At 40.9% G+C, this 41,923-nt stretch carries 44 protein-coding genes; 35 read left to right on the plus strand and 9 right to left on the minus strand.

All coding sequences use genetic code 11. The annotated features are described in order from the left end of the window. Positions 1 to 124 precede the first annotated feature (124 nt). Positions 125 to 988, minus strand: coding sequence for a polyamine aminopropyltransferase (speE, locus tag H4J63_RS11420; RefSeq protein ID WP_182196635.1), 864 nt, complete (start codon positions 986 to 988; stop codon positions 125 to 127). Positions 989 to 1,187: 199 nt separating this feature from the next. On the opposite strand from speE, the gene speA reads away from it, so the two are divergent. Genes speA through H4J63_RS11440 form a run of 4 tightly spaced genes read left to right on the plus strand, consistent with a single transcriptional unit; the run spans position 1,188 to position 6,205 of the window. Further along, positions 1,188 to 3,068: a biosynthetic arginine decarboxylase gene (speA, locus tag H4J63_RS11425; RefSeq protein WP_024591379.1), complete on the plus strand. Its 1,881-nt coding sequence runs from the start codon at positions 1,188 to 1,190 to the stop codon at positions 3,066 to 3,068. Between the two features lie 60 nt (positions 3,069 to 3,128). Further along, a complete protein-coding gene (locus H4J63_RS11430) occupies positions 3,129 to 4,013 on the plus strand; it encodes an acyltransferase (protein ID WP_024599473.1) in 885 nt (294 codons plus the stop codon). An 18-nt stretch (positions 4,014 to 4,031) separates the two neighbouring features. Next, a complete protein-coding gene (locus H4J63_RS11435; protein WP_182196637.1) occupies positions 4,032 to 4,952 on the plus strand; it encodes an acetyltransferase in 921 nt (306 codons plus the stop codon). Continuing rightward, the gene (locus H4J63_RS11440) at positions 4,949 to 6,205 is read left to right on the plus strand and encodes a mechanosensitive ion channel family protein (protein WP_024599475.1); all 1,257 of its coding nucleotides are present in this window, start codon (positions 4,949 to 4,951) and stop codon (positions 6,203 to 6,205) included. Before H4J63_RS11435 ends, H4J63_RS11440 begins: the two co-directional genes overlap by 4 nt. On the opposite strand, the gene chrA is transcribed toward H4J63_RS11440, so the two are convergent. Further along, the gene (gene chrA / locus H4J63_RS11445; RefSeq protein ID WP_182196666.1) at positions 6,165 to 7,319 is read right to left on the minus strand and encodes a chromate efflux transporter; all 1,155 of its coding nucleotides are present in this window, start codon (positions 7,317 to 7,319) and stop codon (positions 6,165 to 6,167) included. The two genes, H4J63_RS11440 and chrA, sit on opposite strands and share 41 nt — an antisense overlap. Positions 7,320 to 7,509: 190 nt before the next feature. Here chrA and H4J63_RS11450 point away from each other — a divergent pair, with 190 nt between their 5' ends. Further along, a complete protein-coding gene (locus H4J63_RS11450) occupies positions 7,510 to 8,142 on the plus strand; it encodes an OmpA family protein (protein WP_024599477.1) in 633 nt (210 codons plus the stop codon). Here H4J63_RS11450 and H4J63_RS11455 read toward each other — a convergent pair. Then, positions 8,139 to 9,917 (minus strand): ABC transporter transmembrane domain-containing protein, encoded by a 1,779-nt coding sequence (locus tag H4J63_RS11455; protein ID WP_182196640.1) that lies wholly within the window; start codon positions 9,915 to 9,917, stop codon positions 8,139 to 8,141. The genes H4J63_RS11450 and H4J63_RS11455 overlap by 4 nt on opposite strands. A 91-nt stretch (positions 9,918 to 10,008) precedes the next feature. Here H4J63_RS11455 and H4J63_RS11460 point away from each other — a divergent pair, with 91 nt between their 5' ends. The 7 genes from H4J63_RS11460 to H4J63_RS11490 all read left to right on the plus strand — a co-directional run bounded on the left by H4J63_RS11460 (position 10,009) and on the right by H4J63_RS11490 (position 19,751). After that, positions 10,009 to 10,407, plus strand: a complete 399-nt coding sequence (locus H4J63_RS11460) for a DUF3224 domain-containing protein (protein ID WP_024599479.1) — start codon at positions 10,009 to 10,011, stop codon at positions 10,405 to 10,407. Positions 10,408 to 10,424: 17 nt separating this feature from the next. Further along, entirely contained in the window at positions 10,425 to 10,607 is a 183-nt protein-coding gene (locus H4J63_RS11465) for a hypothetical protein (protein WP_170072835.1), read from the plus strand. Further along, positions 10,608 to 11,225 carry a LysE family translocator gene (locus H4J63_RS11470; protein WP_182196645.1) on the plus strand — a complete coding sequence of 206 codons (618 nt, stop codon included), beginning with the start codon at positions 10,608 to 10,610 and terminating at the stop codon, positions 11,223 to 11,225. A 166-nt stretch (positions 11,226 to 11,391) separates the two neighbouring features. After that, positions 11,392 to 14,265 (plus strand): TonB-dependent receptor, encoded by a 2,874-nt coding sequence (locus H4J63_RS11475; protein WP_182196648.1) that lies wholly within the window; start codon positions 11,392 to 11,394, stop codon positions 14,263 to 14,265. A 22-nt stretch (positions 14,266 to 14,287) separates the two neighbouring features. Then, a complete protein-coding gene (locus H4J63_RS11480; RefSeq protein ID WP_182196651.1) occupies positions 14,288 to 18,592 on the plus strand; it encodes an alpha-1,6-glucosidase domain-containing protein in 4,305 nt (1,434 codons plus the stop codon). Positions 18,593 to 18,766: 174 nt separating this feature from the next. Then, positions 18,767 to 19,312, plus strand: coding sequence for a PH domain-containing protein (locus H4J63_RS11485; RefSeq protein ID WP_182196653.1), 546 nt, complete (start codon positions 18,767 to 18,769; stop codon positions 19,310 to 19,312). 37 nt (positions 19,313 to 19,349) lie between these two features. Continuing rightward, entirely contained in the window at positions 19,350 to 19,751 is a 402-nt protein-coding gene (locus H4J63_RS11490; protein ID WP_024604483.1) for a DUF1801 domain-containing protein, read from the plus strand. 15 nt (positions 19,752 to 19,766) lie between these two features. Here the strand turns inward: H4J63_RS11490 and H4J63_RS11495 are convergent, their stop codons facing one another. Continuing rightward, positions 19,767 to 20,111, minus strand: a complete 345-nt coding sequence (locus H4J63_RS11495; protein WP_024591370.1) for a rhodanese-like domain-containing protein — start codon at positions 20,109 to 20,111, stop codon at positions 19,767 to 19,769. 285 nt (positions 20,112 to 20,396) lie between these two features. Between H4J63_RS11495 and H4J63_RS11500 the strand changes: the two genes are divergently transcribed. Beyond that, complete coding sequence (locus H4J63_RS11500) at positions 20,397 to 20,705, plus strand: helix-turn-helix transcriptional regulator (protein WP_010554926.1); 309 nt, start codon at positions 20,397 to 20,399, stop codon at positions 20,703 to 20,705. On the opposite strand, the gene H4J63_RS11505 is transcribed toward H4J63_RS11500, so the two are convergent. Further along, complete coding sequence (locus tag H4J63_RS11505) at positions 20,698 to 21,375, minus strand: nitroreductase family protein (RefSeq protein ID WP_024604482.1); 678 nt, start codon at positions 21,373 to 21,375, stop codon at positions 20,698 to 20,700. The genes H4J63_RS11500 and H4J63_RS11505 overlap by 8 nt on opposite strands. Positions 21,376 to 21,562: 187 nt before the next feature. Between H4J63_RS11505 and H4J63_RS11510 the strand changes: the two genes are divergently transcribed. The 4 genes from H4J63_RS11510 (at position 21,563) to H4J63_RS11525 (ending at position 26,859) form a co-directional block, all read left to right on the plus strand. After that, positions 21,563 to 22,444 carry an ABC transporter ATP-binding protein gene (locus H4J63_RS11510; protein WP_002959519.1) on the plus strand — a complete coding sequence of 294 codons (882 nt, stop codon included), beginning with the start codon at positions 21,563 to 21,565 and terminating at the stop codon, positions 22,442 to 22,444. Between the two features lie 9 nt (positions 22,445 to 22,453). Then, positions 22,454 to 26,032 (plus strand): M1 family aminopeptidase, encoded by a 3,579-nt coding sequence (locus H4J63_RS11515; protein WP_182196656.1) that lies wholly within the window; start codon positions 22,454 to 22,456, stop codon positions 26,030 to 26,032. A 183-nt stretch (positions 26,033 to 26,215) separates the two neighbouring features. Then, positions 26,216 to 26,527, plus strand: a complete 312-nt coding sequence (locus H4J63_RS11520; protein WP_182196659.1) for a Bor family protein — start codon at positions 26,216 to 26,218, stop codon at positions 26,525 to 26,527. Then, positions 26,524 to 26,859, plus strand: a complete 336-nt coding sequence (locus H4J63_RS11525; RefSeq protein ID WP_182196661.1) for a Bor/Iss family lipoprotein — start codon at positions 26,524 to 26,526, stop codon at positions 26,857 to 26,859. The genes H4J63_RS11520 and H4J63_RS11525 overlap by 4 nt, the downstream gene beginning before the upstream one ends. 54 nt (positions 26,860 to 26,913) lie before the next feature. Here the strand turns inward: H4J63_RS11525 and H4J63_RS11530 are convergent, their stop codons facing one another. From H4J63_RS11530 to H4J63_RS11545, 4 genes are all read right to left on the minus strand, one after another. Beyond that, complete coding sequence (locus H4J63_RS11530) at positions 26,914 to 27,600, minus strand: TorF family putative porin (RefSeq protein ID WP_024591363.1); 687 nt, start codon at positions 27,598 to 27,600, stop codon at positions 26,914 to 26,916. Positions 27,601 to 27,877: 277 nt separating this feature from the next. Further along, positions 27,878 to 29,041, minus strand: coding sequence for a hypothetical protein (locus H4J63_RS11535; protein ID WP_024591362.1), 1,164 nt, complete (start codon positions 29,039 to 29,041; stop codon positions 27,878 to 27,880). A 155-nt stretch (positions 29,042 to 29,196) separates the two neighbouring features. Further along, complete coding sequence (locus H4J63_RS11540; RefSeq protein ID WP_002959505.1) at positions 29,197 to 29,397, minus strand: helix-turn-helix transcriptional regulator; 201 nt, start codon at positions 29,395 to 29,397, stop codon at positions 29,197 to 29,199. A gap of 8 nt (positions 29,398 to 29,405) precedes the next feature. Further along, positions 29,406 to 29,825, minus strand: coding sequence for a hypothetical protein (locus H4J63_RS11545; RefSeq protein ID WP_024606325.1), 420 nt, complete (start codon positions 29,823 to 29,825; stop codon positions 29,406 to 29,408). Between the two features lie 232 nt (positions 29,826 to 30,057). Between H4J63_RS11545 and H4J63_RS11550 the strand changes: the two genes are divergently transcribed. The 18 genes from H4J63_RS11550 (at position 30,058) to rplQ (ending at position 40,777) form a co-directional block, all read left to right on the plus strand. Next, a complete protein-coding gene (locus H4J63_RS11550) occupies positions 30,058 to 32,028 on the plus strand; it encodes an AsmA family protein (protein WP_182196664.1) in 1,971 nt (656 codons plus the stop codon). 272 nt (positions 32,029 to 32,300) lie between these two features. Beyond that, a complete protein-coding gene (gene rplN, locus H4J63_RS11555) occupies positions 32,301 to 32,669 on the plus strand; it encodes a 50S ribosomal protein L14 (protein WP_002959498.1) in 369 nt (122 codons plus the stop codon). A 10-nt stretch (positions 32,670 to 32,679) separates the two neighbouring features. Continuing rightward, on the plus strand, positions 32,680 to 32,994 hold the full coding sequence (rplX, locus tag H4J63_RS11560) for a 50S ribosomal protein L24 (RefSeq protein WP_002959496.1): 315 nt from the start codon (positions 32,680 to 32,682) through the stop codon (positions 32,992 to 32,994). 16 nt (positions 32,995 to 33,010) lie between these two features. Next, positions 33,011 to 33,550: a 50S ribosomal protein L5 gene (rplE, locus tag H4J63_RS11565; protein WP_010554915.1), complete on the plus strand. Its 540-nt coding sequence runs from the start codon at positions 33,011 to 33,013 to the stop codon at positions 33,548 to 33,550. Between the two features lie 10 nt (positions 33,551 to 33,560). Continuing rightward, on the plus strand, positions 33,561 to 33,866 hold the full coding sequence (gene rpsN / locus H4J63_RS11570; protein WP_006794245.1) for a 30S ribosomal protein S14: 306 nt from the start codon (positions 33,561 to 33,563) through the stop codon (positions 33,864 to 33,866). Positions 33,867 to 33,887: 21 nt separating this feature from the next. Continuing rightward, positions 33,888 to 34,280 (plus strand): 30S ribosomal protein S8, encoded by a 393-nt coding sequence (gene rpsH / locus H4J63_RS11575; protein WP_002959491.1) that lies wholly within the window; start codon positions 33,888 to 33,890, stop codon positions 34,278 to 34,280. A gap of 13 nt (positions 34,281 to 34,293) precedes the next feature. Continuing rightward, on the plus strand, positions 34,294 to 34,827 hold the full coding sequence (gene rplF / locus H4J63_RS11580) for a 50S ribosomal protein L6 (RefSeq protein WP_024606323.1): 534 nt from the start codon (positions 34,294 to 34,296) through the stop codon (positions 34,825 to 34,827). Positions 34,828 to 34,836: 9 nt separating this feature from the next. Further along, positions 34,837 to 35,187, plus strand: a complete 351-nt coding sequence (rplR, locus tag H4J63_RS11585; protein ID WP_002959486.1) for a 50S ribosomal protein L18 — start codon at positions 34,837 to 34,839, stop codon at positions 35,185 to 35,187. 9 nt (positions 35,188 to 35,196) lie between these two features. Next, positions 35,197 to 35,703: a 30S ribosomal protein S5 gene (gene rpsE, locus H4J63_RS11590; RefSeq protein ID WP_002959485.1), complete on the plus strand. Its 507-nt coding sequence runs from the start codon at positions 35,197 to 35,199 to the stop codon at positions 35,701 to 35,703. 2 nt (positions 35,704 to 35,705) lie between these two features. Next, positions 35,706 to 35,888 (plus strand): 50S ribosomal protein L30, encoded by a 183-nt coding sequence (rpmD, locus tag H4J63_RS11595; RefSeq protein ID WP_002959482.1) that lies wholly within the window; start codon positions 35,706 to 35,708, stop codon positions 35,886 to 35,888. Between the two features lie 4 nt (positions 35,889 to 35,892). Beyond that, entirely contained in the window at positions 35,893 to 36,327 is a 435-nt protein-coding gene (rplO, locus tag H4J63_RS11600; protein WP_002959480.1) for a 50S ribosomal protein L15, read from the plus strand. Positions 36,328 to 36,337: 10 nt separating this feature from the next. Further along, positions 36,338 to 37,666, plus strand: a complete 1,329-nt coding sequence (gene secY, locus H4J63_RS11605; protein ID WP_002959478.1) for a preprotein translocase subunit SecY — start codon at positions 36,338 to 36,340, stop codon at positions 37,664 to 37,666. A 22-nt stretch (positions 37,667 to 37,688) separates the two neighbouring features. After that, a complete protein-coding gene (rpmJ, locus tag H4J63_RS11610; protein ID WP_002959476.1) occupies positions 37,689 to 37,802 on the plus strand; it encodes a 50S ribosomal protein L36 in 114 nt (37 codons plus the stop codon). A 125-nt stretch (positions 37,803 to 37,927) separates the two neighbouring features. Next, positions 37,928 to 38,284 (plus strand): 30S ribosomal protein S13, encoded by a 357-nt coding sequence (rpsM, locus tag H4J63_RS11615; protein WP_002959473.1) that lies wholly within the window; start codon positions 37,928 to 37,930, stop codon positions 38,282 to 38,284. Between the two features lie 12 nt (positions 38,285 to 38,296). Continuing rightward, positions 38,297 to 38,683 (plus strand): 30S ribosomal protein S11, encoded by a 387-nt coding sequence (rpsK, locus tag H4J63_RS11620; RefSeq protein ID WP_002959471.1) that lies wholly within the window; start codon positions 38,297 to 38,299, stop codon positions 38,681 to 38,683. Positions 38,684 to 38,704: 21 nt separating this feature from the next. Beyond that, complete coding sequence (gene rpsD / locus H4J63_RS11625) at positions 38,705 to 39,325, plus strand: 30S ribosomal protein S4 (RefSeq protein WP_002959461.1); 621 nt, start codon at positions 38,705 to 38,707, stop codon at positions 39,323 to 39,325. 24 nt (positions 39,326 to 39,349) lie between these two features. Continuing rightward, positions 39,350 to 40,336 carry a DNA-directed RNA polymerase subunit alpha gene (locus tag H4J63_RS11630; RefSeq protein ID WP_002959452.1) on the plus strand — a complete coding sequence of 329 codons (987 nt, stop codon included), beginning with the start codon at positions 39,350 to 39,352 and terminating at the stop codon, positions 40,334 to 40,336. Between the two features lie 39 nt (positions 40,337 to 40,375). Continuing rightward, positions 40,376 to 40,777: a 50S ribosomal protein L17 gene (gene rplQ, locus H4J63_RS11635; protein WP_002959450.1), complete on the plus strand. Its 402-nt coding sequence runs from the start codon at positions 40,376 to 40,378 to the stop codon at positions 40,775 to 40,777. Positions 40,778 to 41,923: the final 1,146 nt, after the last annotated feature.

Here is a 41,923-nt window from a genome sequence, read left to right on the forward strand (position 1 = left end):
ATTAAATTGCACTATAACGTCGTTAAAAATTTTTTATTTAGAACAACTAGATACAAAAATTTTTGCCTAGTTCTAGCGTAATTTTCTTAACGTTAAATAGACCCCATATATAAGCAGATTGGTATTATTTTTTATCGAATGCGCGTTTCATGTAGTTAGGTGTAGCGAGTGCGCCATGATGAATACCGCTATTGTAGTATTCACTGTGCACTGCAATTTGTGCCGCGCCATCTTCTCTAAAGCCGTCAAATGCTTGTGATTTACGTGCAAGTGTTACCGACCATAAACCGCTTGGGTAAATTGGTTGCGGGAATGGCAGTGTTTGTAAATCGTTAAAGCCTACGCTTAGCATTGCTTCGCGCATTTCAACTAATAATGGCATATGCATAAGAGGTGATTCGCTTTGTTGTACTAAAATACCACCTGGGCGCAGTGCATCTAAACAGCTTGTGTAAAACGCATGATTAAATAAACCTTCACCTGGACCCACCGGATCGGTGCCATCAACAATAACCACGTCGATAGATTCGCCAGCGGCTTCGCGCATGTATTTAATACCGTCGTCAAACATAACCGTTGCACGGGCGTCGTTGTTAGATTCACAAAGCTCTGGGAAGTATTTTAACGACATTTGCGTTACTACTTCGTCTATATCTATTTGCGTTACAGTTTCTACGCCTGGGTGTTTTAATACTTCGCGTAAAGTACCGCAGTCGCCGCCGCCAATAATAACGACGTTTTTAGGGTTTGGGTGCGCTAAAAGTGCAGGGTGGCTGATCATCTCATGATAAAAGAAGTTTTCGCGGGTTGTTACCATAGTACACCCGTCGATGATCATTAAATTACCAAAGTCTGTGGTTTCAAACATTTCTACCTTTTGAAAAGGAGACTGTTTTTCATCTAACTTTTTATTAATACGTAATGAAAATGCGCTGCCATCGCGGTCGCTAATTTCAGTAAACCACTTACTTTGATCTAAATTTGCCATAGTTACTATTACACTTTTTTAGGTTGAGTATGAAAAAGGGGCAATTCTGCCAGTGCTTGGCGTTTTGCTCAATGACATTTTAACTGATTTGACGAATAAAGTTAGTTAGGAGTGAGTGAAAGTTCAATTTTTGTTAGCCTAGTGGATAGTGACGTATTAAAATGCGCCTTTATACCTAATTGACTAAAGAAGAGTTGCCATGACCTGGGGTTTAGAAACAGCACGCGCCACTTATAACGTTGCTCATTGGAGTGATGGTTATTTTGATATTAACGCACAAGGCGAACTGGTGGCTTACCCAGATGGCGACCAAACAAAACCGGCCATTTCTTTAACGCAATTAACAGAGCAGTTTAAACAACAAGGTTTAACATTGCCGGTTTTAGTACGCTTTACTGATATTTTAAAAAATCGTGTAGATACGCTCACTAACGCGTTTACGCAAGCGCGAGCAAATCGTGAATATAACGGTAAATACACCTGTGTTTACCCAATTAAAGTAAATCAGCAACGCTCTGTAGTAAGTAAGCTATTAGCGCATCCAAGCGGGCTTGTTGGCTTAGAAGCCGGCTCAAAGCCAGAACTTATGGCTATTTTGGGTGTAGCAAAAGAGCCAATTACTATTGTGTGTAACGGCTATAAAGACAGTGAGTTTTTACGCCTAGCGTGTATTGGTCAAGCAATGGGCCACAGCGTAAAAATTGTGGTAGAGAAGCTTTCAGAACTGACCACACTACTTGAAGAAATAGACAACCTAGGCATTGAACCGGCCATTGGCATTCGCATTCGCCTAAACTCAGTAGGCAAAGGCAAGTGGCAAAACACGGGCGGCGAAAAAGGCAAGTTTGGTTTAACAGCAGGCCAAGTACTAAGTGCTGTTGAAGTGCTGAAAAAGCATAATAAGCTGCACTTAATGCAAATGGTGCATTTTCATATTGGTTCTCAAATTGCCAACATTCGTGATATTCACCGTGCTTTGCGTGAATGTGCACGCCACTTTGCTGAGCTTACACAATTAAACGTACCGTTAAACACCGTTGATGTAGGCGGCGGCTTAGGCGTTGATTACGAGGGCTCTGGCTCACGCAGTGCGTGTTCAATGAATTACACCGTAGAAGAGTACGCGCGTAATGTAGTGAATGCATTTGCAGAGGTGTGCGATCAGCATAACCTTACGCATCCGGCCATTATCACCGAATCGGGGCGCGCTTTAACCGCTCACCATGCGGTATTAATTACCGATGTAATTGACGTAGAAAAAGCGCCCAATCATTTAAATCCAGAGCCACCGCTTGAAAATAGCGCGTTAGTGCTTGATGAAATGTGGCAGTGTTTACAGCGTTTAAACCCGCGTATGGCACTTGAGATTTATCACGACGCTATGCACTTATTTAGCGAAGCGCACGATCAGTACGTGCATGGCTTAGTAAGCATGCTAGAGTGGGCGAAAATAGAGCAGCTTTACTTTACTATTTTACATCGTGTACGTGCATCGCTTAGTAATAATGCGCGCGCGCACCGTGAAGTCCTCGACGATTTAAACGAAAAGCTTGCCGATAAACTCTTTGTTAACTTTTCATTATTTCAGTCATTGCCTGATGTATGGGGTATTCAGCAGTTGTTTCCGGTTATGCCAATCGAAAACTTAACTCAACCATTGACTCAGCGCGCGATTATTCAAGATATTACCTGTGACTCTGACGGGCAAATCCGCGAATACGTTGAAGGCGCAGGTATCGAAACCAGCCTACCAATACCAGAATATAAACACGGTGAGCAATACCACATTGCTATGTTTATGGTGGGTGCATATCAAGAAATTTTAGGCGATTTACATAACCTATTTGGTGACACTGATTCTGTGCATGTAGAGCTTAACGATGAAGGTTATGTGTTAACCAATGCCATAAAAGGTGATAGCGTTAAGGATGTATTAAAGTTTGTTGACTATGATAGCGCCATTTTAGCTGACAACTTTGCGTACCAAGTTAATAAACTTGATGTATCGACGCAGTGTAAAGAAGGTTATTTAGCTGAGCTTAATGCAGGCCTTGAAGGCTATACCTATTTTGAAGATTAATTTGTAAGCAACTGAAAGCGCAGTATTAGTGGCTGCGCAATGTTTAAAGGAATGGAAGTAATGTCAGTTATTCGCAGTGTATTTAGTATTATTTTTTACACAATAAACACACTTTTTTGGTTTGTGCCTATTTTTGTTTGTGGGCTTATAAAGCTTATCCCTATTAAGCCTTTACAAAAGCTTATGAGCTGGGCAGCTAAGCAATTTGCAACTATTTGGGTTACCTTTAATAGCTTAAATCAAAAGTTATTTACGCCAACTAAACTTAATGTAACTGGCCTTGAAGACCTTAAACTAAAGGATTGGTACCTAGTAATAGCAAATCACCAAAGCTGGGTCGATATTTTAGTATTGCAACGTGTGTTTAATCGAAAAATTCCATTTTTAAACTTCTTTTTGAAAAAAGAGCTTATTTACGTGCCTATTTTAGGTTTGTGTTGGTGGGCGCTTGATTTTCCGTTTATGACTCGCACGAGCAAAAGCCAATTAAAAAAGAATCCAAAGTTGCGTGGCAAAGATTTAGAAACCACGCGTAAAGCGTGTGAAAAATTTAAAGAAATGCCAGTAACCGTAGTTAACTTTGTAGAAGGCACTCGTTTTACTACGCAAAAGCATGAGCGTCAAAATAGCCCGTTCCCACATTTATTAAAACCAAAAGCGGGCGGGATTGCTTTTGTAATGCAAGCAATGGGCGAGCAAATTACTAAAGTGGTTAACGTAACAATTCACTACCCTGATGGCATTCCTACTTTTATGGATTTTGCTGGTGGTAAGGTAAAAAATATCAACGTACACGTGGAAGTAAGGCCGGTAAGCGAAGAACTTATTGGTGACTACACAGGTGATTCTGAATTTAGAGTTCGCTTTCAAAGCGAGTTAAACCGCTTATGGGAAAACAAAGAGCAAACACTGCAATCGCTCGAAAAAACCATAAGTAAAAGGTAAAAATATGAGCTTACAGTTATGCTAAAAAAGTGGTTACCCAATTGGCTTAACGGCTTAATTGTAGGCTGCGTATTGTTTTCTAACATGATACTTTTTGGCTCGCTAGTATTTGTACTGGGCCTTATTAAGTTATTACTGCCTTTGCCTGTGGTTAACTCTATATTACACAGCGCTTACCGAGGGTGGTGTAACGGCAACCGTTTAGGGCTTTGGTTAGGTTGCCCTAATATTGTGGTTGATATAAGTGGCGACTTAAACTCAAAAAGTTGGTATTTACTTATTTGTAACCACGCGAGTTGGTTAGATATAACCGTACTTAGCTCATTACATGCATTGCCTTCCCCTAAGTTCTTTTTAAAAGACGGGTTAAAATACATGCCTTTTATTGGGACTGGTGCGTGGGCTATGGGTATGCCGTTTATGAAACGGGTAAGCAAAGCGCAACTAGCTAAAAACCCAAAGTTGAAAGGATTAGATGTAGAGCGCACCAAGCGTAGCTGTCGTAATTTTCGTCATCATCCTACTACCATCATTAATTTTGTTGAAGGTACACGCTATACGCCAGCCAAACATAATCTGCAACAAAGTCCTTTTAAGTATTTATTAAAGCCTAAAGCTGGCGGCATCGCTTTTGCGCTTGAAGTATTAGCTGATCAATTTGATGCCATGCTTAATACAAGTTTAGTGTATAGCGGTAAAACAGATCATGTTTGTCGTAACTTGTTAAAAGGTGAGCTAGATTCTATTTATGTTTCAATAAACGTAACGCCCATTAATGAAAGCATGCAGGGCAGCTATCAAAGCGATGACGTATTTAAAGTTAATTTTCAACATTATGTGAATGAGCTATGGGTTGCTAAAGATCAGCAGCTTGCCGACATTTATGCTCAACAAGATTTACCTGAACCACAAATTAGTAAGGAAATTGAAACACTATGACCAACACCCACCTACAGGAATTAATTGCTCCTTGGTTTGAAAAAGTACCCGACGCGGATTTTCTTAGCTCAATCACCGCAGTCTCGATAGGGATCTTTTCTTTATTAATTGTTTACTTATTTACTCGTAGGTTAATGTTACCTGGCATTCAAAAAATAGTGACGAGGCTTTCCCCTGAGCGAATTGGTGCGCTTTCGCCTATGCTTAATAAGCTAAATAAACGTATTGCAGGAATGCTTTGCTGCGTATTGTTTTTAGCTACATTTGATAGTGTATACCCAGTTAACGAAATAGCAGCAGAAATACTAAAAACGATAGGACAAGCTTTACTTATTATTTATGCCGGGTTCATTTTTAGTAGTATTGTGAGCATTGCGGGTACTATTTATAACCAGTTAGAGTTTGCCCGCGAAGTACCCATTCAAGGCTTAATTCAGGTTGTTAAGCTAATAACCTTTATTGTGTGTGCAATTTTAATTGTGAGCATTTTTCTTGAGAAGTCACCTACTTATATTCTCTCTGGCTTTGGTGCGATTGCTGCCGTTACGTTATTAGTATTTAAAGACACTATTTTAGGCTTTGTAGCCAGTATTCAAATAGCAGCAAACCGTTTAGTAACCTATGGTGATTGGATTCAAGTAGAAAACTACGGCGCCGATGGCGAAGTAATTGATTTGGGTTTAAACACTGTAAAGGTACGTAACTGGGATAACACCATAACAACTATTCCAACTTATATGTTGGTAGCGGGTTCATTTAAAAACTGGCGCGGCATGCAAGAGTCGGGCGGTAGGCGTATTAAACGTTCACTTAACATAGATATGCACAGTATTTGTTTAGTGGGTGATGAGTTTAGAAAGCAAATTGATGCGGCTATTCCGCTGCACGACTATATTCGAGTAACGACATTACCTGCTCAGGTTTCTAATTTAGGGCTGTTTCGTCGTTATGCAGAAGGCTATTTAAAACAGCACAGTAAAATTAATACGTCGCTTACGTTAATGGTACGAGAGCTACAACCACTTAATCATGGTTTGCCTATTGAGTTTTATTGCTTTAGTGAAGATAAACGCTGGATTTCGTACGAGCACTTACAAGCCGAAATAATGGATCATTTGCTTGCGGTATTACCTGTGTTTGGGCTTAGGGCGTATCAAAGTGTTAGTGGGCAGTTAAGCCCTCCCAACGAGCAACAAACAGATAAGCCAACATTTAGAGTGATGGCAAATAGTGTTGTAAAAGACCCACAGTAATAAACAAAGCTAAGAGCCACCAAATAGGTGGCTTTTTAAATTGCAGCCATGCAAATACAATTATTACTAACGCAACTTGCCAAAGACTATGCACAGCTGATGTCCAGATTGGTGAATACAGTGCAGCCGCTAAAAAACCGACTACCGCAGCATTAAGCGCCGCTATTGAGCTTGCAAAGCGTGGCTTACTTGCCAAGTTAATCCAGCTCTTTTGAAACGCGAGTATAAGTAAAAAACCAGGCATAAATATAAGTAGTGTAGCTATAAGAGCACCCACTAAAGGTTGCTCTGTAGTAAGTTGTGCGCCTAAGTAAGTAGCAATAGTAAACATAGGTCCTGGCACCGCTTGTGCACTCGCGTAAGCACTTAAAAACTGATCATCACTCAATGCTGGTACGCCTGCTTGAAGTACCGGTAGCACTACGTGTCCGCCGCCAAACACCATTGCACCTGCTTGGTAAAAAGGGGCAAACAAAGCAAACTCATGCCCTAGTGGAATAAAGCTCACACCAAGTAAGAGCGCAAATAACCCCAGTACAATCCAATTAATATTGCTTTTTGTACTGCTAACATTTTTTGTGGCTGTACCCAGTTTTAATAAAGGCCATATAGCACCTACTGCTGCAGCGGTTATTAAAATAGCGATTTGAGTGGCCATCATTGGAAATAATACCAAAGCAAGTGTACTCATTACGGCAAGTAACTTAAGCGCAGCACTTGTACAAAAGCTTTTAGCCATACTAAGTGTGGCATCAGCAACTATAACAACGGCAAATAACTTTAAGCCTGTAATAATAGCAAAGTAAACAGCGTCAAACTGATGAGCACTAACCGCAAGCAGCACCATTATTAAAAACGAAGGCAGAGTAAAGCCTACAAAGGCAGCTATACCACCCAGTACTCCAGCACGCTCAACGCCAATAGCAAAACTAACTTGGCTAGAGCCTGGTCCTGGCAGTGCTTGGCTTAAACTAATAAGTTGTGCGTAACGAGTATTGGTTAGCCAATTTAACGAGTCTACAAAGTGACGTTTAAAATAACCTAAATGCGCAGCGGGGCCACCAAAACTCATGCACCCTAGTAAAAAAAACTGTCTAAAAATAGCAATTAACATTGCGCCAATATCCTTTGTAAAATTCATTAAATTGTCACAGCGTAGTATGACATTTTTATTAAAATGGCACATTAGTTTGAGGTCTGTTTAACAATCAAGCAAGATGCGTTGCTTTTAACACTCTCTTCATAGTTTGTTCATACATGTATTTGCATACTCTTGCTAAATTCTTAATGAATAAGGTATCACCATGACTTTAACTAAATCACTTTTAAGCGTAACCGTAGTAGCTGTATTACTTTCTGGTTGTGAAATGAATAACACAGGTAAAGGAGCCGCTATAGGCGCCGCAGCCGGAGGTGTATTAGGTAAGGCTACGGGTAATCATAAAGATAAACGTATTTTTATTGGTGCAGCTATTGGTGCACTAGCGGGCGCAGCTGTTGGCGACTACATGGATAAGCAAGAAGAAGCATTTCGTGATGAATTAGCGGGCTCTGGTGTAGAAGTAGTACGAGAGGGCGATAACTTACGCTTAGTAATGCCATCAAACATTACGTTTGCGACTGCTCAATCTTATATTTCATCAGGCTTTAACGATACGTTAGATGCGATTGCTAAAGTAATGAACAAGTACGAAAAAACCTACCTTAGTGTAGAAGGTCATACCGACAGTACGGGTAAAGATAGCTTCAACATGAACCTATCGCGTGAACGCGCACAAAGTGTGAAAGACTACTTAGTGAACCAACAAATTATGGCTACACGTATTAGCACCATGGGCTATGGCGAAACACGCCCAATTGCAACTAATGATAGTGCAAATGGCCGTGCTCAAAACCGCCGTGTAGAAATTCAGATAGTGCCAAATACCGAAGGTTAATCCTTATTAAACTGTAATTCACACAGTTTTTGATACAGCGGGTTACTTGCTAACAACTCTTGGTGAGTACCCGTTGCTATTATTTCCCCATTTTCCATTACTACAATTACATCGGCATGTTTTACCGTTGCCAGCCGATGGGCAATTATTAACGTTGTTCTGTTTTGCATTAAATGCTCAAGTGCAGCTTGTACATGGTGCTCACTTTGCGCATCCAGCGCGCTGGTGGCTTCATCAAGAAGAAGTATTTCAGGGTCTTTTAATATGGCACGTGCAAGCACAATTCGCTGCTTTTGCCCACCGGATAACCTCACACCCTGCTCACCTAAAAAGCTGTTATAACCTTGCGGTAACTGTTTGATAAATTCATCGGCATGCGCATACTTTGCTGCGGCATATACTTGCTCATCGGTTGCACTTGGGTTGCCGTAACGAATGTTATGCATTACATCGGAGCTAAATAAAATAGGGTTTTGCGCTACCATGCCCATTTTATTGCGCAGAGTATTAAGTGATAAATCTTTAATGTTTACATCTTTAAATTTAATGGCTCCGCTAGCAGGATCGTAAAAGCGCTGTAGTAATTCAAATAATGTTGTTTTACCTGCGCCAGAAGGGCCAACAATTGCCACGGTTTGGCCTTGATTTATATTTAGGCTTATTTTATTAAGCGCGCTTACGTCTGGGCGAGAAGGGTAGTTAAAGCTTATATTTTCAAGCGTAATCGCAGGGCTACTACTATCATGCAGTAAATGACTATCTTGTGGGTTTAGCGGGTTTTCTATCTCACTTTTAACAGCAAGTAACTCAAGTAATCTCGCCGCAGCGCCTGCTGCACGTTGTAGTTCGCCATATACTTCAGCAACGGTTGCCACCGACATTGCAACCATAATAGCGTAAAACACAAACGCACCTAGCTCACCCCCGCTCATGGTGCCTGCAAGTACGTCATTACCACCTACCCATAACATAGCGCTAATGGCACTAAAGGTTAAAAAAATCACCACGGCTATTAAAAATGAACGTTGCTTAATACGTTTTTTAGCCACGTTAAAGGCTTTTTCGGTCTCAAGCGCAAAGGCATATTGCTCTTGCTCTTCATGGCTATAGCTTTGCACTACTTTAATATTTTGTATGATTTCTCCGGCATAGGTACTTATGTCGGCAATGGCATCTTGGCTAGAGCTTGCGAGTTTGCGTACCTTGCGACCAAATACCATCATGGGAACAAGTACCAGTGGTACACAGGCTACAACCACTAAAGTAAGTTTTAAATTAGTGAACAACAGCATAGCTAAGCCACCAATCAACATAAGTACACTGCGCAGCGCCATAGAAAAAGATGAACCGATAATTGATTGCAGTAATGTGGTGTCGGTGGTTAAACGCGACATAAGCTCGCCACTGCGGTTTTCTTCAAAATAGCTAGGGTGCAGCGTTACAATACGATTAAATACGGCTTTTCGAATATCGTTACTGACTCGTTCGCCAATCCACGACATTAAATAAAAACGGCTAAAGGTACCTATCGCTAACAAGCTGATTAAACCAATAAGTACTAATACGGCCTGCTGTAATTGGGCCTTTGATCCTGCAATAAAGCCATGATCAATAACAAATTTAACACCTTGCCCTAATGACAAGTTAACGCCTGCGGTAACTAATAACGCAGCTAGGGCGGCGGCTACCATCCATTTGTACGGTTTAATAAACGCAAAAACAGGTAATAAACTGCTAAACGCAGCTTTTTCGGATGCAGAGGTGTTTTTTGACATAGTGGATTCTTTTTAAAGGTTAAGGTATAGATATGGCACTAAGATAATAAAAATCAATACTCTTAAATATTAGCATCAATAAGGAAACGTTATGACTACTGCAACCGTAAGTGGAGAATTTAATGTAAATCTAGCGCCAATAGAAGGCTACGCAAGCGGCCAAAATGGTATTAACTTAGGGCGTATGTCGATAGATAAAACATTTAGTGGTGTGCTTAATGCTACCAGCCAGGGCGAAATGCTAAGCGCCATGACACCTACGCAAGGCAGCGCCGGTTATGTTGCCATAGAGCAAGTGATAGGTGAGCTTGACGGCAAAAAAGGCAGTTTTGTACTGCAGCATTTTGGCACGATGGATAAAGGGCAAGACAGCCTAATTTTAAATGTAATACCCGATTCAGGCACTAATGAGCTAGAAGGGTTAACTGGCAGTATGAAAATACGTATTGAGCAAGGAATTCACTACTACGATTTTGAATACACTTTATAAAGTACACAAGGACTAAAATGCAAAAAGTAATCGAATTTAGAAAGACCCGTTTTTTGGGTGGCGTAGATATAGTCGCACTGAATGATCGCATACAGGAATTAAACCAAGATGGTTGGAAAGTAATAAACGCAGTGCCATTAAGTGGCTTTTATGGGCAAGTGCACGGTTATACATTATTTATTGAAACTGACGAGCTTTAGATGACACTTTCAGTATGGTTAAGCCTAGCGGCTATCTGCATGATGGGTGCAATGTCACCAGGGCCAAGTTTAGCGGTGGTTTTAAAGCACTCACTTAATGGCAGTATGAAAAACGGTATGCTTGCCGCGCTCAGTCATGGTATTGGCGTTGGCTTGTATGCCGGTGCATCGTTATTGGGGTTAGGCGCTTTAATGACGCAGTTTCCAACTGTTTATCAAATACTAGTTTACTTAGGTGCGGCCTATTTGACGTATTTAGGTATAAAAATATTGCTAGCAAAACCAAGTAATAACGAACTTGAAGTACAAAAAAGTGAGGTAAGTGAAGCTAAAGCATTACAAGATGGTTTTGCCATTGCTTTTTTAAACCCCAAGCTCGCGATTTTCTTTTTAGCCTTGTTCTCACAGTTTATTGACCCTCAGCTACTTACTTTAAGTGTGGGCATAATTATGTGTTTAACTGTGTTTGTAATTGATACCGGTTGGTACTTGCTGGTGGCGTTACTGACCGAGGTTTCAAAAAACCGCTTTGGATTTACCAAGCAAAACCCGTGGCTTGATAAAATACTGGGTGTTGTGTTTATTGCTCTTGCGATAAAAGTGGTGCTTAGCCTTTAAATAGCGTTCCAAATGCAGGTGTATGTACGCGCATACACCTGCAGCCTAACTCTCATGCCCTGCATACGTATTCATCACAGTAATCTTACCTTTTAGTTACAATTTGTTGGTTGTGTTTTGAACAACACAGCAACACCTGACAACAATAACTCAAAGGTTCACACACATGGACAAGTTTAAACTAAGTGCACTTATGCTGGCTTTATTTGCCGCAAATAGTGCATTGGCTGCAAACGAAGACTCAACAAATCAATCACCCAGCACACAAGCTGAAGATTTAGAAATTATTGAAGTGCGAGGCTTTAGTCGCAGTTTAATCCAATCTTTAAATCAAAAGCGTTTTAGCGATACGGTGTCAGAACAAATTTCTGCCGATGATTTAGGGGCATTGCCTGATATTTCAATGGCCGATGCGCTTACACGATTACCAGGCATTTCAGCAGTAAGAACGGGCGGCCAAGCGGCGCAAATTAATATACGCGGGCTGTCGGGCGGGTTTGTATTTTCAACACTTAATGGCCGCGAGCAAGTATCTACAAGTGGCAGCCGCAGTATTGAGTTTGACCAATATCCGTCAGAATTAATTAGCTCTGCGGCGGTATACAAATCGCCAAAGGCATCGCTTATTGAAGGTGGCGTGGCCGGTACGGTAGAGCTTGAAACCGCCAGCCCACTCAATAACGACCAAACACATAAATTTGTAGCTAATGTGCGCGGTATGTATAACGACCGCGCCTCAGAGGTATCGGATGCCACTGAATTTGGCGACCGAATTAGTTTTTCGTATCAAGGCAAATACCTAGACGACACATTAGGCGTGGCGCTGGGCTATGCGCGTTTGTTTCAGCCAAGTGTAGCAACGCAGTTTATTGGCCTTGCTTACAACGACACAAAAGACGTTGATGGCGCAGCTAACGACACCAATGGCCCTTTAGCTAATCCAGAAAACGAATACATTAGCGAAGGCTTTGAGCTACAGCATTTAGGCGGCGAAGAAACCCGTAATGGTTACTTAGCAGCTATAGAGTGGGCGCCGGTAGATAACTTTAAATTAAAAGGTGACGCATTTTTATCGCGCTTTGATAAAGAGTCATTTGCCCGTGGCCTGAGGGTTAAATTAGGCGGGCCAACAGCTGCATATGCTAACGCTCAGCTCGATGGTAATGCCGTAATAGGCGCAGCGGTTAACCGCACTTCGCAAAGCTATACCCGCGTTGAAATAGTTAACGACGACAACCAAGACTTTGACGAAGTAGATAGTTTTGGCGTTAATGCCGATTGGCAGGTAACCGATAGATTAAGCGTAAATGCCGATGTGTCGCTTTCTCGCGCAAAAAGTAACTTTAGAAATGGCTTACTGTGGAGCTTAGTAGCAGAAGATGCCAATGCAGAAACGCCAGTATTTGATAACAACGTAGCAATTAACTATCAATTAAACGGCTTAAACTTACCTGACGTTGGGTTTAATCAGGCGGCCGCCTTTAGCGATATAGACCGTGTAATGGTCAGCAAATATGGTATTTACCCAGATCAAACAGAAGATGAAGTAACGGCATTTAGACTAGATTTTAAATACGAGCTAGAAAGCGACATATTTAGCTCAGTAGAGTTTGGTGCGCGCTACTCAGATAGAGAATACAGCCGAAAGCGTTCGGTATTTGAGTACGGTAACGACGGGGCGTTTTCAGCAACGCAACCGCCTTTGAGTTTAACCGACGATATGGCTTCTGTGGTTGACTGGCAGGGCGAGTTTAGTTATTTCCCGTCGTATTTAGCCATTGATTTAGACAAAGCGCTCAATGCGTGGTTTCCAGATGGCACGCCCGAGCCTGTTCAAACATGGGGCAACGCCGATGGCGTAGACGACGCGCAAGGTTACACAACTAACTATTCGTGGACATTGCTACAAAGCGGCTCGGTGTTTGAAGATGTGCTAGCTGCGTACGTTATGGTAAACATTAACACGCAAATAGGGGGGCTCGACCTATCGGGTAATGTGGGTGTGCGCCGCGTTGAAACCGACCAATCAGCAACGGTACTAGAAAACGTAGCAGGCGATGCGCGCTTAGGTGCGCAAAATATTGTTGATGAGAACGGCATTGTAAATGATTTATACGCACCTAATGTATTAGGCACTAAATACACCGACTACTTACCATCATTAAATTTAAACCTGCAACTTAACGACAATTCACTTGTGCGCTTTGCAGCGGCTAAAGTAATGTCGCGTGCGCCAATTAACCGCTTAGCGGGCGATGCCAGTGCAAACGTAAGTGACGATGGTGTTATTAATGGTTCAAGTACTAATAACCCATTTTTAAAACCCTTTTATGCCGACCAGTACGACTTATCTTACGAATATTATTTTGAAGAAGGTAACGGCACTATCGCAGCAGCGTTATTTTATAAAAATATAGACTCGTTTGTTGAAACCTTATCAATCGAAAACTTCGACTTTAAAGGCAATGGCTTTAACGTACCTGACTCTATAGAAGACCCAGTTAGTGGCGAGCAAGTTGCGACAATAAACGGTATTTATACCACGGCAGTTAATAACGGTGAAGGTGGCTATATCAGAGGGCTAGAGCTTGCTTATACGCAAGTGTTTACCTTTTTACCTGAGCCATTTAATGGCTTAGGCGCTAACGCAAGTTACTCATACACCGAGAGTGAAATTGAATCGATCACCAGTTTAGGGGGCGACACGTTAGCGCAATCTTTACCTGGGCTATCTAATAACGTGTTTAATGCCACGTTTTTTTACTCAATGGATGATTTTGAAACCCGCCTCAATGTGCGCTACCGCGATGAGTTTGTATCAGAGCAGGTTGCCATTAACGAGCAAGTGGTTAATTTTGATGCTGAAACCGTAGTCGACTTTCAAACCTCTTATCGCTTTAGCGACTCGCTAACAATGCTTTTGCAAGTTAATAACTTAACCGATGAACCAACCCAAAGTTACTTTGGCTCAGAGCAACGAACAGGGACGACTCAGTACTTTGGTCGTCAGTTCTACCTTGGTTTTACATACAGTCATTAATTAGCAAACGGAGCGTTTAAAAATGAAAATTATAACTATGTCTAAATATTTGCTAATAACGTTAGCGTTAATGCTATTAGCAGCGTGTGGTGGAACAGGTGATGTTGAATCTGGTGAACCATTACTTACCTGTAATGTGCCACAAGTCCCTAATGAAGCGGGGTCACAATGTGTCGATCCCGAACCTATATCGTGCCCTGCACCTACAGTACCTGATGAAAATAACGAAAGTTGCGTGGTTGGCGCCGACCCAACCCTGCCAGACCCTGTTGTATTTGCAGGGGAGGGAGAGGCGGTTTTATTTTATAACCGCTTAGCCGATGATAACTACGAAGGTTACCGATTACATTCGTGGAATAACGATGTGTGTGATGCTTATGCACCACCATTTGATACCAGTGATTGGGCTAACGGCCATGAATACGATGGTATTGATCCAAACTACGGTGCGTACTGGATAATTAACCTTAAAGAGGGTTATAACGAATGTGCCAATTTTATTATTCATATTGGTACAGAAGGGTCAGGTAAGGCGTTTGGTGATGTGGATTTAACCATGCCGCTGATGCAAGACGATGAAACCTTTCAGCGTATGAACTTTACCATTCATGGCGAGCCTTCGGTGTTTGAATACCCTATATTAAGTTTAGGCGAACGCGCAGTTGCTATAACAGGTGCTTCAGCGCATTGGATTGATTTAAATACTATTTTGTATAAACCAAGTAACGAGCTTACAAGCCTAATTAAGTTACATTCATCAGCTACCGCTCAGCTTGAAGTGGATATTGATACTGGTTTAAACGGCGATACTGTTACGCTGCAATCAAGCAATATAACTGATGAGCAGGCTGCAAAAGTACCGCATTTAACCACCTGGAACGCATACGAAGGAAGTTGGGATACAAGCACGGCTAAAACGCTTATTAAATCGCAGCTTGTTATTGCAGGTTACGATAGTGAAGGTAAGCTTCTAGAAGCAAGCTATGTGCAAACCGCTAAAGCACTCGACGCCCTTTACACGCAAGGCGAAGACGATGCTAATGAAGCTGTGCTGGGTGTAAATTATGGCAATAACGCGATTGATGTCACAGTGTGGGCACCCACCGCTAATAACATGATGCTAAACGTGTTTGATGATGCAAAAACACAAGTGCACTCTACGCCAATGACATTAAATACACAGACAGGTATTTGGCAAGCCAGTTTAGATATGCAATACGACCGCCATTACTACCGCTTTAATTTTGATGTTTACCATCCACTGACTCAGCAAATAGAGTCGCTTTGGAGCACAGACCCTTACTCACTAAATGTATCTACCAATGGTTTATACAGCCAGTTAATTAATTTAGCCGATGAAGACACTAAACCCGAAGGGTGGGATACACGCCTTATTCCTACGGTAGAAAATCCAGAAGATGCGATTATTTACGAGGGCCATGTACGTGATTTTAGCGCACGCGATAACAGCGTAACAGAGGCTAACCGTGGTAAGTACCTTGCGTTTACTGAGCTAAATAGTGCTCCTATGCAGCACTTACAAACTTTGGCTCAAAATGGCTTAACGCATTTTCATTTATTACCTATTACTGATATTGGCACCATAGATGAAGACATCAGTAAACGTGTAGATATTAGCGATACGCTAGGAGATTTATGTGAGCAAATTAATGATGAAGCCGATGCGTGTAAAACCCAAGATAAAAGCAGCACCATTATTGATTTAATGAGCGGTTATTTACCAGGCTCAGATGACGCACAAGCACTTGCTAATGCTATGCGCAGCTTAGATAGCTTTAACTGGGGTTACGATCCGCATTACTTTATAGCGCCTGAAGGCTCGTACGCCTCAAGTCCAGAGGGCATTGCCCGCGTTAAAGAAACCCGCGCTATGGTACAATCACTGCAATCTATTGGTCTGCGCGTAGTGCTTGATGTGGTTTATAACCATACAACATCGTCGGGTATTTGGGATAAATCGGTATTTGACAAACTAGTACCGGGTTACTATCACCGTTATAACGAAGTAAGTGGTGAAATAGAGCGCTCAACGTGTTGTGAAAATACAGCCACAGAGCATGTAATGATGGATAAGTTTGTTAGTGATTCATTAGTTATTTTGGCACGCGAATTTGGCTATGACAGCTTTAGATTTGATGTAATGGGGCATATGCCAAAATCGTCAATTCTTGCAGCACGCGATGCAGTGCAAGCCGTTGATGAAGATAACTACTTTTATGGCGAAGGCTGGGACTTTGGTGAGGTGGCAAATAACCGATTATTTGTACAAGCCAAACAAGCCGATATGGCCGGTAGCGAAGTAGGTACATTTAACGACCGTATTCGTGAAGCCGTTCGCGGCGGCGCATTATTTAGTAATAGCTCAACAGATGGCAATTTAGCAGAGCAAGATACTTTACGTTTGTCGCTTGCGGGTAATTTACAAAACTACATTTTAAAAGACTTTAAAGGTAACTCAGTAAAGGGTAATAGCTTTACTTGGAATACTCAGCCAACGGCGTATGCACTAGACCCTGCCGATAGCATTCATTACGTATCAAAACATGATAACGAAACACTATGGGATCAGCTGCAATATAAACACAGCGCTAACATGAGTATTGAGCAGCGCGTTCGTGCTCATAATATGGCGTTAGCACTCCCTCTTATGAGCCAAGGTATTCCATTTATGCAAATGGGCGCCGACTTGCTACGTTCAAAATCGATGGATCGTAACAGCTACGATTCGGGCGACTGGTTTAACTTTGTTGATTTTACCCAAGATACCAATAACTGGAATATTGGCTTGCCACCCGCGCAAGACAACGAAGTGAAATGGCAAGAAATTATGCCTATTTCTGCTAATACCCAAGCGGCTGCACAGCCACAAGATATTACCTTTGCACATGATGTATTTAATGAATTTTTACAAATACGTAGTAGCAGCCCACTCTTTAGATTAACCACAGAGCAAGATGTTATTGAGCGAGTGGGTTTTCATAACGTAGGTAAAGCGCAGCAACATGGCTTAATTGTAATGAGCATTGATGATGGCGAAGGGCTAACAGACTTAGACCCTGCATTTGACGCGCTTGTTGTCGTGATTAACGCAACCGAGCAAACCCTTAGCCATACTATTGCCACCGCAGCGGATTTTGAATTACACGATGTATTAAAAAACAGTGTTGATGCAAGCATGACCGATGCTAATTTTGCTGCTGGCGATAACGAAGGCACATTTACTGTACCGCCTTACACATTAGCTGTATTTACTAAAAACCAAGGTGAGAGCCAAGGTGCTGGTTTAAGTGCAAATGCGACAGTGGGTGCACCTGATGTAGTACCTTATGGCAGCACCGCTGTGTTTGTGCGCGGGACTTTAAACGACTGGGGCACACGCGATGCATTTGAATATATTGGCGAGGGTGAATACCGTATAGCAATTGCACTGAGCGCTGGCGATTACGAATTTAAAATTGCCTCTGAAGATTGGTCTACAGTTGATTTTGGCGCGCTTACTGACGCTGATAAAGATGTAGTTGAAAACCAAAGTGAGGCATTAACGCGCTCAGGTGCAAACATGACATTCAGCGCTGCTATTGATGCAACCTATGTATTTTCACTTGATGCTTCAAACCCTGAAAATCCAACGCTTACTTTATACAACGAAGAGCCATTTATAGGCACTGCTATTTATGTGCGCGGTACGCTTAATGACTGGGGAGTAACCGATGAGCTAAGTTATAAAGGTAAAGGCATTTACACCTTTACTAAAACACTGAGTGCTGCAAGTTATGAATTTAAAGTAGCGTCAGAAGATTGGAGCACGGTTGATTATGGATCGGCTGAGGGTGATGCCAGTGTAATGGTTGGCACCGCTGAGCAGTTGTCGGTTGCGGGCGCGAATATGACCATCGACATTGCAGAAGAAGGTGAATACCAGTTTATATTTGACGCCAGTGATTTAAATAACGTATCGCTAAAAGTGCTCAACGCTGAAATGTTTGCACAAACAACGGTATTTATTCGCGGCAGCTTAAATGACTGGAGTACTGATAACCCGCTTATGTACGAGGGTGATGCAATTTACTCTACATCAATAGATTTAGAAGCAGGTGACTACGAATTTAAAGTAGCGTCTGAAGATTGGAGTACCGTTGATTACGGTGGAGCAGGCGATACGCCGGTAGTGGCAATTGATGAACTAACACTACTTGAAGCCGTAGGTGCCAATATAGCACTAAATATTACCGAACAAGGTACTTACTCCTTCAAGGTAATAGGCCCAGATAGAGAGAATTTGAGCATACTTATCAACAAACAGTAGCGGTTATATTTTCCCAGACCTAAGCCGAGCATAGCCCTGTATGCTCGGCTTTTTTGTATGTACATAAGTGTGTGAAAGTATATTTGAATGCTAATTATAAATGTTTGGACTAAATTGCATTCAATATTAGATTGGCGTACTTTTATAAATCCCCAACCATACAAAAGAAAGCTAATGAGTAACTTAACCTTAAAAAGTGCTAATTTTGATCCTAAAGTAAAACAATACTGGATGGTTACTGCCTCGCTATTTGCAATGTTGGCTCTTGTTACTATACCGCTTATACCTATCATTTTACTGATTGTATGGCTGGTGAGCGGACGAATACTCGCAGCTATGTCAGCTGACTTATTACCACAAAAATTGGTAGTTAAACGTGGCATATTATTTAAAGAAGAAAAATCTATTCCGCTTGAAAAAATAACAGATGTAGGGTTAAGCCAAGGGCCGCTCATGCGAATCTTTGAATTATATCGTTTAAGCTTTGAAACAGCAGGGCAGTCAGGAAATGGTGCTTTAGTGTCTTTGCTTGGTGTAGTTAATGCGAGTGAGTTTAGAGAGGCGATACTTGAGCAAAAAGATGTATTGGCAAACCAAGGTAAAGCGTCGCAGCAGGCAACAGAGCAAAGTGAGAAAGAGCTACTGAGATCACTTACTTATAGTGTTAAAAATATTGAGCAGATGCTACTTGTTTTACTTGATGAAAGGCAGCAAAAGTAGCCTGTTTTAAAATTGTAAAGCTTATAAGGATATTTTTATGAATACGGAAATAGAAAATATATTTAATAATTATCCTGAGATAGCAAAAAGTAAGCTTATAAAATTACGAGAGTTAATTTATACCGTAGCACAAGAGCAAAACTTAGGAGCTGTTGAAGAGTCTTTAAAGTGGGGAGAGCCAAGTTATAACACAATAAATGGCAGCCCCATTCGCGTAGGCTTTAAGGGCTCCTCGTGTTATTTGTTTTTTCATTGCCAATCAAAGCTAGTAAGCACATTTAGAGAGTTGTATTCCCACACTCTCACTTTCGAAGGTAACCGGGCAATTGTATTAAATAGTGAAAAGCCATTACCAGAATACCCAGTTAAAGAGTGTATTAAATTAGCACTGACTTATCACAAAGTTAAACGCCTACCTTTACTAGGCGCATCATTATAAGTATTCAGTTGATGTTTAAAACACACTACATATTTGGTTTGCGTCACAGGTAATAACGGTTACGTTTTCATAACCCACACGCGTTAACGCTTCTGCTCCCAACGTTGCGCGCGCACCACTTGCGCAGTGCACGTAAATAGGGCGAGCTGCGTCTTTTTCTATTTCCATCAGTTTCATCTCGAGTAATCCACGCGGAATATTTATAGCGCCGGCAGCCGATTTTGTCGCGTGCTCTGCAGGTTCTCGCACATCAATAAGTAAACCTTTATTTTGTTCAAGCTCGAGTTTTGCTTGCGCTGCGTCAATACGGCGTTGGTTAGGTGTGATAATTTTTAGTAAGTCAGGGATTGATGTAAGCATTAGTTTGTAAATCCTCTTTTTCTTAAAAAAGACATTAATGAGTGCTACTTGGTATAAGTAGGTGAATTGAGTTAATACTTATAAATAACGTTAAAAACTGAAAGTTACTTTATATAAAGTAACTTAATAGTGCGGATACTGCTACAGCACTTCCGCCGATTAATAAAACGGCATCGTTAATTTTGTGATTACCTTAATATTAGTAAAGTCTAATGTTAATTATATTAGAACCTACTAATGTAAAAGTCTATACTTAAAAAGGTATCAAAAAGAGAAATAATAAAAATGAATATTGAACAACTAGCTGTCAACGCAGAGCAAGCCGAACAGTTTTTAAAATTAATGGCTAACAAAAATCGCTTAATGATTTTATGTAGTTTATTACAAGGTGAGCAAAGTGTAGGTGAGCTAAATAAAAATGTACCTTTAGCACAGTCAGCGTTATCTCAGCATTTAGCAAGTTTACGCAAGGCAGATATGGTTGCTACTCGCAGAGAAGGGCACACTATTTATTACTCATTGACCGATCCAAAAGTTGAGTCGATCATTGCTTTGCTATATGAGTGGTTTTGCCGACAAGAAAATACTAAATAAACGTAGCTATTTCATCGAGTGATTTTTTATCCAGTGCATGAGCAGGTATTGTTGCATCATCACTTGGGTAGCCTGTAATAAGTAGCATGTATGGGCGTTCGTTATCTTTATCGCGATTACATATGTCGGTTAAAAAACTCATTGGCTTTGGAGTATGAGTAAGGGTTGCCAAACCACTGCGGTGCAAAGCTTGAATTAAAAAGCCGGTAGCTAAGCCAACAGACTCATGCACATAATAATTCGTATTTTTATCATCGCTGCTTACGCCGCCCTTTTTTTGACTAAATACAGCTATAAGCCAAGGTGCATGCTCTAAATAAGGTTTATTGGCGTCGGTACCTAACGGTTTTAGCGCATCTAACCATTCTTCACCTGCTCTGCCTTCGTAAAAAGAACGCTCTAATTTTTCTGCGGCTTCTCTTATTTGTTTTTTTACATCGCTACTGTTTATAGCCACAAAATGCCAAGGCTGATGATTCGCTCCACTTGGTGCTGTGCCAGCTGCTTTTATACATGCTTCAATAATATTTTTTGGTACTGGGCGATCGCTAAAGCTGCGAATGCTATGGCGGCGTTGGCTGGTTTGTAAAAACTCGTTAGCACGATTTAGCATTTCTTCATGTGGATATTCTATAAAGTCATTTAACGGCTGGCTTTGGTGATCTTGCATGGCTTTTCGCTTCTTATAAAAAGTATATGTGGTTTTTATACCGAGTGAATACAGTGCAGGCAAGTGTTATGAGTTTAAATTATGTTTATTTATTGTTACAAATTTAACCAGCAAGTAACTTATGTTCCTATTTTCCTTGTGGTATAAAACATTATAAAAATAATTACTCATATTCAAGGAAGTAAAAATGCTATCAATAACAGGGTTATCTAAAACCTACGATAATGGCGTACATGCACTACAAGGTGTTGATTTATCTATCGGCAAAGGGATGTTTGGATTACTTGGGCCAAATGGCGCAGGTAAATCATCGCTAATGCGTACCATTGCAACACTGCAGTCGGCTGATTCGGGTTCAATCACTTTTGATGGTATTGATGTTTTTAAAGACCCACAGGCTTTGCGCCAACGTTTAGGTTATCTACCGCAAGATTTTGGTGTATACCCACGGGTAAGTGCCTACGACTTGCTAGACCATATGGCTGTTTTAAAGGGAATTCATAATAAAGCAGAGCGTAAAGAGTCGGTTGAAGGATTACTTGCACATACTAATTTATATCAACATCGCTCAAAAGCGGTAAGTGGCTTTTCGGGCGGTATGCGCCAGCGTTTTGGTATTGCACAAGCCTTACTAGGTGACCCCGACTTACTTATCGTTGATGAACCAACAGCGGGGCTAGATCCTGAAGAGCGTAATCGTTTTCATAACTTGTTAGTAAGCTTAGGCGAGCAAAAAGTCGTTATATTATCGACCCACATTGTTGAAGATGTAGCAGAGCTTTGCCCAAACATGGCGGTGCTGGCAGGCGGTAAAATACTATTAGAGGGCAATCCAATTGCCCTTACCGATAAACTCCAAGGCCAAATTTGGCGCAAAGCCATGAGCCAAGAAGAAGCGCTAGAGCTTGAACCGCAGCTGCCTGTTATTTCAAAACGCTTATTTGCTGGGCAAACCATATTACATGTATTAGCCAATGAAGCCCCTGAAGGTTTTGAGCTCAGCAGTGCAAACCTAGAAGATGTGTATTTTTCTACGTTGCTTAATCATCGTAACAGCCAAGTAGCATAAGGGGGCGCTATGTTTTTTAATATGCTCGCGTTTGAGCTGCGCTATTTTATGCGTCAGCCTTCGTTTTATGTGACCTCATTAATATTCTTTTTTATGGCGTTTTTTATAAGCTCCAGTAGTAAGTTTCCGTTAGGTGGGGCTAATGTTCATATGAACTCGCCTTATACCATTATGGTTTTAACGGTTACCTTTTGTACGCTTGCTATGTTTTTAGTGGTTAACTTTGTTGCAAGCTCAGCGATTCGCAACAGCGAGACCAAAATGGATGAGCTGGTGTTTAGTAAGCCCGTTAACCCGCTTGCTTATCAATCAGGACGTTTTTTTGGTGCTTACTTGGTTGTGCTAGTTGTTTTTTTAACTGTGCCATTAGGCGTATTTTTGGGATCTCAATTTGGCTTGTTGGTTGGCTGGCTCGATAGCGAGCTAGTAGGCCCCAATAAGTTTATATATTACGCAGCGCCTTTTTTATATTTAGCAGTGCCAAGCTTATTGGTCCTCAGTGCTATTTTTAATAGTGTGGCGGTCTATTTTAAAACCATGATGGCGGTATATGTAACGGCCGTGGTGGTTTATATAACCTACCAATTGGCGAGTATCTATTTTGATGATTTAGCGTTTAGAAATATTGTTGTTTACGCAGACCCATTTGGCACAGGGTCGTTAATTGACTTAACCCGTTACTGGACTGTAAGTGATAAAAATACTGAAGTGTTAACGCTTTCGGGCGATTTTTTAATTAACCGTATTTTATGGGTAGCAATAAGTTTAGCGATGTTTTTTGGCCTCGGAAAGTTAGGTAATCGCGTAGTCACTAAAAAACAGAAAAAGCAATTTGCTGTCTCTACGTTTGTAAAAAATAAACAAGCAGCACTTATTAGCAGCGCTAAAAATTACAAGTCAAAAGGGGTAAATACGAAATCGCAATTAGTAATGCGCAGCTTATTTGAACTTAAGCAAGTTATATTAAGTGCCCCTTTTATGATTTTAGCGGGTGTCAGTATTACTATGTTACTCGCACCACTTTTTGCACCTATTGGCGCATATGGCACAACGGATTGGCCGCTCACACAAAACATGGTGGGCATTATTCAAAACTCCTCCGCTTTGTTTATGTTTATCATTATTGCTTATTACAGCGCAGAGCTGGTTTGGCGAGAACGCCAAAGTGGTATGGGTGATATTGTTGACAGTTTCCCGGTGCATAACAGTGTGTTTTGGGTATCTAAAATTATTGCGTTAATCACTGCAGTTTGTGGCCTTTATTTAGTAGGCATGATGTTTACCATTGCAGTGCAGCTATTTAAGGGGCAATTTAACCTAGAGCTTGGTCAGTACTTATTTAGGTTGGGTTACCTTACATTACTGCCTTTTATTATGATGGCTATATTGGCGTTCTTTTTACAAATAATTAGCCCTAATAAATACATAGGTATGGGTTTATTTATTTTGTATTACATTGCTCAAATGGTAATGGGTGCTTACGGGTTTGAGCATCATATGTATCATTTTTCGCAAAGCAGTAGCGTACCGTATTCAGATATAAACGGTTATGGACATTTTTTACAAGGCGCGCATTGGTATACCCTATATTGGGGGGCATTGAGTGTGTTTTTAGCTATTGTAGGGTTTGCTTTATGGCATCGCGGCCCGTCGCAAACATTGCGTACTCGTTTATCTTTAGTACGTTACAACATGTCTTTAAAAGGCCAGATTGCAGCCGTTATAAGTTTATTGGTATTTGTGGGCGCGGGTTATAACATTTATTACAACACCCGTGTAATCAACGAGTTTGTAACAAGTGATGATAGCGAAGCGCTACAAGTAAGGTATGAGCAAGAGTTTTCACAATACAAAGACTTGCCACTGCCTATAATAACTGATGTTGATTTAAACATTGATATTTATCCTAAAAAGCGTGCTTTAAATGCCGTGGCTAAAATTAAGTTTACCAATACCGCAAACGAGCCAATAACCCGTGTGTTAATCAACGAGCCTAGCCAATCTAAAAGCTGGGATGTAAAAATGGCGGGCGGAAAAATAGTAGAGCGTTTAACCGATTTTGGCATGGTATGGTTTGAGTTTGAACAACCGCTAATGCCTAATGAAGTACGCGAAGGTGAGCTTTCTGTTTCTCGTGAACACGACGGTTTTGTTGATAGAAGATCTGATACTCAACTCGTGCACAACGGGACATTTGTAAATAATGGAGAATTATTACCAAATTTTGGTTATCAAAAGTATTTTCAAATTGCCGATAAATATGAGCGCCGCAAGCACGATTTACCCGAACTTGAGCGCGCACATAAACTAGAAGACAGCCGCTATTATACGCAAAATGAGTTTGGGCCTGCTAATGGATTTATAAACTACAAGGCAACCGTAACCACCGATGAGTCACAATTTGCGATTACTCCAGGTTACTTAAAAGATGAGAGTGTAAAAGATGGACGCCGCACCTTTGTTTATGAAATGGATGCTCCAATTATAAACTTTTACTCTGTGCTTTCGGCAGAGCTTGAAAGTAAAAAGGTTGAGCATAATGGGGTAAATATTGAGGTGTACTACCACAAAGATCATGCATGGAATGTTGACCGCATGATTGAGTCAGTTCAAGACTCAATAGATTACTACACGCAAGCCTTTGGCCCGTATCAGCATAGACAGCTTCGTATTATTGAGTTTCCTAAGTATCGCTCGTTTGCGCAAAGTTTTGCCAATACGGTACCTTACTCAGAAAGTATGGGCTTTATTACAGACTTAAGAGATGAGAGTAAAGTTGACTACCCTTACTATGTAACCGCACATGAAGTTGCTCACCAATGGTGGGGGCATCAAGTATCGGGGGCTAATGTAGAGGGCAGTGCCGTTATTTCTGAATCGCTCTCCCAATACAGTGCGCTTATGGTGCTAAAAAAACGCTTTGGCGCAGAGAAGCTTCGTAAATTCTTAAAGTACGAGTTAGATAAATACTTAATGGGCCGTACTGGCGAAGCCTTTGAAGAAATGCCACTATATAAAACGCAGGCTCAACAATACCTTCATTACAATAAAGGCTCAGTTGCGATGATGGCGATTTATGATCGTTTAGGTGAAGTACGCTTAAATGCAGCACTTAAAGCGTTTTTGAATGAGTTTAAATATCAATCAACGCCATATCCAACCACACTTGATTTACTTAGTTATTTAAAGCGAGATGCAACACAAGCTGAACAACGTTTTATTGATGATCAGTTTAAATATATAACGCTTTATGAGCTTGAAATGAAAGAAGTGTCGGTTACAGATGATGTTGATAGCGAAGGTTTTTATAAGGTAACACTGAGCGTTGAAGCAACTAAGCAGCATGCCGATGGCCAAGGTGAAGAAACCGAACAACCACTCGATGAGCTAATTGATATTGCATTATTTAGCGACGACCCTGAAAACTTACTCGCTGAAGACTTTGTTATTTATTCGCAAAAGCATCAAATAGTATCTGGTACCAATACTATTGAGCTAAAAGTAAAAGAAAAACCATTATTTGCAGGGGTTGATCCTTATATTAAGCTGGTCGACAAAGACAGTAAAAACAACTTAGCTAAGTTTTAAAGTCTATTTATTTACTAACCACTTAAACTGACTACTTTAAAGGCCGCATTTATGCGGCCTTTATGTGTAATAAACTGTATAAAACTTCATAGCGTTTCTACATATTCCCCACAGCTTTTTACGCTAATATTTTATGTTCTCTTATAAAGTTACCTTACTGGTATTTAGTTTATAAGGAAGAGTATGAAACCATTAATTATAGGGGCGATAGCATTAAGCCTCAGTGCTTGTTCTGCGGTAACCATTCAGCCACGGGCAACAGCAAAAATAACGAGCCAAGCTAATTACGAAGATAGCCGCCCATTTTATTTATGGGGATTAGTGGGTGAGCAGCGGGTAGACGTAAAACAAATATGCTCAAATACACCGGTTATTCAAATGCAGTCACAACAAACGTTTAGTGATGGAGCGCTGAGTTTAATTACGCTTGGAATATACTCGCCCCATACCATTAAAGTGTGGTGCCAAGAGCAAATACTAGGGGAGACATTATGAGCATCAAGCTATTTGCAGGCGGTTGCACACTGATTATTTTAACGGGGTGTACAAATATTTACTTTGATAACGGTATACAGAGCAAACTAAGCAATAAAACTCTAAAAAGCTCACAGTGGCATCATAATTTTGCACTTGCGTTGTACGAGGGATCAGAGCCGTTAGATTTAACAACACATTGCCCACAAGGGGAGTGGCAAAGCGTTCATACGTATAAATCGTTTACTAATGGTTTAGCTGAGGTGGTTGTGAATCAAATAGGCCCAGCTTGGTACCCTAAAACAGTAGAAGTACAATGTAATAAGGTACCATTTAAAGCAAAACAGCTATAAAACAAGAAAAGGGCCAAAAGGCCCTTCGTGTTGCAGCAAGTAACACATTCTTTCTTATAAATTAAAGTCTACAGAATAAGCAACGTAAGCTTTAATATCTGAATCATCCATATCTGTATCAGATAAACCAAAAGTGAAACCATCTTTCGAAATTGATACACCGTAATCTAAGATATTATCATCGCCAATAAAGTCACCAGAGTAGTGGCCTAAGTGAAGTGCCATTTCAGTGCCGTTACTGCCAACAGCAAAACCGTAATCAGCTGTCAGGTAAAGTGAATCACCAAAGTCTGTACCATCACCACTTGCAGCTGATGTTGCAAGTACTGAAGCACCAAATGTAAAGCCTTCAACACTGATGCTACCGTAAATTTCAGAGAAATCTGCGTCTGCTTCAGAAGCTGCGTCTGGGTAAGCGTAATAAATATAGCCAACATCGTAGCTAACGCTTTCGTTAATGTCGCCACCAAAGCCTGCGTATAAATCAAGCTCATAGGTCATTTCATCTGCCCACGATGCATTTGAAGCCCAAGTACCTGCATAAAAGCCCGATTCATTGGCGTAATCAATACCGCCTGAAATAGCTGCATCGCCCCCAGTTTGCTCTTGACCACGCCATAAGTAGTTTGATGTTGCCGCTGCGTTTGCTGTTACTTCAGCATGTACGGCTGTTGACGTTAAAGATGTTGCGCCCATTAATGCTATAGCACTTATAGCGATGGTTTTTTTTAGTTTTAGCATGTCCATTTCCCGTTATATGATTTTTGCTCGCCAAGGTTTTTATTATGTATTCGGAACCTTTAGGCTGACGGCTTTTTATTGTTTAACTAACGGGATAATTGCACTGTATGTGCCAGCTTCATTATTTTTTATTAAAAATTATTTTTTATTTATTAAAAACATGAGCTTGAATTTTATGAATAGGATGGGGATATAACATGAAGGAAGATGTTGCGCACATTGCTGGTGCATAAATTAACCTAGCCGCACCATAAAAGTACGGCTAAATTAGAAGATTTTAACCGAATATAGTGCGCATAAGGCTAATTGTTTCGTTTACGCTGCGACCTTTTTGTACTTCACTCACAATTGAATCACGTTTACTGCGAATGTGTTCAGGAATATCGTCAGCAGCAAGTGCACGGTCTACTAATATTTCTGCAGACTCTTTACCTCTACGCTGAGTTTTACCTGTTGTAGTTGTAGTACGTTTAGGCTTGGTTAGCAGTTTAATGTAGTTAGAGTTATCTGGTGTTTTAGCATCAGCGTAGTGAAAGAAACATGGAATTAATGCTTTAATAGCAACCAATTGTTCTTCTAACTCGTTACTAGGTTTAGCCATTTTGTACCATGACATAGCTTGAATACCTTTTACGATATCTTGCCAGTAACGTTCAAAATCACTATTTTTAAGTTTAGAAACACCAAGGGCACCACATAATGCATCTAATCGATTATTTGTAATCGGAGTAAATAAATCAGGGCGGCGCATTGCAAGCAGTCGTGTTGCAGGCGCAAGTGTTGGTTTTTCGTTGTTGTCGGTAAATATTTTTGAATAAGCAGCAACAAATTGTTGATACTCATATTGAGTAATATCACCTTCAAGTGGAATATTCACTAGTGCATCGTCAAAAGCACCTGGTAAATCACCAAGCATTTGATGGAAGCTCTTTGCACTCTTTGTAGATGCAAACCATTCAACGTCAAAGTTGTATGTGCTTGGATCAAGTGATGCCATGTGCTTACCGCTAAACGCAAGTAAGTCTTCAGGAATCATATCTTTAAGAGATTGTTCACGAATGCTTTTAATGTAGTCTACTAAGCGAAGCTGTTCATCAAGAGCAATAACGTCTTTGTGTTGTTCTACAAATACACTTACTACAGGCCACGGAGCAATACGTAAAGTTTTAACCTGTAAAAAGCTGATAGCTGAAATAAGCTGATCGTGTAGCTTCTTAAGTACTGGTAATTGCTGCGGCTCTAGTAAATCGTAGTTCATACGATCTCTGCTTGCACTTAGCAATTCGTAACACCAAGGTAAAAAATCATCAGGGTGGTTTTCTACTTTCACGGCCATAAGGTTAAGGCTTAATTCTGAAGATTGCTTCAGAATGTTCTGATAGATTTGATTTTCTTGTTCGCCTAGCGTCATTTTTGACGGTGAAATTAGCAGTTTTTTCATGCCTTGTAGAATCTCCGGTTTAGATATATATTTTTTTGCTGGTCTATTTTAGCGCAATTACGTTAATAACAACAGCGCTGTCCTCCATACGTTGTAATTGAAGTAGCTAAATCGGTGTTTTTGCTAATAGAATGAGACTAACGCTTTAACATGTATCAATCATTTTTATCTAGTACAAAGAGACTTTCAACTGAGGTATTAAAATGCTTTGCTATTTTTAGAGCAATTATTACCGAAGGGGTAAATCGTGCCGTTTCTACTGTACTAATAGTCTTACGTGAAACCGCAATTAGATCAGCCAAGTCTTGTTGAGAAAGGCCTGCTTCTTTGCGGTATTTTGCAATTTTATTTTGCACTTTTGCTCCTAATTTTTGCTTTGCCAAAGAATTGATACGCCGTATATTAAACTCATTACAGCAAGGTAAAATGTAGCCATCATGCTGTGAGATACTTCTAAAGCAAGAGTATCGGAGAGTAAGTACACGCCACCCATACTAAAAAGTAAGCCAAGCACGACATGTTTATAGGCAATAGTGTCGATGGTATTTAAATACTCATCTTTATATGTAAGGTGGTATTTCATTCTCCATGTAAACCCGCCTCTGATCACAAACATAAAGAATGAACCTAAAAAAGCAGCAGTTCCTAAAAACAATAGTGGGGCTGATGTTTGATTAAGCATTGGGTAAACACTAATGATTAATAAAGTGACCCCCATGAATAATGAAAACCATGCATTTTGGCCCATAAATTTTTCTTCACTTTTAATATCGTAATTAGACATAGCTCATTTCCTTTTAAAATTTTTACAATATGCAACCTTAAGGTATCAATGTAACCTTAAGGTTTCATTGGGTCAATATTTATTTGTAACCTAAAGGTATCAAAATGTTTCAGGGGCGATTCAGGATGGGAATGTAATATCTAATAAAAAGCTTTTTTATCAGAACGACAATGATTTTAAGGCTAACACTCGCTATGATAAGAACATTATTTGCACGTTTGAAAGGACGATCATGAAAACCTTACTTAAAATTGTAGGTGTAATACTTTTACTATGTATAGCACTAATTGTTGCCGCACCGTTTTTAATCCCTACTGATACTATTTTTAACAAAGTTTCAGAACAGGTAGAACAAACAACTGGGCGCACTCTCACTATTAAAGGTGATAAAACACTTAGCGTATTCCCTGCATTAAAGTTAGAACTTAACGACGTGCATTTTGCAAATATGGAACCAGGTTCGCGCGCCGATATGGCGAGTATGAAACAGCTTGCTGTACACATACCTTGGTTTTCATTATTTGGTGGTGAGTTTAAATTAGATAAGTTTGTTATAAACGAACCAAATATCCTATTAGAAACCGACAAAAATGGTAAAGCCAATTGGCAGTTGTTTGATGCAGTTGCAGAGCAACCAAAAGAGCAGAGCCAACCAGGTGAAGCGATAAAGCTTCCAGATAACTTTGATATTGAGTTAGGTGAGGTTGCTATTTATGGCGGCACATTCACTTATCTAGATGGTCAAACAGGTGCCAAACAACAAATTAGCGATTTAGAACTCGCTATTTTACTTCCTTCACTTCGTAAAACATTAGAAGTAAAAGGAGGTATTACTTATATGCAAGAGCGTTTTGATCTTGATATAAAATTAGATACTCCTGCTAAAGCAATTGAAGGTGCTACTTTTAATGTTAAACAAACCTTAGATTCTCGTTTAGTTGATTTAACGTTCGAAGGGAGCATAGCTAAGCAAGGTCAAGATATTAAAGGTCAGTTAGCACTAAGCGGTGAGTCTGTTAAAAGTATTGCGAAATGGCAAGGTGTAGAGCTAGACGCTAAAGACAATGCTTTTAACGGATTTAGTGTAAACGGTAAAATGCACCTACTAGGTGAGAAATTTAATTTAGAAGATTTAGTTGCGACGTTAGACGCATTAGAAATAAAAGGTAAGAGCGAGCTTAACCTAGGTAAGCGTTTAGCAGTAAATGCTGATATTGATTTAGGTATGCTTGACTTAAACCCATATCTACCTGAAGCAGTGGCAAAACAAGAAGAGCCAGAAGAGCAAGAAGATAAACCTGCAGAGCCAGTAGTATGGGATGACACTAAGATTGATTTACGTGCATTAAATTCACTAGATGCAAATGTAGTGATTCGTTCAAGTGGATTAAAAGCAAATGATATTAAATTAGGCGCAAATCAATTTACTGTTGCTTTAAAAAATAGCGTTGCAAAACTAAGCCTAGATAGCTTTTCTGCTTATGAAGGGTCAGGTAAAGGCGTTATCAATGTAAACGCACAGCAAGTACCTTATAAAATATCAACTAACTTTGACTTAGCTGGAATAGATGCACAGCCTTTATTAACGGATGCGGCAGGTTTTGACAAGCTAATGGGTAAGGGGTCTTTAAATTGGAACCTAAACACAACTGGCCAAAGTCAAAAGTCGTTTATTGGTGCGCTTAATGGAAAGCTTGGATTTGAGTTTGCTGATGGAGCTGTAAAAGGTGCAAATATAGCTGAGATGGTTCGTAAAGGTAAGGAACTCATTTCAGGTAACTTTGGTGCTGCATCTGAAGGGCTTGATACCGGATTTGAAGAATCTGAGCAAACAGATTTTTCAGCATTAACTGGAAGTTTTAACTTTACTAATGGCGTTGGCAAAAATACCGACCTATCACTTATCAGCCCACTTATTAGAATATCAGGTGAAGGCGACGTTGATTTACCGCAAACAACGGTCAACTATCGTTTGGTTACAGGTATAGTTGGATCTATCGAAGGTCAGGGAACTACCGATGACAGCACTGGCTTTAAAATACCACTACGTATAAAAGGGCCTTTCCACGATGTAGGTATAAAGCTAGATGTTGGTGATGCGCTCAAAGATGAAGCTAAGCAGAAGGTCGATGAGGCAAAAGAAAAAGCCAAAGACAAAGCAAAAGATAAAATTAAAGATAAATTAAAAGGTTTATTTGGTTAATTTATTATACTTTAAACAAACAAGGCACATTACAGGTGCCTTGTTTGTTTTGTAACCACCTGTAAAATAGCTACATAGCCGTAATTACTCAGCTTTAATTTCCCATCACTCCAAATTAATTAAAAAATAACCTATCGCTACCCCCTCAATGCTGGTACAATTGCCCGCCCTTAAGAGACAACTCGTTTGTTTTTGAGTGGGATTTAATCGAAATGTCTTGATTTTAAACAAATTTAAGACACGTTGTAATTACTACACCGGAGGTCATTAACATGATCCAAATGCAAACTCAGCTGGAAGTTGCTGATAACAGCGGCGCTCGCAAAGTGCAGTGTATAAAAGTCCTTGGTGGTTCTCACCGTCGCTACGCAGCGATTGGCGACATCATTAAAGTTTCTGTAAAAGAAGCTATTCCTCGCGGTAAAGTGAAGAAAGGTGATGTTAAAAACGCGGTAGTTGTGCGTACCAGAAAAGGTGTTCGCCGTCCAGATGGTTCTCTGATCCGTTTTGACAGCAACGCTGCTGTTATCTTAAATGATAACTTACAGCCAATTGGTACACGTATTTTCGGCCCTGTGACTCGCGAACTTCGTAATGATAAGTTCATGAAAATCGTTTCACTAGCCCCAGAAGTACTGTAAGGAGCCAATCATGGCAGCAAAAATACGTCGTGATGACGAAGTAATCGTACTAGCAGGTAAAGACAAAGGTAAGCGCGGAAAAGTGCTTTCAGTTGTTACTGAATCTGGTCGAATCTTTGTCGAAGGCATAAACTTGATCAAGAAACACCAAAAGCCGGTTCCACAATTGAACCAAGCTGGCGGCATTGTTGAGAAAGAAGCATCTATGGATGCATCAAACGTTGCGATCTTCAACTCGGAAACGAGTAAAGCTGATCGTGTAGGTTTCAAGATTGAAGATGGTAAGAAATTACGTATCTTTAAATCTACTGGTAAAACTATCTAATAGTTGGAGTAGAATGATGGCGAAACTGCATGAAGTATATAAAGACAAAGTAGTTGCTGAACTTCAAGAGAAGTTTGGTTTCAGCTCTGTCATGCAAGTCCCTCAGATCGAAAAGATCACATTGAATATGGGCGTGGGCGAAGCCCTAGCTGACAAGAAGATTTTAGATAACGCAGTAGCGGATCTAGCAGCAATCTCTGGTCAGAAACCTTTAATCACTAAAGCACGCAAATCTGTTGCTGGCTTTAAAGTGCGTGAAGGCTACCCGATTGGTTGTAAAGTAACCCTACGCGGCGAGCGTATGTGGGACTTTTTTGAGCGTTTGGTATCAATCGCTATCCCACGTATTCGTGACTTCCGTGGCGTAAGTGCAAAGTCTTTTGATGGACGTGGCAACTACAGCATGGGCGTACGTGAACAAATCATCTTCCCAGAAATCGATTACGATAAAGTAGACCGTGTACGCGGTATGGATATTACTATCACTACTTCTGCGAAATCTGATGAGGAAGGCCGTGCGTTGTTAGAAGCGTTTAACTTCCCATTTAAGAAATAAGGGTAGGGTTATGGCAAAGAATTCTATGAAAGCGCGCGAAGCAAAGCGCACAAAACTAGTTGCTCAGTACGCTGAAAAGCGCGCTGCACTAAAAGCTATCATCAGTGATGTTAACACATCTGAAGATGATCGTTGGGACGCGGTACTTAAGCTACAAGCTTTACCACGTGATTCTAGCCCTGCACGTCAACGTAATCGTTGTAACATTACGGGCCGCCCACATGGTTTCCTTCGCAAATTCGGCATGAGCCGTATTAAAGTTCGCGAAGCAGCTATGCGCGGTGAAATTCCTGGCCTTAAAAAGGCTAGCTGGTAATAGAATCATGGGAGTAAGACTATGAGCTTGCAAGATCCTATCGCGGATTTGTTCACACGAATTCGTAACGGTCAATCAGCGAAGAAAGTATCTGTAACGATGCCAACTTCAAAGCTGAAAGTAGCATTAGCTAAAGTACTAAAAGACGAAGGTTATATCGTAGATTTCGCTGTTAACGGCGAAACTAAACCTGAGCTTTCTATCGAGTTGAAGTACTTCGAAGGCAAAGCTGTAATTGAAAATATCCAGCGTGTAAGTCGCCCTGGTTTACGTATCTATAAGAAACGTGACCAATTACCTAAGGTAATGGGTGGTCTTGGTATCGCTATCGTATCAACTTCTAAAGGCCTAATGACAGACCGCGCAGCACGTAGTGCTGGTGTTGGTGGTGAAATCATTGGTTTTGTAGCTTAATCGGAGGGGAACTATGTCTCGCATAGCAAAGGCACCAATTACTGTTCCTGCCGGTGTAGAAGTTACATTAAAAGGCCAGGAAATCACAGTTAAAGGCAAAAACGGTGAACTTACTCGTACAATCAACAACGCTGTTGAAGTACAAGTAAATGAAAACGTTATTACTACTTTACCTCGTGATGGCGTAGCTAATGCATGGGCTCAAGCAGGTACTGCTCGCGCTCTAATCAACAACATGGTTGTTGGTACGCATGAAGGTTACGAGAAGAAACTTCAGTTAGTAGGCGTGGGTTACCGTGCTGCAGCGAAGGGTAAAACATTAGATTTAACTCTTGGCTTCTCACACCCAGTTAATTTCGCAGTTCCTGAAGGAATTACGATTGAAACTCCAAGCCAAACAGAAGTTCTAGTTAAGGGCGTAGACAAGCAGTTAGTTGGTCAAACAGCTGCTAACATTCGTGCATACCGTAAACCTGAGCCTTATAAAGGTAAGGGTGTTCGTTATTCAGATGAGAATGTACGCCGTAAAGAGGCTAAGAAGAAGTAAGGTAAGACGATGGATAAAAAAACAGCTCGTCTACGTCGTGCTAAACGCACTCGTAGAAATTATATTGAACAAGGCACAACGCGTCTTGTTATCCACCGCACGCCACGTCACATATACGCTCAAGTTGTAAATGCTGAGGGTAATGTACTGGCTGCTGCTTCTACTGTTGAAAAGGCTATTAGCGAAACAGTTAAAGGCACCGGTAACGTTGAAGCTGCGCAAGCAGTTGGCAAAGCGGTTGCTGAACGTGCGGCTGACAAAGGCATCGAAAAGATTGCTTTTGATCGCAGTGGCTTTAAATATCACGGCCGTGTGAAGGCGCTAGCTGATGCTGCGCGTGAAGCCGGTTTGCAATTCTAGGAGTAGACTATGGCTAACGTAGAAGCAAAGCAACAACAGCCTGATCTAGCTGAAAAGCTAATCGCGGTGAACCGTGTGTCTAAAGTAGTTAAAGGTGGTCGTATCTTTAGCTTTACTGCACTAACTGTAGTTGGTGACGGCGCAGGTAAAGTAGGTTTTGGTTATGGTAAAGCACGTGAAGTTCCAGCTGCTATTCAAAAAGCAATGGAAAAAGCACGTCGCAACATGATCAATGTAGACCTAAATGGCAATACATTACAGCATCCTGTTAAGGGACGTCATGCTGGCTCACTAGTGTTCATGAAACCAGCCTCTGAAGGTACTGGTATCATCGCAGGTGGTGCTATGCGTGCAGTACTAGAAGTGACTGGTGTTCAGAACGTACTTTCTAAATGTTACGGTTCTACTAACCCAATCAACGTAGTACGTGCAACGATTTCGGCTCTTGAGAATATGAATTCTCCACAGTCAATCGCTGCAAAACGTGGCCTTCGCGTAGACGAAATACTGGGGTAACCATGGCAAATCAAACTGTAAAAGTAACACAAGTAAAAAGCTCTATCGGTCGTTTACCGAAACATAAAGCTACATTACGCGGTCTTGGTTTACGTCGTATCAACCACACTGTTGAGTTAGAAGACACAGCATGTGTACGTGGTATGATAAACAAGGTTTCTTACATGGTTAAGGTAGAGGGTTAATTCGATGCATTTGAATACACTTTCACCTGCTGCAGGTTCAAAAACTGCTCCAAAACGTGTTGGTCGTGGTATCGGTTCTGGTCTAGGTAAGACTGGTGGTCGTGGTCACAAAGGTCAAAAATCACGTTCTGGCGGCAAAGTACGCGTTGGTTTTGAAGGCGGTCAAATGCCTATGCAACGTCGTCTACCTAAATTTGGTTTTACTTCTCGCAAATCTTTAGTATCTGCAGAAATAAACCTTTTTGAAATCGCTAAAGTTGAAGGCGATGTGGTAGACCTAAGCGCGTTACAAGCAGCTGGTCTAGTTAAAAAGAACGTTCTTTTCGTTAAAGTTGTTAAATCTGGCGAAGTTTCACGCGCTGTTACCGTTAAAGGCCTTAAAGCCTCTAAAGGTGCTCGCGAAGCTATTGAAGCTGCCGGAGGCAAGGTAGAAGACTAAGGAAGTACTAATGGCTAAACCAGGTCAAGATACAAAAAGTGCACAAGGTGGACTTTCGGAATTGAAGCGCCGATTACTCTTCGTATTGGGTGCTATCATAATTTACCGTCTAGGTTCATTTGTGCCGATCCCTGGGATTGACGCCGCTGTACTTGCCGATTTCTTCGAGCAACAAAAGGGCACCATTGTTGAAATGTTCAACATGTTCAGTGGTGGTGCACTTGAGCGAGCTTCAGTGTTAGCACTGGGTATTATGCCGTATATCTCGGCTTCGATTATTACGCAACTATTAACGCATATGTATCCTCCGTTTATAGAGCTTAAGAAAGAAGGTGAGCAAGGGCGTAAAAAAATTAGCCAGTACACACGCTATGGCACGCTTGTGCTAGCTACTATTCAATCAATCGGTATTGCTACTAGCTTACCGGGCATGATGGAGGGGTTAGTTGTTAACCCTGGTATGGGTTTCTATTTCACTGCTGTGGTGAGTTTAGTTACTGGTACTATGTTCCTTATGTGGTTGGGTGAACAAATAACAGAGCGTGGTATCGGTAACGGTATCTCTGTTCTAATATTTGTTGGTATTGTAGCTAACTTGCCGTCTGCTATTGGTTCGACAGTCGAAATGGCGCGCCAAGGTGATTTGAATGTTTTTGTACTGTTGATGGTTGCGGTAATCGTATTCGCTGTTACTTATCTTGTAGTGTTTTTCGAACGTGGACAACGTCGTATTGTTGTTAACTACGCTAAACGCCAACAAGGTCGTCAAGTATTTGCTGCCCAAAGCACGCATTTACCACTAAAAGTAAATATGGCGGGTGTTATTCCACCAATCTTCGCTAGCAGTATAATTCTGTTCCCTGGTACAATTGCTAGCTGGTTCGGCCAAGGTGAAGGTCCAGTCGCTGATGTATTACAAGCTGTTGCTACTACGTTGACTCCAGGTCAACCGTTGTACTCGCTTGTTTTAGCTGCGGCTATTATCTTCTTCTGCTTTTTCTACACAGCGTTGGTTTTTAACCCACGTGAAACAGCAGATAACCTTAAGAAATCTGGCGCATTTATCCCAGGTATTCGTCCAGGTGAGCAGACATCTAAATACATTGATAAAGTGATGACACGCCTGACATTGGCAGGTGCTTTGTATATAACCTTTATCTGTCTGGTGCCTGAATTCATGACGATGGCGTGGCAAACGCCATTCTACTTCGGCGGTACATCAGTTTTGATTATCGTTGTAGTAATCATGGACTTTATGGCACAAGTACAGACTCACCTGATGTCTCATCAGTATGATTCTGTGCTGAAAAAAGCGAACCTTAAAGGCTACGGTCGATAAGGTCAGTTTACGGAGTTGAGCAATGAAAGTACGTGCTTCCGTTAAGAAAATATGCCGTAACTGTAAAGTTATTAAACGTGCTGGTGTAGTACGCGTAATTTGCAGTGAGCCTAAGCATAAGCAAAGGCAAGGCTAAGTAAACAGTCGTGCAGGCTGAGTTTTCTCGGCCTGTGTTTTTAGTAGTGATTTGGTCTTCGTTTGAGTATCCTTACGGGCTTTTCAAACTTTTGATTACCAAATTCGAATATAGGAGATGTGTTAGTGGCCCGTATTGCTGGCATTAACGTCCCTGATCATAAACATGCAGTTATTGGTTTAACAGCTATTTATGGCATAGGTAAGACTCGCTCTAAGGCTATCTTAGAAGCGACTGGTATCGCCGAAACCACAAAAATCGGTGAACTTTCAGACGAAATTCTTGACGTACTGCGTGATGCAGTTGGCAAGTACACTGTTGAAGGTGATCTTCGTCGTGAAGTTACTTTAAATATCAAGCGCCTAATGGACCTTGGTTGTTATCGTGGCCTACGTCACCGTCGCTCTTTACCACTACGTGGTCAAAGAACTAAGACTAACGCGCGCACCCGTAAGGGTCCTCGTAAGCCTATTAAGCGATAAGGGGATAGTATTATGGCTAAGACACCAATTCGTCGTAAAAAGGTTAAAAAACAAGTTGCTGATGGTATGGCTCATGTTCATGCGTCTTTCAACAACACTATTGTAACGATTACCGACCGTCAAGGTAATGCACTATCATGGGCTACTGCCGGTGGTTCAGGTTTCCGTGGTTCACGTAAATCTACACCATTTGCTGCTCAGGTTGCTGCAGAGCGTGCAGGTACTGCTGCTCAAGAATACGGTTTAAAAAATCTAGAAGTTTTCATTAAAGGTCCAGGTCCAGGTCGTGAATCTGCTGTACGTGCTTTGAATGCTGCTGGTTACCGTATTACCAACATTACTGACGTGACGCCAATACCACATAATGGTTGTCGTCCACCGAAGAAACGTCGCGTTTAACAATAGGTTAGGAGAAATAACATGGCAAGATATTTGGGCCCTAAGCTCAAGCTGAGTCGTCGTGAAGGTACTGACCTGTTCCTTAAGAGCGGCGTAAGAGCTATCGACTCTAAGTGTAAACTTGAGACTGCACCTGGTCAGCACGGCGCTCGTAAAGGTCGCTTATCTGATTACGGTTTACAATTACGTGAAAAGCAAAAAGTACGTCGTATCTACGGTGTATTAGAAAAGCAATTCCGTAACTACTACAAAGAAGCTGCTCGCCTTAAAGGCAACACAGGTGAAAACTTGTTACAGCTTTTAGAGCAACGTTTAGACAATGTTGTATATCGCATGGGTTTTGCTAGCACACGTGCAGAAGCACGTCAGTTAGTAAGCCATAAAGCGATTTTAGTTAATGGTCGTGTTGTGAACATTCCTTCATACGTAATTACTCCAGAAGATACTGTTGTAATCCGTGAGAAGTCTAAGACGCAAGCACGTATTATCGCTGCTCTAGAGTTGGCTGAGCAACGTGAAAAGCCGACTTGGGTTGAAGTTGACGGTAAGAAATTGGAAGGCAGCTTTAAGCGTCTACCTGAGCGTTCAGACCTGTCTGCGGACATTAATGAACAACTAATCGTCGAACTTTACTCTAAGTAAAGTTAAGAGTTAAGAGAGGATAAAATGCAGGGTTCTGTTACAGAATTTCTAAAACCAAGGTTAGTCGACATCGACGCTATCAACCCAACGCGTTCTAAAATAGTTTTAGAACCATTAGAGCGTGGTTTTGGCCATACTCTGGGTAATGCTTTACGCCGTATATTACTTTCATCTATGCCTGGATGTGCAGTAACTGAAGTTGAAATCGACGGTGTATTACATGAGTACAGCGCGAAAGAAGGCGTTCAAGAAGACATCATTGAAATACTATTAAACCTTAAAGGTTTAGCAGTAACGTTAGAAGGCAAAGATGAAGTTTTTCTGACCCTGACTAAATCTGGTGTAGGCCCTGTTACTGCGGCTGATATTCAGCACGATGGCGATGTAACAATTGCTAATCCAGATCACGTTATTTGTAATTTAACTACAAATAACAGCGAGATCAGCATGCGTATTCGTGTTGAACGTGGTCGTGGTTATGTGCCGGCATCTAGTCGTTTATCCTCTGATGACGATGAGCGTCCAATTGGTAGATTGTTGCTTGATGCATCATTTAGCCCAGTTGAACGTATTGCGTACTCGGTTGAATCAGCTCGAGTTGAGCAACGTACAGATTTAGACAAGTTAATCATTGATATGGAAACAAACGGCACTTTAGATCCAGAAGAAGCGATCCGCCGTGCGTCTACTATCTTAGCTGAGCAATTAGATGCATTCGTAGATTTACGTGATGTAACTGAGCCAGAAGAGAAAGAAGAGAAGCCAGAATTCGATCCTATTCTACTTCGTCCAGTTGATGATCTTGAATTAACAGTACGCTCAGCAAATTGTTTGAAAGCCGAGCAAATTCAATATATCGGTGATTTAGTTCAGCGCACTGAAGTTGAGCTTCTTAAAACGCCTAATCTAGGTAAGAAGTCTCTAACTGAAATTAAAGACGTGCTAGCTTCACGTGGACTTTCTCTAGGTATGCGCCTAGAAAATTGGCCACCTGCAAGCTTAGCTGAATAATCTAAATCACTATATTAGTTTAGTTAGAAGGATAGGGTCATGCGCCATCGTAAGAGTGGTCGTCAATTAAACCGTAACAGTAGCCATCGTAAAGCGATGTTTAGCAATATGGCAGGTTCTTTGGTGAAACATGAAATCATCAAAACTACTTTGCCAAAAGCGAAAGAGTTACGTCGTGTAATTGAACCTTTAATCACACTGGCTAAGACTGACAGTGTAGCAAATCGCCGTTTAGCGTTTGCTCGCACGCGTGATAATGAAGTTGTTGGTAAATTATTCAGTGAAATCGGTCCACGTAACGCGGATCGTCCAGGTGGTTACACTCGTATTCTTAAGTGTGGCTTCCGTACTGGTGATAATGCACCAATGGCTTATATTGAACTAGTTGGTCGCCCAGCGACTAGCGAAGCAGTTCAAGAAGACGCACAGTCTGCAGAGTAAGTCTTAAAGAAACCTAAAAGCCGAGCTTATGCTCGGCTTTTTCTTGCCTAAAATTTGTCAAACTATATGAACCAGTAATTATCTTCTATTATGTGCATCGGCTCATAGATTCTGAATCGATAGGTTGTTTTGACTGCTGTTTTAATAACTTAGCCTAGTTATCTTTACTTACCATTCATCCAAAATAGCCTATCCGGTTTTAGTTAAAGAGTATTTTCACTTTATATAGTGATTTACAGTTATTAATAATAGCACTTCGAATTTAACTACCATTAAGCAATCCCTAACGAAGTTTTTAGTGATTAGAGCTGCTCAGAAGATATATGGGGTCGCTCTCTTATCTATATACCGATACTAAGAACCTCATAGTAAAGCTAACCATTGGGGCCTTAGTAAACTCACTTCTCAAATAAAAATATAGCCCAATGAATTTAAATCTCGGCTTTTGACTATTTCAAATGATTTTAGTAACACGACTCTTAACTTATTGGTTGGCTTTTTCAGCATTGATGATCCAAATATGTCTCTACTGATCACTAGTTACCATAACTTTGACTTTAAATAGCTCTTTAAACCCCTCAATACAGGAGGTTTAGTTGTGTTTTTGAGCGTTTAGCTCAAATACTCAGCGAACAGCACATTATTTCAAGTTTTCTTCAAAAAAGGGTTGATCTGTTTTCGGATCTCCCTATAATGCGACCCCACTGAGACGGGAAACAGCAACGCATAGCGAGGCACGAACAACTCAGGGTGTTAAGTAAAACTTAGATTGAATCTTTTTAGAAAGTTTAAATTTAAGTGTTGACAAAAAAATAGGAAAGCGTAATATGCGCAGCCCTAGCGAGATAAAGTTCAGCTTTATAATCGCAACGTTCTTTAACAATATAAAGCAATCATCTGTGTGGGCACTCGTACAGATTGAGTTCTAACAGCCAAGCTGCTTAGGTAGCGAGGCAAACAAATTAGAGTCTCAATTGAAACTGAGTGACCATATGTTATTAAAAGATTCAGCCTTGAGCTGTTTTGATTTTACTTTTTTAAAAGTGAAAATAATAACGCACAGTCAATTCGTTTTTGGCAACAAAAACAAAAATTCAGAATTCATTGAGCTGTCGAAAGACATAAAACTTTTTAATTGAAGAGTTT

The sequence above is a fragment of the Pseudoalteromonas sp. 5Ae-yellow genome (assembly GCF_014077565.1).
Lineage (GTDB): Bacteria > Pseudomonadota > Gammaproteobacteria > Enterobacterales > Alteromonadaceae > Pseudoalteromonas.

Coding starts and splice junctions, on each gene's coding strand:
- speE (WP_182196635.1), bottom strand. CDS start 988: ATGGCAAATTTAGATCAAAGTAAGTGGTTTACTGAAATTAGCGACCGC.
- speA (WP_024591379.1), top strand. CDS start 1,188: ATGACCTGGGGTTTAGAAACAGCACGCGCCACTTATAACGTTGCTCAT.
- H4J63_RS11430 (WP_024599473.1), top strand. CDS start 3,129: ATGTCAGTTATTCGCAGTGTATTTAGTATTATTTTTTACACAATAAAC.
- H4J63_RS11435 (WP_182196637.1), top strand. CDS start 4,032: ATGCTAAAAAAGTGGTTACCCAATTGGCTTAACGGCTTAATTGTAGGC.
- H4J63_RS11440 (WP_024599475.1), top strand. CDS start 4,949: ATGACCAACACCCACCTACAGGAATTAATTGCTCCTTGGTTTGAAAAA.
- chrA (WP_182196666.1), bottom strand. CDS start 7,319: ATGTTAATTGCTATTTTTAGACAGTTTTTTTTACTAGGGTGCATGAGT.
- H4J63_RS11450 (WP_024599477.1), top strand. CDS start 7,510: ATGACTTTAACTAAATCACTTTTAAGCGTAACCGTAGTAGCTGTATTA.
- H4J63_RS11455 (WP_182196640.1), bottom strand. CDS start 9,917: ATGTCAAAAAACACCTCTGCATCCGAAAAAGCTGCGTTTAGCAGTTTA.
- H4J63_RS11460 (WP_024599479.1), top strand. CDS start 10,009: ATGACTACTGCAACCGTAAGTGGAGAATTTAATGTAAATCTAGCGCCA.
- H4J63_RS11465 (WP_170072835.1), top strand. CDS start 10,425: ATGCAAAAAGTAATCGAATTTAGAAAGACCCGTTTTTTGGGTGGCGTA.
- H4J63_RS11470 (WP_182196645.1), top strand. CDS start 10,608: ATGACACTTTCAGTATGGTTAAGCCTAGCGGCTATCTGCATGATGGGT.
- H4J63_RS11475 (WP_182196648.1), top strand. CDS start 11,392: ATGGACAAGTTTAAACTAAGTGCACTTATGCTGGCTTTATTTGCCGCA.
- H4J63_RS11480 (WP_182196651.1), top strand. CDS start 14,288: ATGAAAATTATAACTATGTCTAAATATTTGCTAATAACGTTAGCGTTA.
- H4J63_RS11485 (WP_182196653.1), top strand. CDS start 18,767: ATGAGTAACTTAACCTTAAAAAGTGCTAATTTTGATCCTAAAGTAAAA.
- H4J63_RS11490 (WP_024604483.1), top strand. CDS start 19,350: ATGAATACGGAAATAGAAAATATATTTAATAATTATCCTGAGATAGCA.
- H4J63_RS11495 (WP_024591370.1), bottom strand. CDS start 20,111: ATGCTTACATCAATCCCTGACTTACTAAAAATTATCACACCTAACCAA.
- H4J63_RS11500 (WP_010554926.1), top strand. CDS start 20,397: ATGAATATTGAACAACTAGCTGTCAACGCAGAGCAAGCCGAACAGTTT.
- H4J63_RS11505 (WP_024604482.1), bottom strand. CDS start 21,375: ATGCAAGATCACCAAAGCCAGCCGTTAAATGACTTTATAGAATATCCA.
- H4J63_RS11510 (WP_002959519.1), top strand. CDS start 21,563: ATGCTATCAATAACAGGGTTATCTAAAACCTACGATAATGGCGTACAT.
- H4J63_RS11515 (WP_182196656.1), top strand. CDS start 22,454: ATGTTTTTTAATATGCTCGCGTTTGAGCTGCGCTATTTTATGCGTCAG.
- H4J63_RS11520 (WP_182196659.1), top strand. CDS start 26,216: ATGAAACCATTAATTATAGGGGCGATAGCATTAAGCCTCAGTGCTTGT.
- H4J63_RS11525 (WP_182196661.1), top strand. CDS start 26,524: ATGAGCATCAAGCTATTTGCAGGCGGTTGCACACTGATTATTTTAACG.
- H4J63_RS11530 (WP_024591363.1), bottom strand. CDS start 27,600: ATGCTAAAACTAAAAAAAACCATCGCTATAAGTGCTATAGCATTAATG.
- H4J63_RS11535 (WP_024591362.1), bottom strand. CDS start 29,041: ATGAAAAAACTGCTAATTTCACCGTCAAAAATGACGCTAGGCGAACAA.
- H4J63_RS11545 (WP_024606325.1), bottom strand. CDS start 29,825: ATGTCTAATTACGATATTAAAAGTGAAGAAAAATTTATGGGCCAAAAT.
- H4J63_RS11550 (WP_182196664.1), top strand. CDS start 30,058: ATGAAAACCTTACTTAAAATTGTAGGTGTAATACTTTTACTATGTATA.
- rplN (WP_002959498.1), top strand. CDS start 32,301: ATGATCCAAATGCAAACTCAGCTGGAAGTTGCTGATAACAGCGGCGCT.
- rplX (WP_002959496.1), top strand. CDS start 32,680: ATGGCAGCAAAAATACGTCGTGATGACGAAGTAATCGTACTAGCAGGT.
- rplE (WP_010554915.1), top strand. CDS start 33,011: ATGGCGAAACTGCATGAAGTATATAAAGACAAAGTAGTTGCTGAACTT.
- rpsN (WP_006794245.1), top strand. CDS start 33,561: ATGGCAAAGAATTCTATGAAAGCGCGCGAAGCAAAGCGCACAAAACTA.
- rpsH (WP_002959491.1), top strand. CDS start 33,888: ATGAGCTTGCAAGATCCTATCGCGGATTTGTTCACACGAATTCGTAAC.
- rplF (WP_024606323.1), top strand. CDS start 34,294: ATGTCTCGCATAGCAAAGGCACCAATTACTGTTCCTGCCGGTGTAGAA.
- rplR (WP_002959486.1), top strand. CDS start 34,837: ATGGATAAAAAAACAGCTCGTCTACGTCGTGCTAAACGCACTCGTAGA.
- rpsE (WP_002959485.1), top strand. CDS start 35,197: ATGGCTAACGTAGAAGCAAAGCAACAACAGCCTGATCTAGCTGAAAAG.
- rpmD (WP_002959482.1), top strand. CDS start 35,706: ATGGCAAATCAAACTGTAAAAGTAACACAAGTAAAAAGCTCTATCGGT.
- rplO (WP_002959480.1), top strand. CDS start 35,893: ATGCATTTGAATACACTTTCACCTGCTGCAGGTTCAAAAACTGCTCCA.
- secY (WP_002959478.1), top strand. CDS start 36,338: ATGGCTAAACCAGGTCAAGATACAAAAAGTGCACAAGGTGGACTTTCG.
- rpmJ (WP_002959476.1), top strand. CDS start 37,689: ATGAAAGTACGTGCTTCCGTTAAGAAAATATGCCGTAACTGTAAAGTT.
- rpsK (WP_002959471.1), top strand. CDS start 38,297: ATGGCTAAGACACCAATTCGTCGTAAAAAGGTTAAAAAACAAGTTGCT.
- rpsD (WP_002959461.1), top strand. CDS start 38,705: ATGGCAAGATATTTGGGCCCTAAGCTCAAGCTGAGTCGTCGTGAAGGT.
- H4J63_RS11630 (WP_002959452.1), top strand. CDS start 39,350: ATGCAGGGTTCTGTTACAGAATTTCTAAAACCAAGGTTAGTCGACATC.
- rplQ (WP_002959450.1), top strand. CDS start 40,376: ATGCGCCATCGTAAGAGTGGTCGTCAATTAAACCGTAACAGTAGCCAT.